This is a genomic window from Pseudolactococcus piscium, assembly GCF_002441695.1.
Classification (GTDB): Bacteria; Bacillota; Bacilli; order Lactobacillales; family Streptococcaceae; genus Pseudolactococcus; species Pseudolactococcus piscium.
Map to the genome: position 1 here is coordinate 115,344 of NZ_JXJW01000001.1, position 57,671 is coordinate 173,014.

Sequence of the window (57,671 nt, forward strand, 5' to 3'; positions counted from 1 at the left end):
CTATGATTCTAAAAAATCTGGCGGGCTGACAGTGAGTCATCTGCGGTTTGGCGATACACCAATCAAATCAACCTATATGATTCAACATGCTGACTTTGTTAGTCTTTCTACCGCAAGTTATGTCCACCAGTATGATGTGCTTAAAGGCTTGAAAAAAGGTGGCACTTTCTTATTAAATACAGTCTGGACTGATGAGCAACTCGGTCATCATCTACCAAGTCGGGTGAAACGCTATATTGCGGAAAATGACATTCAGTTTTACACGATGAATGCTGTAGAAATAGCAGGTAAAGCAGGGCTTGGTCGTAGGATCAACACAGCCATGCAAGTAGGCTTCTTTAAGTTATCAGAAATTATGCCATTTGACGATGTATTTAGTATTCTGAAAAAGGATGCGCATGATAGTTATGCCAGAAAATCGATGAAAATCGTTGAGCAAAACTGGCAGGCCATGGACTTGGCAGTTGATGGCTTGCATCAAGTGCTTGTGCCAGAGGATTGGGCGACGGCCAAGGATCCAGAAGCTGTAAAAGTGGACGGGAAACCGACGACTAAATATGTGTTTGAGATCGTTAACAATGTCAATGCCCAGGAAGGCGATAGTCTATCAGTTGGTGATTTGATGGCAAATGAGATGACAGATGGTCGGATGCCTCTGGGAACAACAGCCTATGAAAAACGCGGGGTTGCCCTAGAAGTCCCTATTTGGGATGTGGACAAATGTACCATGTGTAATGAGTGTAGTTTTGTCTGCCCACATGCAGCCATTCGCCCCTTCCTTTTAGACGAAGACGAAATGAATGAAGCACCAGAAGGTTACCTTGTTAAAGATTACAGGGGTGCTGATGGGCTTATGTACCGGATTCAGGTCTCTGTTGAGGACTGTACAGGATGTGGTCTTTGTGTAGAAGCGTGTCCAGCAAAAGGTAAGGCGCTAGAGATGAAACCCTACGAAGAAGTCAGGGCTGAGGCAGCAAACTGGGCCTTCTCTATGACCTTGAAGACCAAGGCCAATCCTGCCAAAGCGAATTCGGTCATCGGTTCACAGTTTAATACCCCATTACTTGAGTTTTCAGGTGCTTGTGCTGGCTGTGGTGAAACACCTTATGTCAAGCTATTAACACAGATGTTTGGTGATCGGATGATGATTGCAAATGCGACAGGCTGTTCGTCTATCTGGGGAGGCGCTGCACCAGTTAGCCCTTATACGACAAATGATGCAGGACAAGGTCCAGCCTGGTCAAACTCACTACTAGAAGATAATGCAGAGTTTGGCTATGGTATGTGGCTAGCGTCTCAAGCACGCCGTAATAAGTTAGCCAAAGAGTTGACGTCCTTGTTGTCTGAAACATTAGTGCCTGCAGAAATAGCAGCCTTGATCCAAGACTGGATCGACCATAAAGATTTGTCTGATGGCACACGTCAACGTGCTGAAAAGCTCAAGCATGTGCTATCAGAACTTGGTCCTGAGTTCGATAGCATTCGCGCACGACAAGACCAATTTGTTAAACCGACACAGTGGATGATTGGTGGCGATGGTTGGGCCTATGATATTGGATTTGGTGGGATCGACCATGTCATCGCAAGTGGCGCAGATGTTAATATGCTTGTCATGGATAATGAAGTCTATGCTAACACTGGTGGACAAGTCTCTAAAGGGACACCCCGATCAGCGATTGAAAAATTCTCAGCTGCAGGTAAAACAGCTGCTAAGAAAGACCTAGGCTTCATGGCCATGACCTATGGTAATGTTTATGTCGCACAAATCGCATCTGGTGCCAATAAGATGCAAACAATCAAAGCATTTGAAGAAGCAGAACGTCATAATGGCCCCTCTATTATCATCGCCTATACACCCTGTATTTCACATGGATTGCGTGGCGGTATGTCTGAGACCTTACGCGAGGCTAAGGAAGCAGTCGAGTCAGGTTATTGGCAACTCTATCGTTATAACCCTAACTTGGAAGAGTTGGGTAAAAATCCATTAACACTTGACTATAAAAAACCAGATTTTGATAAGATGACTGACTTTATGACCCAACAGGTCCGATTTGCTAGTCTAAAACGGATTAAACCTGATGCTGCACAAGCCTTGTTTGATAAGACAACAGCTGATGCACGTCGGAAATTTGTCCGCTATGCCAGAATTTCTGGAGATTTAGACAAATTTTTAGCCAAAGAAGCCAAGGCTAAAGGTGAGCAGGTCGTTGAGGTTGGGGCTATCACGGCAGAACGACCTAAACGAGAAAAAGATCCTCAGGCAGAGGCACGTCGTGCTGCCAGACGTGCAGAACGTGCCGCAAAACGTGAGGTGAAATAAATAAGCTATAAAAAACATTGGTAACAGTGATGATGTACACCAATGTTTTTTTGATTTGCTAAGGATGTTTACCCGCTTGTAAGCATCTGATTTTAGGCTAAACAGATAGGTCTAGATAGGTATCCTTAGAAAATTATCAGTATTCTCTCCTGATAAAAAATGGTAAAAATGGTAGAATAAAAATATGAATGATTTCAATCAGATTTTTAATTTACAGTATTGGCAGGAAATAATTCAATTAAATTTAACCCCTTGGCGACTATTTATCGCTGTTGCGGATATTTCCTTGATTACTTTCTTAATTTATAAGGCCTTAAGGAGTGTCCAAGGCACTAAAATGATGACATTAGTGCGTGGTGTCCTCTTATTTATCATGCTTAAAGTTGTCAGCGGTTGGCTAGGGTTAGGGACTTTCGAGTGGCTACTCAATCAAGTTGTTACCTATGGGGTGATTGCTGCAGTCATCATCTTTCAACCTGAGATTCGTCGTGGTCTTGAGAGTCTTGGCCGGACGACTAATTTACTTAATTTAGGGTCGTCAGAGCGTAATGTAAAGCGGACTAGCTATATTAAGGCTTATGAAAAAGCATTTTATTATATGAGCGAGCGCAAAATTGGTGCTTTGATTGTAATTGAACAATCACAAACATTAGAAGAATTTGTATCGACAGGTATTAAACTGGATGCAGATATCTCAGCGGAGCTCTTGATTAATATTTTTATTCCGAATACACCGCTCCATGATGGGGCAGTGATTGTTCAAGGCGATAAAATTGCTGTGACATCAGCCTATCTTCCCTTAACAGAAGATGGCAAAATTTCTAAAGAATTTGGGACGCGACATCGTGCTGCTATCGGTATATCAGAGGTTTCTGATGCCATCACCTTGATCGTTTCCGAAGAGACAGGTGGTATGTCAATTACAGAAAATGGTGAGTTCTATTCAGACTTATCAAAAAGTGAGTTTCATGATTTTCTGATTAAGCATCTAGAGGATACGGCCACATCTAAAAAAACAACGAGCCTTCTGACTAAATTACTTGCAAAGAGAGGTAAGGTAAATGAAAAATAAAGATTTTTTGTCCTCTAAAGTCATTTATATTTTAATCAGTATATTCTTTGCGATTATTTTATTTTTTAATGCGAATACCGTCTTATTAAAAAATTCAAGTGATCGTAACAATACATCAGAAACACATTCTACAACAATTTATGATATGCCGATTGACTTGAAATATGACAATGATCGCTACTTTGTCTCAGGTTACGACGGCACTGCAAATGTTTATCTAACGTCCTATAATCAGGTTCGGTTGACAGCTGAAAAAACGCCAGATACAAGAAGTTTTCACCTGGTAGCGGACTTGACTAAAGCCAAAGAAGGGACAGCTGAGGTACCGATTCGAGTTGTTGAGTTGGCAACAGGCGTTAATGCGCAGGTTGACCCAGGTAATATCTCAGTTACCATAGAGAAAAAAGCAAGTAAAACATTCGATGTTACACCGGTTGTTTCGGAGAAACAATTACCAGAAGGCTATAAATTAACAGGAATCAGTACGGATAAGAAAACGGTTAAAGTCACTTCTGGTGCCTCTATTATCACACAAATTGCTAGAGTCGAAGCCGTATTGCCTAGTGATGTCATGCTGAATAATGATTTTTCGGGGAAAGTCTATTTAAGAGCAGTAGATAGTTCAGGTAAGGTTTTACCAACTAAGTTATCGCCAACTTTTGTGAAGATGCAAGTTGATGTTGGGTTACCAAATAAGACGGTACCTGTTGTTGGTCAAATTACAGGTAAAAAAGATAGTTCAATAAAAGACTACGCCTTCAAACTAGCAAAAGATACTGTAACCATTTCAGGTGAGCAAAAATATATTGATAATATTTCAAGTATCACTGCTAACATCGATGTGACTGATATTACGAAAGAAACCGTGATTAAGGTACCACTTTCTGCAGACAATATAACGACCTCACCAAATCAAATTGAGGTAACAGTGACACCAACTAAAAAATAAGTTATAATAGATTAAATGAAGAAAAAATTAGATAACTGATTTTATGGCTGGTAAGGGAGTAAAACCAGTACTTGAAATTTAGGGCTATAGAGAAACTAGTGCAGCTCATTTGCACTAATTTTCTTGTGTCATGCTAATTAACAAACAATTGAAAAGAGATAATAATGGGTAAGTATTTTGGAACTGATGGTGTTCGTGGAGAAGCAAATGTTGACTTAACACCAGAAATGGCTTTTAAACTTGGTCGCTTTGGTGGGTATGTGCTGTCTCAGCATGAGATTGAGACACCAAAAGTATATGTCGCAAGAGATACAAGGATTTCTGGACAGATGTTGGGCACTTCTTTGATTTCAGGGCTTTTAAGTGTTGGTATAGAAGTATTTGACTTAGGCGTTATTGCGACACCTGGTGTTGCTTATCTCGTGAAAAAAGATTCAGTTTCTGCTGGTGTTATGATTTCTGCCAGCCACAATCCTGCTTTAGATAATGGCATTAAATTTTTTGGGGGAGACGGCTTTAAATTGGCAGATAGCCAAGAGCTTGAAATTGAAGCCTTGCTTGATGCTGAAATAGATACACTACCTCGACCTTCTGCTCAAGGCTTAGGTGTCTTGCATGATTATGCTGAGGCTGTTCGAAAGTATGATGAGTTTCTAAAAAATACTGCCGACGGTAGTTTTGAGGGCTTTAAAATTACCTTAGACACGGCTAATGGGGCAACTTATACGAGTGCAAGAACTGTTTTTAGTGATTTATCCGCAGACATCCATGTGATTGGGGAAACACCTGATGGCTTAAATATTAATTTAGGTGTTGGCTCAACTCACCCAGAAAACCTTGCTAAAGAAGTACTTGCAACGCATTCAGATTTAGGCTTAGCTTTTGATGGCGATGGCGATCGCTTAATCGCGGTAGATGAAACGGGTGCCATTGTTGATGGTGATAAAATCATGTTTATCATCGGTAAATATTTACAAGATAAGGGATTGTTGACAAAAGACACTGTCGTTACAACCGTCATGTCTAATTTAGGCTTCCACAAGGCATTAGAAACAGCTAACATCAATACGGTGATTACTGGCGTTGGTGATCGTTATGTTGTTGAAGAAATGAAGCAAAATGGCTATAATTTTGGTGGCGAACAATCAGGCCATATTATCTATCTGGATAATAATACAACTGGAGATGGTCAAGCATCAGCGATTTTATTGGTTAAAGTGATGCGTGAAACGGGTAAAAAATTATCTGAATTAGCCAGTGAAGTTAAGATTTACCCACAAAAATTAGTCAATGTTCGTGTCGAAAATAGCATGAAAGCTAAGGCCATGGAAGTACCAGCTATCGCTGCTGTCATTGGGGAAATGGAAGAGAAGATGGCCGGAAATGGCCGGATTCTCGTTCGCCCAAGCGGTACAGAACCACTCTTACGTGTGATGGCTGAAGCACCGACTGACGATGAAGTGAATCACTATGTTGACACTATCGTAGCCGTCGTGACTGACGAAATCGGTATAGATTAACTCGCAAGCAACCGATGCTTTGCGCAATATATAAAACCGCACGATATAGGTCTCTTAGAGGCCTATATCGTGCGGTTTTATGCTATCAAATTTTTTAAGGTTGTAGCGGTTCAGTTTGACGTTTTGTTAATTGGATTTCAGGATCCTTACCAATCATTAAGGGGACGACTTCGTAAGTTGTATCGCTAAATTCAAGTCCAAACCATTTATCAGGTGTCGTGGTAAAGCGTTTGATAAAGAGTTTAGCTTGCATGATTTGTCTATCAAATTTAGACATGTCTAGGTGATTTGACAGCCTTTCTTGAATGAGCACATACTGGAAGTCACCGATGTTACGACCTGGTTTGATCGAATATTTTTGATACTGGGCTTGTAAATCACCATCAGCAATGAGTGATTTTACGATATGATTGATATAAATATTAATATCTTGTTTCACTCGGAAGCCTAAATAGAGTTTTATGATGACAATAAAATCAGTATCCATCATGTCAACCGTATATTCTTTGGTGTAGGGTTCATCTGTCACTTCAATATTAACAAACCAATAGACGGAAGCTTTTTTAGGGTGTTTATCTAAAATAGAATAGATGATGCCTTCTTCAATCCGATCTCCCTTCATATGGGTTGTCAGATAGACCAAGTTTGTTTGATATAAGTCATAGTTGCGATCATATTTTAATTGTCTAATTTGCTCGACATAATCAGTCAAATCTAAGGTTTTCAACATATTTTCTTGAATGATATTGCCTTTTTCCCAGATATACATGACACTCAATATGGCGATGGCAATTAAAATGGCAATATAACCACCATTGAAAAATTTAGCTAGACTTGACATGAAAAAGATCGTTTCAATCGTTAAGAATAAGAGAATGGTGATGTTGGAAACGATTCTGTTCCAACGATTTATCTTTAAGAAATAATGCAATAAAATGGTGGTCATCAGCATAGTAACCGTGATGGCTAGACCGTAAGCTGATTCCATTTTGTGACTGGTTTTAAAAATGAGCACGACTAAACTGGTTAGTATCCACAATAAGGCATTCACTAAGGGAAGATACATCTGCCCACGTGTATTACCAGGGTAGAGAATTTTTAATTTAGGGAGTAGACGGAGTTTCATCGCTTCTGAAACGAGCGTGAATGCGCCAGTAATCAGCGCTTGTGAGGCGATGATTGCAGCAACACTGGCAAAAATAACGCCAACTAGCATTAAGCTATCTGGAATCATATTGAAAAAGGGATTGAAATCATCCATTAAGTGATAGTTTGGTAATTCCTTGGCTCTTAATAGGAAGGCTGCTTGTCCAAAGTAGCTGAGTAATAAGCTGATTTTGATATAAGGCCAGCTGGCATAGATATTATACTTGCCAACATGTCCTAAATCGGAATATAAGGCTTCTGCCCCTGTTGTAGCCAAAAATACACTACCTAAGATTAATAAGCCAGCCTTATTGTCAGCGCTAAATAGGACATGAAAGGCGTAATAAGGATTAATGGCACGAAGCACGTTCAAATTAGACATCATATTGGCAAGGCCGATAAGGCCGATAAACGTAAACCATAGGAACATGATTGGGCCAAATACTTTACCGATTTTATCTGTGCCAAAACGCTGTATGAAAAATAGTAGGGTAATGATTGCTAAAGTGATGACCACGATGACAGTTTGACTGTTACCGAATACCGATGTAAAGGCGGGGATTTCTTTTAGACCTTCTATAGCGGTCGTCACGGTCATGGCTGGCGTTAGGACCCCATCAGCAAGTAATGCTGCACCCCCAATCATCGCCACGATCGTCAGAAACTTAGCTTGCTTACGGACTAGGGTAAAGAGCGAAAAAATACCACCTTCACCATGATTATCTGCTTGCAAGGCGATAAGGACATACTTAAAAGTTGTTAATAGAGTGAGGGTCCAAAGAATGAGTGAAACCGATCCGATTAAGAAAGACTCTGAAATATTATGTAGCCCACCCTGCCCACTGACGATTGATTTCATAACGTATAGTGGACTCGTACCAATATCGCCATAAACAATTCCTGTCGCAACTAGCACACCGCCGAGTGTTGCTTTTGATTTGAGATTTCCTTTAGACATGTTTTCCTCCAAATTTTTTGCTAGTAAAAAACCAAGAAAATCAAGCCTGAAATAGACCTATCCTCTTGGTCTGGCAAATTAAGAATGAACCAGTATGCTGTGAGGCATACGGGTAAATGTTGATTCATTCCAGTCAAAAAAAGACTGCTGCTACTCCCCATAAACTAACAAAGTATGCTAATTCTAGCATATGTTAGCGAATTTAGCAATATAGAATGTTAAGTTTAAGAAAGTCTGTCAATGTATCAATAAATATGAGACAATCGTCACACCTATCACATTCAGTAGTAGAAAAACTATCGTCATCTCTTGCTGATTTTTTAAAACAATCAAAAAAAGTAATGCCTATCAGAATAAAACGTGATAGACATTACTTTTTTGATATTGCTAGGTAAAGCTTAAGTTACAGTTAAAGCCTGATTAGTGATAGAAGAATCGGATGAGAATACCACCCATGATGAGGACGATTGCGCCACATAGCCGGTTGGCCATCTGTGCAAAAGCAATCATTTCCATACGATCAGATGCAGATAAAACTGCGATATTACCTGTACCACCCATGGAGTTGTTGATCATACCAGCGCCGATTGCAGTCTCGACGGGATACATACCGAGGGCTAGACCTAGGAACCAGCTGGTAAGCCCCATTGCGATGACACTTGTCAAACAAAGGACGACAAATTGCCAAGTAAAAGCAGAAGCAAGTGTTTTTAAGTCAATCAAAGCCAACCCGATACCAGCTAATACAGCATGGGTCAGATTTGTCATGATGACTTGATTGAACATGACCACAGCATCTTCTAATTTTTTAGGTACGGTATCAGTTGCTTTGATGATGAAGACGATAATAATCATGAAAGCATATTCATGTACTTTTGGAAAAAAGTTATTGAGGATATTACCAACCATGAGAAGAGAGAAGGAGAACAAGAGTCCGACACCAATTTGTTGGGCATCTAAAATGATTTTTGGTTTAGCTAATTCTTCCTTAGTTGCTGTAATCAATGTACCATGGCCATTGTATTTCGTTTTGGCAAACACTTTTGAGATAGATAATGCGCCGATGATGGCGATAATATTCCCAAAAGTAACTGCTGGTGCTAATTGAGAAAAAATAGCAGTTTGATTGCCATGAAATAGACCAGATGCGTAGATTTGAGAGAGCGGGGTAATACCTGCGCCCATACCACCAGCCATCATCGGCATTGATACATACATAACAGAGTGTGCAAAGCCTTTGCCAAGTAACATACCCATGAAACCTACTGCGAAGAAGCCAACGACCATCGTGACCAAAGCAACGGGGATAAATTTAGTTGATGCTTTGATCAAAAGTTTGCGATTCATCCCTAAAATAGACCCACAGATAAGCGCTGCGATATAGAAGTCCAGAAAGCCGAATTGGCCGCCCATGAATTTACCAACAGCACCAATAACATGTGTCGGAATCAAGTGGAAAGTAGACAGAAGTGTTGCCCCTATCAGGGTAAATACAGAACCTCCACCAAGGTAGGCATTCATAATAGGTAGCTTCTCACCAATATAGTAGAGGAGATGCCCTAGGGCAACTAAAAGTAAAGTGATCCCAACCATGTTGAGTGGGAGTTTGCCTAGTGCGATGACGACTGCAAGGACAATCATAACGAAGGCATAGAGTGGGAGGCTAATCCCAGAAATCTTGATTGATTTTAACTTTTTCATTTTTGTTTAAGTCCTCTTAGTATTCTGGATACCATTTGAGGTTTTTCACTGCTTTTGACATATCTGTTTCTTTAGCTTGTGCTAGACCTTGTGATTTGGCCATGTTGGCAACTGCTTCGGCAACTTTGATAGAGACATCAGCAACATATTGGAATGGTGGCAGAACGGGTGCACCAGCTTGTGTTAAGTCAACAAGACCGCTTAGAGAATGTGCTGCAGCACCGATCATTTCATCAGTTAAAAGTGAGGCTTCTGATGCAAGCATACCAAGTCCCAATCCTGGATAGATTAGGGCGTTATTAGCTTGTCCGATTTGGTAGTCAACCCCTTTGTAAGTGATGGTGTCTGAAGGGACACCAGTTGCGACAAAGGCTTTACCGTCAGACCATTCGATCACTTGTTGCGCTGTTGCTTCTAGTTTTTTGGTTGGATTTGAAATTGGGAAGATAATAGGACGTGCTGTATTCGCGCACATAGCTTCAACGACTTCTTTAGTGAAGGCACCTGGATCAGTAGAGGTCCCAACTAGGATGGTTGGTTTGACAGTTTTGATAATTGTCAGTAAATCTGTCATCTCAGCAGCATTCGCAAAGTCACTTCGTTTTTTAGCAAATGGTTTTTGAGCTGGTGTTAAGTCAGTCATATCATCAAATAATAGCCCTTGTTTATCGACCATAAAGAAGCGTTTGTAGGCTTCTTCCTCAGAAAGCCCTTCGCTGACCATTTCTGCATGAACACGATTTGAAATCCCTGCTCCAGCAGACCCACCACCATAGCAAAGGTAGACTTGATCAGTTAACTTTTCACCTGTGATATCAAGTGAACCGAAGATACCACCTAGGACAACAATTCCTGTTCCTTGGATATCATCGTTGAAAGTTGGGATGACATTTTTATATTTGTTCAAAATAGTCGCAGCGTTTGAACGACCGAAGTCTTCCCAGTGTAAATATAATTTAGGGAACATATCCTCAGCTGTGTTAACGAATTGATCAATGAAGGCATAGTAGTCATCACCATATTGACGTTCTTGATGATTACCTAAGTACAAGGGATCATTCAAGAGTTCTTGTCTCGTTGTTCCAGCATCAATAACAATCGGTAAAACACATTCAGGATCAATCCCAGCGGCAGCAGTATAAATCATCAGTTTACCGACAGAAATATCAACACCTTGTGTTCCCCAGTCGCCAATACCCAGAATCCCTTCAGCATCAGTGACAACGATTAGGCGAATTTTTCTATCTCCAGCAGCATTTTCAAGTGTTTCTTTAATATTTTCTGGATGGTTGATATCAAGGTAGGCAGCATATTGTGTATCCACAAATAGATGGCTGTAGTTTTCAATCGTATCAGCAATCGTTGGATCATATACGATTGGATTAAATTCAACGATATGTTGATTAAATAAATAATAGAATAAAGTCCGGTTTGTGTTAAAAATTTCCATTAAGAAATGACGTTTTTCTAGATCATTAGGTTTCGTCAAATACTGTTGGTAAGTTTGTTCAGCTTGTTGGTCAATTGTTTGAACATAAGGGGGTAAAATACCAACTAAACCAAGTGATTTTCTTTCGGTCTCTGTAAAGGCTGTCCCTTTATTTAAGAAAGGGTTGTTTAAAATTTCATGTGCACGCATTTGTACATCCTCCAATTAATATAATGTTGTAAAACTCATTTACAAGATTCATTCTATAACTTATAAGTTATTATAGTCAACTCAACTAGATATGATAAGATTTAAGAATAACAAAATGTGCAAAGTATGATAGAATAATGAAAAGGAGTGATGGAAGATGAATTTACGAGATTTTGACTTTTTTAATGCTTTAGCTGAGTTACTGTCATTTACGCAGGTTGCCAAGCAGTTTAATGTGAGTCAGCCGACAGTTAGTCATGCCATGAAACGCTTAGAATGTCATTATAACTGTGATTTAATACAAAAAGATCCCTCACATCGTTTTGTTGTATTGACGCAAGAAGGGGAGATTTTAAAATCACATATTAGTCATATACTAGATGAATTTACGGTAGTAGAAAGTGCCATAGAGCATGCTAAGCAACATAAAATCTATGTCGGTTTTCCGCCTATTATTCGGGCTAGATTACTGTCAAGCTTACTGGAAGTGCCAGGGACTGTTGACTTAATCTCAAAATTTGACTTGGTTTCAGGTGGCTCGAAGTCACTACTTACAAAACTATTATCAGGCCAACTAGACTTTAGTCTAATAGGCAGTATTATCCCCTTGACGCATCCTAATCTAACGGTCAACCTCTTATATCAGCGTGAGTTTTATATTTTTGTCGCTAAGGATAATCCATTAGCCCAAAAGACAGAGGTGACATTTGAAGAGACACTGGACTATCCATACATTTTACTTGAGGATGGCTTTGTCCATACCAAGGCGTTTCAAAATCTGAGTGATAAATATAGAAAAAAAGCGCAAGTCTTATTCCGATTTTCAGATGTGCACACGATTGGGCAGATGGTGACGGCCAATGCTGGTATTACCTTAATGACCGATTTTTTGCCCTTCCAAGATATGGCAGGAGTCGTTAAACTCCCACTCGTGGTAGATGATAAAGTGCTATTCTACGTTCAATATGCCTATTTAAGACATGCGGTACTAGCTGATGAGTTAGTAGCATTTGTCGATATGCTAGATAAACTGTCTAAAGCAGATGGTTTGAAGTGATGGTTTATATGGCATAATTGCGTCATCTCGTTTTATGGTGTTAATCTTTTCGTATTGCTATCATGTAAGATATTTAAAAATCCCGTCTAACCTTTAAAGGTAGATGGGATTTTCGTCAGTGAAAATAGCTTCTCAATCGGTTAATGCTACTTATTTAAGCGAACATCGGGTGGTTGACAAGCTAAGGCACAGCCTAAGATTAACCCGACTAAGATACCTAAGCTAATATCAATTTTCTGTGGGAATAAATCTGGCTGTTGCTTGATCAAACAAACATAGATACTAATCAACAGATAAAGGGACATTAGACTGAACCAGATGAGGTGTAACAGGTGTTTACCTCTTACTTTGCAGTTAAGCGATATAAATAGGGGCACTAAATAAGCAACTAGAAAAAAGTAAACTGAAGGGAAAAGTAGATTAAAGAATAAATAGGTTCGAATGACCTGTGGATTACGATCAGCATAATTAAGCTCGATGAACCTGATTAAGATTAAACTGACGATTGCACAGATAGGAAAAAAATGATAGCAAGAGACACGTCTTATCTGCATGTTAGAACACCTCCTTTTATCATAAGTTTATCATGAATAGCAAGTGTTGTAAACGCTTACTCACTAAGTGATGTGTGACTAAGAAATCATAAAAGAAAGACGCCTAGGTTATCCAAACCTAGGCGTCTTAAGGAGTTGTTATGAAAAATTTTAGGGATACGTTTATTATAATGAATAAAGCTTAAAATAATATTAAACGAGCATAGTATTGAGAAAAGAAACTACCTTGACTATCAGTCATTTTCTGATAATCAAAGTAGTAGATGGACTAATCATATAAAATAGCGGGCTTGTGCTTGACAAATATCCTGTAAGGGTTTACAATAACAATGTAAGTTTGTTCGATATACGAACTTTCTTGATTGACATAATTTAGATAAGTACTTTGTAGTAAGAAAGGGAAAAAGATGGCGTATGTACTGGGAATTGATTTGGGGACAAGCTCTCTAAAAGGCATATTAATTAATGAACAGGGTGAAGTTGTTGCAGAATCTAGCTATGACTACCCCATTTCCACACCAAAAATTGGCTATAGTGAACAAGATCCGAATCTTTGGATTGGTGCGGTAAAAAAAGTAATTGTCGATCTGGTTGGTCTCCAACCCGCTATGAAAACGGACCTAAAAGGGATTAGTTTTTCAGGTCAAATGCATAGTTTAGTCGTTTTAGATGAACAGAAGCAAGTCATTAGGCCAGCCATACTTTGGAATGATGTCAGAACAAGTAAACAGTGTCAAACGATCACTGAAAAAGCTGGAGATTTACTTCTTGACTTAACAAAAAATAGGGCGCTTGAGGGATTTACGCTACCGAAAATGCTCTGGATTCAAGAAAACGAACCCGAAAATTGGGATCGGGTACACTATATGATGTTGCCAAAAGACTACTTGAGCTTTTGTTTGACAGATATATTTGTAACGGATTTTTCAGATGCTGCTGGAACTTTGTTGCTTGATGTCTCTAAAAAAGAATGGGCGATTCCAATTTTAGACCTATTTGATATTCCAGTTGAAAGACTGCCGAAATTATTAGCATCACAAGATAAAGTAGGCAACTTAACAAAAGAAATGAAAGCATTTTTTGGCTTTGAAGTTGATGTACCAGTTTTCGCAGGTGGTGCTGATAATGCCTGTGCTGCTTTAGGTGCAGGCATTATCAAGGACGGTGCAGGTATGTGCTCAATCGGGACAAGTGGTGTATTTTTATCATTTGAAAAAGACGCTAGTGTAGATTATCAAGGCAAACTTCATCTGTTCAACCATGCATCAAAAAATGACTATTATTCAATGGGTGTCACTTTGGCTGCCGGTAACAGTTTAGATTGGTTTAAGAGAACATTTGCTAAAGATAAAACTTATTCAGAATTGCTACAAGGTATTTCTGAGATACATCCGGGTTCAGATGGTCTGCTTTTTACGCCTTACATTGTAGGTGAACGTACACCACATGTTGATAGCCAAATTCGTGGGTCATTTATTGGGATTGATACGCATCATACCTTAACACATTTTTCTAGAGCTGTACTTGAGGGGATTACATTTTCACTCAAAGATTCCCAAGTGATGATGGAAGAGATAGCAGGTCGAAAATTTGACCAAATCGTGTCTGTTGGTGGTGGTGCAAAGAATGCTGACTGGCTACAGATGCAAGCAGATATCTTTAATACAACAATCCTAAATTTGACAGTTGAACAAGGGCCAGGTCTAGGTGCTGCGATACTAGCTGCCATCGGTGCGGGTTGGTTTGAAAGTGCAGCAGAGGCTGCTGAAGTTTTTGTGCATTACAAAGATGAAGTGAAGCCAATTGCTGAAAATGTAGCAGCTTATACAGCAGTTTATAAAATATATAGACAAATCTATCAGGCAACACAAGCAATCAGTCATGATTTACTGGCCTTAAAATAAGCTAAAACATAGGATGGATAATAAACAAATGCTAGATTTCTCTTCAGAAGCGTACCTTTCAAAAGTTGATGCCTGGTGGCGTACAGCTAACTATATTGCAGTTGCACAGATGTATCTCAAGAATAATCCGTTGTTAAAACATGAGATTCAAAAAGAAGATTTAAAAAAACACCCCATAGGACATTGGGGAACAATTTCAGGGCAAAACTTTATTTATGCCCATCTTAACCGCGTCATTAACAAGTATGATCTGAACATGTTCTATATAGAAGGTCCAGGTCATGGTGGGCAAGTGATGGTAGCTAATGCTTATATTGATGGCACTTATACCGAATTATATCCTGAGATTACACAGGATGAGGCAGGGTTTAAACAACTCTGTAAAATATTTTCCTTTCCTGGAGGCATTGCATCACATGCAGCGCCAGAAACACCTGGCTCAATACATGAAGGTGGCGAATTAGGGTACGCTTTATCACATGCTACAGGTGCTATTTTAGATAATCCAGACGTGATTGCTGCGACAGTTATTGGTGATGGGGAAGCAGAAACCGGTCCGCTTGCCGCAGGATGGTTCTCAAATACATTTATTAACCCGGTAAATGATGGGGCTATTCTGCCTATTTTGTATCTAAATGGTGGTAAAATATCGAATCCAACGATCTTAGAACGAAAATCAGATTTTGAATTGACTCAGTATTTTGAAGGACTCGGTTGGGATCCTATATTTGTTGAGGGGACGGATGCAGCTGTACTTCATCCTTTAATGGCTAGTAAATTAGATCATGCAATTGACCGAATTAAGGAAATTCAAGCAGAAGCACGTCAAGGTAAAGCAGAAGATGCTGAGATGCCACACTGGCCAGTTTTAATTGTTCGGACACCAAAAGGGTGGACAGGCCCTAAATCTTGGGATAACGCCCCAATTGAAGGCGGTTTTCGTGCCCACCAAGTGCCGATTCCAGTCGATGCTGACCATATGGCAGAAGTTGATGCTTTGATAGATTGGTTAAAGTCATATCGTCCGGATGAGCTATTTGACGAAAATGGCACAATTAGAGACGAGATTCGTACCTTGTCGCCAAAAGGCAATCAACGCATGTCATCAAACCCGATTACTAATGGGGGAATTGATCCTAAACCATTGGTTATCCCTGATTGGCAATCTTATGCATTATCTATTAAACCTGGTCAAACTGTGGCACAGGACATGATTGAATTTGGTAGATTTGCTAAAGCATTAATTGTCGCTAACCCAGAAAACTTTCGTATTTTTGGACCTGACGAAACGAAATCAAATCGCTTGAACGCCATATTTGATGTGACAAATCGTCAGTGGCTGGGAACAAAGAGAGAAGACTACGACGAATGGATTTCACCAGTTGGTCGTGTGATTGATGGGCAATTATCAGAGCACCAATGCGAAGGCTTCTTAGAGGGCTATGTATTGACTGGGCGACATGGCTTTTTCGCAAGTTATGAAGCATTTTTACGAGTTGTTGATTCAATGATTACGCAACATTTTAAATGGTTACGTAAAGCTAAAGAGCAGCCTTGGCGTCATCATTACCCATCGCTTAACCTGCTTGCAACATCCACAGTTTTTCAACAAGATCACAACGGCTACACACATCAAGATCCAGGTCTCTTGACCCACTTATCAGAAAAAAAACCTGAGTTTATACGAGAATATTTACCAGCAGATACGAACACCGTATTAGCAGTAATGGCTGAAGCATTAGGGTCTGAAGAATTGATTAACTTGATTGTTTGTTCAAAACAGCCTAGACCTCAGTTTTACTCTGCAATTGAAGCTGAAATTTTAGTTAAAGAAGGCCTGAAAATTATTGACTGGGCATCCACTAATGCGGAAGATGAAGCACCAGATTTAGTGATTGCAGCTGCAGGTACGGAACCAAATTTAGAAGCATTAGCTGCCATTACTCTCCTTAAAGCAGAGAAACCAGAACTTAAAATTCGCTTTATTAATGTTGTAGACTTACTTAAACTACGTCATCCATCCGTTGATCCTAGAGGGTTAAGTGATGAACAGTTTGATGCATACTTTACAACTGATAAGCCTATTGTATTCGCCTTTCATGGGTATGAAGGACTAATTCGTGATATCTTCTTTGATCGACATAATCAGAATGTATTAATTCACGGGTATCGTGAAAATGGCGATATTACAACGCCATTTGACATGCGTGTCTTTAGTGAAATGGACCGTTTCCATTTGGCACAAGATGGTGCTAATGCTGTTTACGGTAAAGAAGCTGCGCCGTTTTCACAAAAAATGACTGACACGATCAATTTCCATCATAGCTATATCCGTGAACATGGTGAGGATATACCAGAAGTTGAAAATTGGATATGGTCATAAGAGACATGACCATATCGACATAAACTTAAAATGATTGTTTTAAAGTATGACAGGTGTAAACTGACAGTCAGCCAACTGCCAGTTATACGTCGATAATTGAGCCTCCTTAGCTAATTTAACCTGACATCTGTGATACTTTATTCAATATATTATGTTGTCTCGTTTTGAGATGACATGTAAATGATGCACGATCCCTGTTCGCCAGTGGGCGTGCATCTTTTTATAACATTGTGAGGAGAAGTATGAGTGTAATAATCAAAAAAGTCAGTCTAGGGAAAGACAAAACATCATCTTTAGTGATTTTAAAAAATGATGACTTGACTGTAGAGTTGCTATCTTATGGTGCCCATCTTTACCGAGTACTTGCTAAAGATAAAGTTGGTAAGAAAGAAAATATTGTACTAAATGTGACGCCGATGTCTGATATATCGCATGACTTGCAGTACTTTGGTGCGACAGTCGGTCCAGTTGCTGGACGTATTAAGCAGGCAAAAATTGGTCAATTGTCACTACAAGCAAATGAGAATGGTAATTCACTGCATAGTGGATCGCAAGGTTGGTCTTTTCAAGAATGGGAACTAGATTGGCAAGAAGACAAGAATAGCATCACGGTTAGCTTTAGCTATTTAGATGATAAATCTGGCTTTCCTGGTCCGATTAAAGCAGCCGTTATTTATAGATTAGCCGGTGATCAGTTGACCATCACATTTACTGGGGAGTCCTCTGTTGCCAGTTATTTCAATCCAACCAATCATAGCTATTTTAACCTTAGCGGGGACCTAAAAACCACTATAGAAGAGCAAAATCTTTATGTTTCAGCACCTCATATATTGGAGACGGATAACGCACTAATTCCTACAGGCGCCTTTATTGGCGTTTCGGATACACCTTATGATTTTACAAATCCCAAACGAGTGAATCAGGCTTTGCGTGATTTACCAAATGGTTTAGACACAGCTTACATTTTTGCAGAAGACTCAGATAGCAATACAGTTTTAGTATCCGATGATGTAAGTGGTAGAACGTTAACTGTAACGAGTAATGCACGAAGTGTTATTATATACACTGCGACTGGATGGCATCGGACAACTTACGTTAATCATCGTCCAATGGTGAAAAATTTAGGACTTGCAATAGAGTTTCAAGAAATCCCTGATACACCCAATCATCCAGAATGGGGAGATGTAGCACTTCTACCAGGAAAAAAAATAGTAAAAAGTATCAACTATAAATTTGGAGTGAAATAAGATGGTAAAAAAAGTCATAAGTATCACTGGTGATTTGTATCACCACAAATCAGATGGTAAAGATTATATTCAGCATGCCTTAGATTTATTGGATGAGTTAGTTAATTATGAAAATATACCAATTGAAAAATTGGCTGATGCAATTCTTGAGAATCCTGATTTGATTATTTTATCAATAGAAAATCAAGTCGTAGGACAAGAAGACAATGCTAGTGGATGGCTGACACCTGAAATTAGCAAACTGATTATCAAATATGTCGAGCATGGTGGTAGTTGGCTTTCCCTGCATTCAGGGTTATCAAATTATCCCCAAGATTCAGACTATGTCAAAATGATCAAAGGGTATTTTATCATGCATCCAGAGCAACTAGCGGTGACGTATCAATCATATATAGCAGAATGTCCAAGTGAGTTTACGATCATAGATGAGCATTATCAGATTGGCATGATTGATGCTTATACAACAATTTTTTTACGTAGTATTTCTAAGTATGGGGAGTCAGTTGCTGGATGGCGTCACTTTTATGGGAGTGGTAAAGTTGCAGGATATGCCCCAAGTCATAATTTAGAAGGGATGGAAAACGAGACAAATTTGGCTATTTTGAGCACGGTTATAGGCTGGCTACTTAAGCATCAGTCAAGTGTAAGGTGGAAACAATACTTGAAGTCTCAAGTCTAGCTAGGCTCTTTTAAGTGGCAAAAATAGGACGATTTAATAACGACAAAGTATCCCTCTTGTTAACTAGAGGGATGCTTTTTTTTATTTGTCTGTCTTATCTAGTACGTCTGTCATCATAAATCAATGATAGTTAAGGTAGTGAGAAATTGCTGATAATGCTAGTAAACAGATAAATATTGGTCTTGTTAGTCAGTTTCGAAAAATAATAAGTAAAAAATATAGGAAAAGTATTGACAAACTAGGTGGAAGCGGTTACAATGAGTTTATAAGTTAGTACGCCGAACAATCTAACTAGGTTTGGATATGAAAAGTACTTACAAAAAACATTTTAATTAACATCGTATGGTTAGGTTAGTTTATAATTTTTCCTAACTAATTGGCTCGTAAAAAACGAGTAGGAGGAAGCACAACATGACATATTTTCCAGAGATTGAAAAAATTCAATACGAAGGTGTAGATGCAAAGAATCCCTTCGCGTTCAGACACTACAACCCCGAGGAAGTAGTTGCAGGCAAGACGATGAGAGAACATCTCCGCTTTGCCATTGCCTACTGGCATACCATGACACAAGATGGCTCAGACCCCTTTGGTAGTGCAACTAATCAACGGCCATGGTTGGGTGAGACAGCCCTCGAAACAGCGAAAAATCGTGTTGAGGCTTTCTTTGAAATATTGGTCAAACTAGATGCCCCTTACTTTTGTTTCCATGATATCGACATTGCACCAGAAGGCGAATCACTAGCCGAATTCTTTGATAACTTAGATGTTATTACGGATCTGATCAAAGAAAAGATGGATGAAACAGGTATTAAATTACTTTGGAACACGGCTAATCTATTTTCAAATCCGCGTTTTGTCAATGGTGCTGGGTCATCAAATAACGCTGATGTCTTTGCTTACTCGGCAGCCCAAATCAAAAAAGGCTTGGATATCTCTAAAAAATTAGGCGGTGAAAACTATGTCTTCTGGGGTGGTCGTGAAGGTTATGAGTCCTTGTTAAATACGGATATGGCCCTTGAACAAGACAATATCGCCCGTCTCTTTAAAATGGCGATTGCCTATGGTGAGAAAATCGGTCACAAACCCCAATTCTTGATTGAGCCAAAACCAAAAGAACCAATGAAACACCAATATGATTTTGATGCCGCAACAGCGCTTGCCTTCATCTTGAAGTATAACTTGCAAGGGGACTTCAAACTTAACTTGGAAGGCAACCATGCGACATTAGCTGGTCATACATTTGAGCATGAGCTAACTGTCGCTCGGATCAATGATGCGCTTGGCTCTATTGATGCCAACCAAGGGGATGTCTTACTTGGCTGGGACACAGATGAGTTTCCAACAAACGTACTAGATACAACGCTTGTCATGGTTGAAATTTTAGAAAATGATGGTCTGGCACCTGGTGGCATTAACTTCGACTCAAAAGTGCGTCGCTCATCATTTGCGGCTGAAGATTTGTTCTTGGCACATATCGCAGGATTTGATACCTTTGCACGCGGCTTGAAAGGTGCAGCGGCGATTCTAGAGGATCGGTTCTTGTCAGATTTAAAAGCCAGTCGATATGCCAGCTATCAAACAGGCATTGGTGCAAACATTTTAGCTGACAAGGAAGACCTTGAGTCCTTGACTGCCTACTCGCTAGAGCATGGTGGGGAAATAAAAAATGAATCAAGTCATATTGAACTTGTCAAATCACACCTGAATGATTACTTGGTTTGATTGGTGTAAGTAACTAATTTGATACTAACTAGAAGCAATCCTCTAAAATAAAGGAAATAAGAAGGAGCATGAAATGAAAAAATGGCAAAAAGTGGCAGTGAGTGCTGTGACAATTCTGTCGATTGCAGCGTTAGCTACAGGGTGTTCGGCTGGCAAGAAAAAGGGCAATACGACTGAAAATAAAGGGGCTGTGCAAGTCAGCTTTAGTTGGTGGGGGAATGATGATCGGCATAAAGCCACACAAGATATGATCACGAATTTTGAAAAGGATCATAAAGATATCTCTGTTAAGGGAGAACCAAGTGGCTTTGGTGACTTGGACCAAGTCTTTACAACACGCTATGCAGGAAATACCCTGGCTGATGTGACGACTTTGCTATATAGTTGGGTACCTCAGTTTGGCCAAAATGGTGGCTTCTATGATTTAAACAAAATCAAGAGTCTAGATTTATCGACATATAACAAAGACTTTTTGAAGTTTGGTCAGGTTGACGGCAAGCAAGTTGCTGTGCCTTATGGCGAAAACACACTTGTCATGTATGTCAATAAGACTGCATATGAAAAAAATGGTATTGATGCTGCATCCCTTAAGACTTGGGATGATTATGCAACAGCAGCAAAAAAATTACCTGAAGGGTCCTTCATGATTGCCTCACCTACATGGCGCTTTCCAGTCACTGTCTGGTTGCAACAAAAAACTGGCAAAACTGAGTTTAATGCAAAAGGTGATTTGAACTGGTCAGAGCAAGACTATCTTGATGGCATGACTTGGTATAAAAAAATGGCCGATGCACGTGTCTTTGTTTCTCGTAAGGACTACTTAGAAAATGTTGGGACAGAACCGGTTTCATTAGCAACTAATAAAAAATGGTTGAACGGTGAATATGGTGGCGGTATTGGTTGGAATGCGGGTATTACATCAGATTATCAATCTTTAAAAGCAGTTGGTAGTGAGCTTGTCATTGTGGACTATCCGATTGCAGAGGGTGGTAAAAAGGTTAACCTCTTATCAAAACCATCTATGTTATTTGGTGTTAAAAAGAATGAAAAGAATCCTGAGCAAGTCGGGACATTCTTAAATGACTTTCTTAATGGTGAGAAAGCAAACGAGATACTAGGGCTATCTCGTGGTATTCCAGCGTCATCAGCAGCTGTCAAGTCCTTAACTAAATCAGGTAAGTTAACTGGTTTCATGAAGGATGGCTATGACTATGGACAAAAAGCAGTCAAGATGAACGAGACGCCTTTCTATGAAGATGGTAGTTTGACAACTATCTACACAACAGAGATTGAAGCTGTAGAACTTGGCAAAACTGATTTGAAAACAGCAGCGAAAAATGTGTTTACAAAGACAAAAGATCAAGCTGCTAAACTTGCAAAAGATTATAAACTAAAATAAGTCGTTCTAATCAAAGATATGGGAGCAAATATGTTAATGTTTGTTCCCATAATCATTTACTCGGCTATCCTATAGCGGTGTATTTCTAGCTGTTTTGATTGCTGTAAATGCTTATTCCAATTATTGAATTCCGAGGAGGGAAAAATGAGAAGTAAAAAAATTGGATTAATTTTTGTAACCCCATGGCTCATTGGGTTTATCGGTTTGACAATTTGGCCAATTCTATCATCATTTTATTACGCGTTGACGGACTACTCACTGGCACGTGTTGGACAAAAAGTTGCCTTTCTAGGGTTACAAAATTATATCAATTTATTCAAAGATCAGACCTTCATCGCCTCTTTAAAAGCGACGTTGATTTATACGGTGGCGACAGTACCACTTCAGTTAGGTTTTGCACTATTTGTTGCCTTCATTTTGAACTTTAAGTTGAAGGCGATTAATTTCTATCGAACAGCCTACTACATTCCCTCTATTTTAGGTGGGAATGTCGCTGTGGGTGTCCTATGGCGCTCTATGTTTCAACCTAAAGGGTTAGTGAATTCGTTTTTAGGGATATTTGGGGTACAGCCAATCAATTGGCTATCAACAGCAACTGGGGCAATGATCGTTCTTGTCATTTTAAAAGTTTGGCAGTTTGGATCAGCAATGCTCATATTTTTGGCGGCACTAAAAGATATTCCAGGTGAGCTATATGAGTCAGCTAGTCTTGAGGGGGCGTCTAAGTTGACCCAGTTTTTAAAAATCACAATCCCCCTAATAACGCCGACAATCTTCTTTAATCTTGTCATGCAGCTCAATAATGCCTTTCAAGAGTTCAATGGTCCCTATATTGTTACAGGTAAAGGCCCACTAAATTCGACGTATCTGGCATCTATGTATATTTATGATAAAGCCTTTAAAGAATTTGATATGGGCTATGCAAGTGCCGCAAGTTGGGTGTTATTTGCCTTGATTGTTGGGACAACGATTATCTTATTTTCTAGTCAAAGAAAATGGGTCTATTACTCTGATGGAGGTGGGAAATAATGGCTGTTACACCTAGTTTATCTGAAAATAGAAAACTGCAAAATCAAAAATTCTCTGCCGTAATGAGATATGTCGTCTTAACACTGGTTGCAGTGGTCATGCTTTATCCAATTATTTGGCTGGTAGGTGCGTCGTTTAAAGAGAATAATGAGATTTTCACATCCATTGGGTTTATTCCAAAGCGTTTAGATTTTCAAGCTTATATTGACGGTTGGAATACCAAAGGGGATTATACATTTACTTTATACTTCATTAATACCTTTAAATATGTCGTGCCAAAGATCGTTTTCACACTTTTGTCTGCGACGATCACAGCTTATGGTTTTGCTCGATTCGAGTTTCCTTTTAAGAAAATTATGTTTTCTTTATTGATGGCAACCATGTTCTTGCCTCAAGTTGTCACGCGTATTCCTTTATATTTATTCTGGAAAAATCTGGGTCTGTTGGATACCTACATCCCTTTGATTGCCAACTCAGTGTTTGCCCAAGAGCCCTTCTTTGTATTTATGATGATTCAGTTCTTGCGGTCGATTCCAAGAGATTTAGATGAAGCAGCAACGATAGATGGTTGTGGCGAATTTGGTATTTTATGGCGGATACTAGTGCCAGCCTTGAAACCAGCTTTGATCTCGTGTGTAATCTTCCAATTCGTCTGGAGTTTTAGTGATTTCCTTGGACCACTTATCTATATCACGTCTCAAGATAAATTCCCGGTATCCCTAGCCTTGAAGTTGAATATTGATCCATCGACGAATACACCATGGAATCAAGTGTTTGCCATGTCGCTTATCTCACTTTTACCTGCGATTATCTTGTTCTTTAGTGCCCAAAAATACTTTGTTGATGGGGTAACGTCTTCAGGTATTAAAGGATAATACGACGTATGATAAGGAGGAATCATGAAATTTAATTTTGATTTTTTGACAGATTGGACAGTTGATATTGTTAACGCTGTCTATCGCTTAACGATTCAGAGCCTGTATTTTATTTTATCGAATAGTCTGTTTCTGATGATGCTTTTGGTATTTAAAATGACGCTCAATAATTTTATCTTATTTCTAGTCCCTATTTTCCTAATGCTTATCAGCTTTTTAACACAATTTACCATAAATGAAGCGGGTAAAGGACCGCTAGCTTTTAAAGCATATTGTCGCCTGTATCAAAGGAATCTAAAGTCTCAGTGGCAAATGAGTGTCTTTTACACCCTACTAATCGCTTTTCTGGTTTTTGACTTTCGGATTTTAAGTGTGCTAAAAAATGGCTTGCTTTATGTGCCATTTTTGATAACAAGTGGTTTTCTCATCAGTAGTCTGTTTTTTATGATCTTGATAGCAACGGACGCAAGATCAAAGCAACTCAGCTTAGGTAGAAAATTTTTCTCAGCCTTGTTAATTGCTTATAGATTACCTTTAGTCACTTTGGTTAACATGATCTGTCTTGTTGGGATTGCCATTTCCTTAGTTTTATTTCCTATCGCTTATATCTGTATACTTGGTGGCTTGATCAATTATTTGATTTATCTAAATTGTCAGTGTCGGTTCTCAGTTAGCCTGTATTTTGGAGATGTGTCAGGTAAGATTGGCTTCTAGAACAGGGGTGTGAGTCTGATGTCAAAAAAGGTGGATTAGCTGTCTTTACTTTGTTAAGAAACGGGTGATAGCAGTATGATATCAATTAAAGAGGGAAAGAGGATAGCAAGATGAATTGGAAGCCGATTTTTGGCTACTTAAGTTCGGATTATCGATCGTGGCCAAGTTATTTACAAGCTGAGCAACAGGTCATTACATTAACGCTTGATGCCGGTGGGGCTAGTCTGCGTTTAGTGCTAGAAAATGAGTATGGCATTGAGTCTTTAATATTTAGCGAGGTAACCTTATCGCACCAGGGCGAGGTCTACCTAGTTCAGGTGCTAAGGCAAGATACGATTTGTGTTCGACCAGGTGAGCGGATTCAGACCGATCCAATCGCGGTAATGTTTGAGTCGGGGGATCAGATTGTTATCACGACACAGTTAGCTAAACCGACGATTATAACGAGTGGCATTGTCACTTATTCAGATCAAAATATAAGCGTTGAGAATAGGTACCAAAATCAAGTTGAGCCGCAAGAAAAAAGATTCAGAACAAGACAAGAAAACCCTGCCTTGCAGTTTGTCTATGGCTTTCAATACTTAGAAGCTGTGACGGATGCTAAAACGGTCCATTTCTTTGGAGATTCATTAACGCAGCAAGGTTGGCTAATGGATGGTTTAAAAAGTAGACTACGAGAGGAGCAGCTAGACGCGTTTGGTCTTGTTAATCTTGGTATTGGCGGCAATCAAATACTAGTTGGGACAGATCAACCTGCATCAGACGCTTATCTGCGTCATGGTGCTTCTGGTCTCTTAAGGTTTGAGAGGGATGTGTTTTCCTTAGCGGTACCAGACACAGTTTTACTATACCATGGGATTAATGACTGCCTGTTTGGGACTGCCAGTGCAGCAGTGATTATTTCAGGCTTGATGCACTACGCTGATATCGTCAAACGTTATGGTAGTCGATTAGTCGCCTGTACGTTGACACCTGCCGGAAAGTCTGATTTTTATCAGTCCTCATTTGAGGCTAAGCGACAGGCCGTCAATGCTTGGATTAGGGAGACGTCCTTATTTGACAGTGTATTAGATTTGGATTTTCTGGCACGAGATGCCGTATCACAGGTCAAGCTAGCGGATGAAATCGATCGAGGAGACGGCCTGCATTATAGTCGAGCTGGTGGTCATCTACTGGCGCAGCGCTTACCCAAAGTAACACTATTAAAGATATTAGGAGAATGAGACATGTCGAACAAAGACAGCTGTTGGTTAACTAAAAAAATCACAGATGACAGATACCAAGGCTATTATTTAAATGATACATCAAAGATAGCAACAACCATTGCTGATGAATTCTCGGACTTGTATACTAATATGCACAAGAAAAGCAATCAGGAAGATGCAGATATTGTGTTTGATCTTGTTACGGATGCACGTTTGGGACAAGAAGGGTTCAAAGTTGTCCTGGAAAATCATGTTATCACTATTTTAGCGAATCACTCAAAAGGCTTACTTTATGGGTTTTATCATATCTATACTGTTTTAGCACAGGGAGCAGATGTTGTCAGCCTCATGTCGATTCCTGATCAAAGTATTCGGATGATCAATCACTGGGATAATATGGATGGGTCGATCGAACGTGGGTATGCGGGAGATTCTATTTTCTACAAAGCTAACACCTTTAGGCGAGATTTTGAGTTAATTCGGCAATATGCACGCTTGCTTGCATCAGTAGGGATCAATGCCGTATCGATTAATAATGTCAATGTGCATCAAGTTGAAACCCGGTTAATTCTAGAAGAAAATTTACCAGATGTTAAAGAAATATCAGATATTTTTAGCCATTACGGCATTAAAACCTATCTGAGTGTGAATTTTGCATCTCCTAAACTCGTCGGTGGCTTGGCGACATCTGATCCATTAGCTGATGATGTCAATAGATTTTGGACGAAAATTGCCAAAACGATCTACCGTGCGATTCCTGATTTCGGAGGGTTTGTCGTTAAAGCTGATTCAGAAGGAGAACCTGGGCCCTTTACTTATGGTAGAGGACATGATGACGGTGCCAACATGTTCGCCCGTGCACTGTCACCTTATGGTGGTCATGTCATTTGGCGGTGTTTTGTCTATGATTGTAAACAGGATTGGCGAGATAGGTCGATAGATCGTGCGCGTGCCGCCTATGATCACTTTATTGGGTTAGATGGTAAATTTGATGATAATGTGACGCTACAAATCAAATTAGGACCGATAGATTTTCAAACGAGAGAACCTGTAACCCCTCTCTTTGGTGCCTTGAAAAAGACCAATCACATGATCGAATTTCAAATTACGCAGGAGTACACTGGCCATCAAAAGCATATTTACTATTTGGCCCCTGTTTGGAAGGAAGCGTTGGACTTTGATACGCAAATGACGGATGGCAAGAGTTTGGTGAAAACGACACTCAAAGAACATTCCGTTATACCCTCTCTTTCTGGGATTGCGGCTGTTGGTAGTGTCGGTATGGATAACAACTGGACGCATCATAAACTGATGCAGATCAACCTATTCGCTTATGGTAGGTTATGCTGGGATAACGGGTTGACCTCTCAGGAGATAGCCGATGAGTGGCTCAAGCTGACCTTCTACTTAAGTGCCCAAGCCAAGGCAAAACTATTAGACGTTTTATTAACATCTCGTGAAACCTATGAGTTTTATACGGCGCCGCTTGGGATTGGTTTTATGGTTAAACCGCAGTTGCATTACGGGCCTGATGTCGATGGCTACGAATATGATCGCTGGGGGACGTATCATTTTGCCGATCGTAATGGAATCGGTGTCAACCGGACGTCGATAGATGGTACAGGCTATACAGCTCAGTATGGTGCAGCGCTTGAAGCGCAGTACAATGATTCAGCGACATGTCCTGACAATCTAGTCCTATTTTTCCATCACCTTCCCTATACACACCGGCTTCAAGAAAGTGGCAAGACGTTGATTCAGCATATCTATGACACCCATTTTGAAGGTGTTGAACAGGTTGAACACTATATTGCTGTTTGGGAAGCACTGGAAGATGAACTAGATGTCGTCTCTTTTGAAAATGTCAAATTGCTTTTGGCCGAACAGTATCGTGTTGCCAAAGACTGGCGGGATCAGGTCAATACTTATTTTTGGCGTAAATCTGGTATTGCGGATGCGCACAGTAGACAAATTTATGATTGATATAATGATGCGCGTAAAGTAGGTGTCCTATTTGTCAATTTTTAGGCGCTAGCGATTAAATTAAGGAGTGTAGAAATGACAATCACCCATCAGGAAGCTCGAAAGCAAGCGATTGAAATCGTCTCACAGATGAGTCTAGCAGAGAAAATCAGTCAAATTGATTTCGATGCATCAGCTATTGAGCGCTTAGGCATTCCCCACTATAATTATTGGAATGAGGCGCTTCATGGTGTTGCTAGGGCGGGTGTTGCAACTGTTTTCCCCCAGGCTATTGGGCTTGCTGCGACTTTTGACAAGTCCTTGGTCCGAGTAGTAGCTGAGGCGATATCTGTTGAAGGACGAGCGAAATATAACACTTACTCAGAATATGGGGACCGAGATATTTATAAGGGCTTGACGTTCTGGTCGCCAAATATCAATCTCTTTCGAGATCCACGTTGGGGAAGAGGACAAGAAACTTATGGTGAAGATCCCTACTTAACTGCGCAGATAGGTGTCGCTTTCATCAAAGGCTTGCAAGGAGATGGTAAGTATTTGCGTCTGGCAGCCTGTGCCAAACATTTTGCTGTACATAGTGGACCAGAGGAAGAACGGCATTATTTTGATGCGGTCGTCAACCCAAAAGATTTAAGTGAATTCTACTTACCCCAGTTTGAAGCCGCCATTAAAGAAGCTGATGTAGAAGCTTTCATGGGGGCATATAATGCGGTCAATGGTCAGCCGGCTTGTGTTAATGAGCAGTTGATAAAAGAGATTTTGCTTGATAAATGGGGCTTTGAAGGCCATGTCGTTAGTGACTATATGGCACTAGAAGATGTCCACGAGAACCACCATTATACAAAAACTGCTGCCGAAACGATGGCGCTAGCCATGAAAGTTGGCACTAATCTTTGTGCGGGGAAAATTTCGGATGCCTTATTTGAAGCAGTTGGTAAGGGCTTAGTCACCGAGGACGAAATCGCGGCATCTGTCGTGAAACTCTACACAACACGTGTCAGGTTAGGTATGTTTGCGGCTGATAATGATGATGATCAGATTCCTTATGAAGCCAATGCGTCTAAGGCGCATGAAGCGCTGTCCTTAGAAGCTGCAGAAAAATCGATGGTATTGCTGAAAAATGACCACTTCTTACCATTAGAGAAAGCCAGGATTAGCTCAGTCGCTGTTATCGGACCGACCGTCAGAAATATCGGCGCTTTAGCAGGGAACTATGCAGGAACAGCGAATCAATACGTGACCTTTGATGCGGGGATTCGACAAGTCTTATCTGAAGATGTGCGTGTCACTTACGCCTTAGGTTGTCATCTTTATGCTGATCATGCCGAAAGTAGTTTGTCACGTGCTAATGAGCGCGAGAGTGAGGCAGTTATTGCGGCAGCCCATGCTGATATCGCCTTGCTTTGTCTTGGATTGGATCCAACGATTGAAGGGGAACAAGGTGATTCGGGCAATATCTATGGATCGGGTGATAAAGCAAGCCTGTCATTGCCAGGTCAACAAAAAAGATTGCTAGAAAAAGTTTTGGCAACTGGTAAGCCTGTCATCGTTGTATTGACCGCGGGTAGTGCTTTGAGTTTGGATGGCTTAGAGGGTCACCCAAATGTTAAGGCGATAATCCATGCTTGGTATCCAGGCAGTCATGGCGGTAGGGCGCTTGCTAATATTTTATTTGGCGACACCAGTCCAAGTGGCAAACTACCAGTTACATTTTATAGAGATACAGTCGGTTTACCCGATTTTTCTGACTATAGTATGAGCGAGCGGACCTATCAAAATACGCAGCTTGAGGTACTCTATCCATTTGGTTATGGCTTAACTTATGGTCAGTCAGTCGTTAAGTCAGTCATGCTTGAGGACTTGGCTTTGACGATAACGCTGTCAAATATGGGCGATTATGCGTGTGAAGAAGTGCTTCAAGTTTATGCTAAAATTGATTCCGAATTTGCACCGAAAAATCATAAATTAATTGCTTTTGAGCGAGTTTTTTTGCCGAAAGCTGAGGACGTGCAAGTAACGATTCAACTAAAAAGCGATAGTTTTAAAGTTGTTAACACACAAGGAGAGTGGGTTGTTGATGGATCAACAGCCATAGTGTCAATTGATTTTGGCCAACCTAATTTAGAAAGTTCAGTAGTAGAAGTTGCGTTAGCTGAAGTATTTGTTAAGGACTAGAGTTCTCTTACTATATGAAAAATAAGCCTATTCTTAAAGCTGTATTAAAAAAATGGAGATCGTTGTCTCCATTTTTTTAATAGGTATTTGATGCTTGTACTTCTTGTATATAGTCCCGATTGTATTTGAGATTTGGTATATCAAAGTAGTGTTGCACATTTAAAGCTAATGCGCCAAAGATTGCAGCACGATCATGAAGAAAAGAGTTACGAAGGATTAATTTCTTTGCAAAAGTACTTTTTAAATTTGTTTTGATCATCTCGCTAATTTCAGGCAGCTCCTTAAATAAGTCGCCATTTAGTGTGATGATTTCTGGATCAAACATCATGACAAGAGTATTAATAGAAATAGACAACATATCAACAATTTCTTTGATAAAGTCAAGTGTTTCAGGATCATCATTTCTAAAATATTCTCGAATAATAATCATATTTACAAAGTTCATATTTTTGATTTGACTAAATTGACGGTAAATTGCTGATAGGCTTGTATATTGTTCTAAACAGCCAGAATTTCCACAAATACAACGTAGACCATCTTTTTTGATTATCGTATGACCGACTTCACCAGCATTACCACTACGTCCTTTTTCAAGAACACCATTTTGAATAATACCTGCTCGAATCCCATTTCCTAAACTGAAGTTGATGAGATAATTGCTATGTGACGTAAAGGAATATTCGCCAAAAGTTGATAAGATAGCCTCATTTTCGATATGAATGTCAAAATCATACTTATCTTGAAGGATATGGAAAAGATCGATTTGGTCAATATTTGATCGAGGGGTAAATGTGATTTTCTTGTGATCAACTGAACCGTGAATAGCAATAGTTAAGCCGATGACACCAAGATCAGTCTCTGGTAGTTTATTTATGTTTTGATCAATCAGTTGCGTAATTGTTTCGATGACATTATCTTTTGTTGTGTTGACATCTGTTTGTTTGCTTTGGGAGATAATTTGTTGGTTGAGGTAACTAGCTGTGAATTTTAGATAACCGGCATCGATGTCTAAGAGAAGAGAAGTACCTGCTTTTTCATTAAAGTAAATCATGATTGGTTTTCTGCCGCCACTTATCCCCCCTTCTCCGGTTCCTTTCTCAAAAATTATCTTGCGATCAAGTAAATTAGCGGTAATTGCTGTAATTGATGTCTTATTTAAACCGGTAATTTTAGAAAGTTGGATACGTGAAATGCCATTTGACTTAATAATTTCTTGTAAGACAATAGATACATTTTGCTCCCGAACTTTAAATTGATCTGTTTTCATATGTTGCACGCTTTCTTTTGGATTTGACTGACTATATGACCCAGTTATTAATCCAGACTTTCCTTATATTATAGCAAAAACTAGCTTAAAGGGAAACTATTAGTTTCTATTGTGCGATTAATTGTTTTTTGATTTTATTTTTTGCCCTTTTAAATATTGAGTATAGAGAATTCCCTTAATATGAAAGAAATAGGCGTATTTAAATCTTACATAAAAAAAGATAAATAAAGCCTTGCAAAAAAAGTTGAAAACGATTACAATATAATTATCGTAAGTTAGTTAGTTTTAATTACTAACTATCGAAAAGTGATATTATATTATTATGAAATGTCAACTTGTATTAATGTTTATAAGGTGGAATGAGGCATGAGATGTTGTTTTTATTGATTGTTAGACTTTTATAGTTGGTAAGTATGATAATGATGTATTATAAAACTAACTAGATATGTATAAATGGAGGTAGTATGTTTATTGACAAAAATTTTTTACTAGAAAGTGCATTAGCAAAATCATTATTTCATAATTTTGCAGAAAATGCGCCAATTATTGATTACCACTGTCATTTAGATCCTAAGCAAATTTCTGAAAATGTTCGATTCACTTCTATTACGGAACTTTGGTTAGCTGGTGATCATTATAAATGGCGTGCAATGCGAGCTTGTGGGATACCTGAAACAAAGATTACAGGGGATGCGAGTGAGTGGGAAAAATTCTATGCTTGGGCACAGACCATTGAACGTTCTTTAGGCAACCCGCTTTATCATTGGACACACCTAGAATTGAAGCACTATTTTGGTATCACAGAGTTGCTTAGTACATCAAGTGCTGAGCGGATATTTAAGTCGTGTAATCATTATCTGAGTGAACATGAGGTCACAGCGCAGTCTTTGATTTTAGCTGCTAATGTCAAATATATTGGGACGACTGATGATATGTTAAGTGACTTAAGGTATCATCAACAGCTTGCGGCTTCAAATTTCCCTTGCAAAGTTGCACCAAGTTTTCGTCCTGATCCAGTGATTGGGATTGAGAAACCTGAGTTTAGTGATTATATACAAAAAATATCTGATTTTAGAGGCAGTAAAGTGACGGGATTTTTAGATCTGGTTAACTTTTTAGAAACTCGATTGCTATATTTTACAGAAAATGGTGGTAGTGTTAGTGATCATGGTTTTACAGCTGTGCGATATGAAGCTGCTACTCCTGATGAGCTAGATCTTATTTTTGAAAAAGCGATGAGAAAAGCACCACTTGATACGGTAGAGCTTGCTAAATGGCAAGGTCAGATTATGGTCGCTCTAGGTAGGCTTTATAAGCGATATGATTGGGTTATGCAACTTCATTTTGGTGCTGTTCGTGGTACCAATACACGATTATATACTGTAGCGGGTGCTGATAGTGGTGGTGACAGTATTTATGATCAAGCTGATCTCTCGCTACAATTAAACAAGTTACTAGATAAGCTTGATCAAACAAATGAGCTACCAAGAACGATTCTTTATAACACTGATCCAAGTCAAAACGATATGATTGTAACAACCTGTGGTAATTTTCAGCTGAATGATGATGGCATCAAGAGTCGCGTACAATTTGGTGCAGGTTGGTGGTTTAATGACACCTATAGAGGGATGATTGGTCAAATGGAAAGTCTAGCCGATAACGGCCTTCTGATGAACTTTGTCGGGATGCTAACAGATTCCAGAAGTTTTCTTAGCTATTCACGTCATGATTATTTCCGTCGTATTTTTGTCAATTATGTTGCAGATAAAGTGTCACATGGCTTTTATCCGGATGATATGGCATTACTAAGTCAAATGATAGTAGATATTTGTTACAACAATGCCAAGTCCTATTTTAAGTTCAACTCCCTAAGTGAATCAGACAAATAGAAGAGGAGCTACCTAATGAAACTGACAGATAACTATCTAACGCATAGCGAGCTGTTTGCACAACAAGCAATCACGATACCAAAATATGATACCTCCCTTGTACGACAAAATACGCTAGACAATCCGGAGTGGGTTCATTTTGGTGGTGGTAACTTATATCGCTGTTTTCACGCGCAAGTCGCACAAGAGTTGCTAAATAGTGGGGATATGACGGCAGGTATTGTGCTTGTGGAAACTTTTGGTAAGGATATGATTGACGACCTTTATCACAGATTTGATAATCGGTCCTTGACTGTGGTGATGAAAGCAGATGGGACATTTGATAGAGAGTTGGTTGCATCGACTGCTGAGAGCTTGTTTGCGCACGCCAGTCGGCCAGCTGATGTGGCGAGATTACGAACAGTCTTCCAAAATCCCAGTCTAAAGTTGGTCACGATAACCATTACCGAAAAAGGCTATATCATCAAGGACTCATCCGGTAAATTATTACCAAAAGTTGCTGCTGATACGCAAGCAGTCGTCAAGTTTGAAAATATGCAACATACTATGTCTCAGTTAGCTTGCCTTTTATATGAGCGATTTATAGGTGGCGCTGCCCCGCTGGCTGTCGTATCGACTGATAATTTTTCCCATAATGGGGATAGATTGAAGGCTGCGATCCTTGAAATTGCTGACAGCTGGCTGATAGCAGGTTATGTGACACAAGCCTTTATTGAGTATGTCAGTCTAGGAGATAAAGTTAGTTTCCCCTTATCGATGATTGATCGCATTACGCCACAGCCGAATCAGGAGATTGGGGAGGAGCTAGCTGACGCAGGGATTGACGACATGCTGCCATTTATCTCGACCACACAAGGCATGCGCTTATCAGCTTTTGTCAATACAGAAGCAGTCCACTATCTGGCAATAGAAGATGACTTTCCAAATGGTCGGCCAGCGCTTGACAAGGCTAGTGGGGTGTTACTAAGTAACCGTGATACGATCAATAAGGCAGACTTGATGAAAGTATGTACGTGCTTGAATCCCTTACACACAACGCTTGCTATTTTCGGGTGTTTACTTGGCTTTGATCGCATCTACAAGGAAGTCAATGACAAGGATTTATTAAGTTTGATTGAACAAATAGGGTTTGTTGAAGGCTTGCCTGTGGTAGAAAATCCAGGCATTATTGACCCGGTTACCTTTATGAATGAGGTCATTTATCAACGCTTTGCTAATCCAAATATTCCTGATACACCGCAAAGAATTGCTGCTGACACCTCTCAAAAGATTGGGATACGCTTTGGTGAAACGCTAAAAGCATATGTCTTAGCACCTGATAAAGAGGTGCAGGCATTAACCTTCATTCCCTTAACAATTGCTGCATGGTGTCGCTATTTACTAGCGGTTGATGATCAAGGTCGGCCATTTGTGGTCAGTTCTGATCCCTTGCTTGATGAACTCCAATCACAGCTATCAAGTGTGGCCTTGGGTGATCAAGTAGATATGTGGCCTGTGCTAGCACCGATTTTAAGTAACAAACGCATTTTTGGTGTTGATCTGGTCGAGATTGGCCTATCTGATAAAATATCAGGATTTTTTGCCCAACTGATAAAAGGTCCTGGTAGTGTAAGACGTGCGCTGAAAGAGACCTTAGCATCTCATGCTAAGGTGATTGAAAAATAATAAAGAAGAGAGAAATAAGATGAAAATGACGATGCGTTGGTATGGTAAACAAGATGATCCAGTTAAGATTGACTACATTCGACAAGTCCCTGGTATGACAGGGATCGTCGGTAGTTTGTTTGATGTCCCAGTAGGCGAGGTTTGGCCAGAAGATAAAATTTTAGCACTTAAAACAGATGTTGAACAAGCAGGGTTAACCTTAGAAGTAATCGAATCAGTAAATATTCATGAGGACATTAAGTTGGGCTTGCCTTCACGTGATAGATACATAGAGAATTATAAAGAGACGATTCGCCGTCTGGCAAAAATTGGCATTAAAGTGATCTGCTATAATTTTATGCCAGTCTTTGATTGGATGAAAACGGAAATGGCCTATCCACTAGCAGATGGGTCGACAACCATGGCATTCTTCCTAGAAGGTGTCCAAAAAACGCCGCAAGAAGTTGCTGATGATGTCATGTCACAAAACGAAGGGCTAGCCCTACCAGGATGGGAACCAGAACGTTTAGTAGATATCACAAAACTGATCGCCCAATATCAAGATGTAACAGAAGCAGACCTGAGAAACAATCTCACCTATTTTCTACAGCAAATTATCCCGGTTTGTGAGGCAGTTGATATTAAAATGGCTATCCACCCAGATGACCCACCCTATTCTATTTTTGGCTTGCCGCGCATCGTTAAGAACCGTGATGATCTAGCCTATATTTGTGAGGCAGTTGATTCACCCTATAATGGGATTACCATGTGTACAGGCTCTATCGGTGAAGATCCTGATAATGATCTTGTGGCGATCGTGGCAGAGTTTGCTAAACGAGATCGGATTCCTTTTGCCCACGTTAGAAATGTCAAATTTATAGAGGCTGGGGGGCGTGACTGCTATGAATCTGCCCACTATAGTCCCTATGGCTCACATGATTTATTTGAGGTCATGGCAGCCTTATACGATAATGGATTTGATGGGTATATTCGACCGGATCATGGGCGCATGATTTGGGGAGAAACAGGTCGTCCAGGATATGGGCTCTATGATAGAGCCCTTGGTGCTATGTACTTGACAGGCCTGTGGGAAGCATTAGAAAAGAGACATGTTTGATGAGGTGTATCATGAAAAAACAAGTTATTTTAAATCAGATTGCATCGGCTGGTGTGATTGCTGTTGTTCGGGGTGACTCAAAAGAGGCGGCAGTAAAGGCCGCAAATGCCCTTGTTTTAGGTGGGATTGTTGGTCTTGAGATAACCTATACAGTACCCGATGCTAGTCAAGCGATTTCAGAGTTGCGTGCAGCATATCAAGATCATGCCGGCATTGTGATTGGTGCTGGGACAGTCCTGGATGCCATAACTGCAAGGCTAGCAATCATGTCTGGTGCAACATTCATTGTCAGCCCAACATTTGACATAGAAACTGCTGAAATCTGTAATCTCTATCAAATTCCTTATCTACCGGGATGTATGACGATTACTGAAATGAAAACTGCACTTAAGGCAGGGGTAGACATCATCAAACTTTTCCCAGGTAATGTCTACGATCCTAGTATTATCTCAAGTTTTAAAGCCCCATTGCCACAACTTAACATCATGCCAACAGGTGGGGTGTCCGTAGCAAATATGGCAGACTGGTTTAAAGCGGGCGTGATCGCTGTCGGTGCGGGTGGTAATCTGCTAGCCCCAGCAGCTAGTGGCGATTATGCTGGTGTCACAGCGATGGCAAAACAATATGCTGAAAAATATGCTGAAATTTCTCAGAAATAAAAAGTGGGTAAGCGATGAAAATATTAACCTTAGGGGAAATCATGTTACGTTTGTCATCAGCAAGCGGGCAACGTCTATCAAATACGTCATCTTTGAGCTGCCATTATGGAGGTGGTGAAGCTAACGTCGCCATTTCTTTAGCAAATTTTGGTCATGACGCCTACTTTGCCAGTCTGGTGCCAGATAACCTATTAGGTCTAGGAGTCAAACAACACTTACAGTATTATGGGGTGCATACGGATTATTTGCTATTTGGTGGCGAACGTTTAGGGACTTATTATCTAGAGACAGGTGTCAGTCAGCGCGGGAGTCAGGTCATATATGACCGTGCATACTCAAGTTTTTCTCAAATCTCAAATGATATATGGCAAGATGCCACGCTGTTTACAGGGATTGACTTGTTTCATATCTCAGGGATTACCCCAGCCTTATCTGAGGACTGGCAAGTTTTGACCAAACAACTCATTCAAAAAGCCAGGCTAGCAGGGTGTAAAATCAGTTTGGATATCAACTATCGAGGCAAACTTTGGACACAAGCAGCTGCAGGTCTGGTTATTCGGGAGTTATTACCACTAGTTGACTATTGTTCGGCAGGTGAGCTGGATGCCAGATACATTCTAGCCTTATTTGATGACAAAGCGATATCAGTTGACTTGCTAACTTGCTATCAGAAAATGGTAGCGACCTATCCGAATCTTGCTGTCATTTATTCGACCAAGCGTCAAGTCAGATCGGCTTCAGAAAATGACTTACAAGGGTTTATTTATAGGGATGGACACTTGAGCATGTCTCAAGCATATCACATCAGCCCGATCATTGACCGTGTTGGTAGTGGGGATGCTTTTTCAGCTGGTATCTTACATGGTATTTTAAAGGGGTGGGATGCACAGGAAATCATCACATTTGGGACAGCGGCATGTGTCCTCAAGCACACAATCGAAGGGGACCGTAACCTGTTTACTGAAAGAGAAGTACTAAGGTTTCAAAAGCAAGGGTCTGGAGACATCAAGCGTTAAGCTAATCTTGCTTACAAAAGTTCGTTGACCCAACTAACATATATTGGTATAATAAAAAAAAGAGAGAACAGATGTTAAAGTTAAGTTAATCTAATGAATAGATGAAGCGCATGACATACTGAACTAGGGGTGAGTGAAATGGCAAAAAAAGCAAATCTTGATGTTGTTCGAGAAAATAATCGTAAGCTAGTCCTACAAACGCTATTTAATGCCGATAAAACATCTCGAAGCTCAATTTCTAAACTAGTTGGCCTACAAAAGTCAACAGTCTCTTCTATTTTTTTAGATTTGGAAGCTGAAGGGTTTGTTCAAGAACTGGGTATTGGCGAATCGTCAAACGTTGGTGGTAGAAAACCGAGTATGATCCGCTTTAATCGGCAATACGGCTATGTCTTAGCTTTTGATTTTGGGGTTAGACATTTGAGATATACCCTCAACCATTTGAGTGGCGAAACGATTCGTGATGGGGCAATCGCCATTAAGTCAAAGCAAGTTGGGCCAGTCTTTGAGGAGATGAAGAAAATCATCGATACGATAGCGATTCCTGATACAATCAATGGCTTGGTTGGTATCGCTATCGCTGTACATGCCCCTGTCTTTAATAATCAAATTATTTACAGTCCTTTCTTTGATTTTGATGCCTTCGACTTAGTTGGGGAATTAGAAAAATTGACAGATGTACCAGTTATCATGGAAAATGAAGCAAACCTTGCTGCTATTTTTTATCGAGATTACCATGTGTATGATGAGACGATTGAGTATCAAGACTTTATTTCACTCAATATCCATAATGGGATTGGCGTAGGTATTATCTGTAACGGGCAAATTTTTAGGGGTGTGAATGGTCTGGCAGGAGAAGTAGGGCGGACGATTATGTTTGATCCCAAGTCAAGTCTGACTGCGGGAGAACCATTACCGAGACTAGAAGATTTGTATTCAGAAAATGCGATTATTAGTCGCGTTGCAGCCAATAAACAGATTCCTCATCTATCACGTAAAGCATTTCTTGACCTACTAAGAGAAAAAGATAGTAGCGTCATGCCCTTGATGGCAGAGTGGCAGATTGCGATTGCAACGTTCATCTATAATCTCAATCAACTTTACGCACCACAAGCGATTTTTATCTCCTCAAGAATTTTTGATAATTTTCCAGAAATCACACAAGCTACCTTGACGATTGTTGACGAGCTTGACAGTGTCCATAAGCCTGACTTGATTATTTCAGATTCTTCTGTCCATGATGCGTCGATGCTAGGCGGTGTCGCCTTGATTTCACGTAAAATATTAGGCTTATCCGATTATGTGCTAACATTTTCTTTATAGAATTAGGTAGAAGTGAGTCCTTAACCTATTCAAGTGAAATAGAAAAAATACGACAATTTGATCTGTCGTATTTTTTTCGTATGATAAGTCTATCCGATACGGTTGCCTCTAATTCTCTATTTAGTCAACCTTATCTGCAATCGCAGTTTTGCCTGCGATACGACCAAATGTGAAGATGTCTGTTAGAGAGTTACCACCTAGGCGGTTACCGGCATGGATACCACCTGCTACCTCACCTGCAGCGTAAAGACCTGGAATGATTTGGCTAGATGCATCTAAGACATGCGTTTTTGTATCAATTTTCAAGCCACCCATTGTATGATGCACGGCTGGTTTTCTTGGTGTTGCGTAAAATGGTGCCCGCTCAACTTTCAAGTCAAACACATCCTTGCCAAATTCTGGATCTTCTCCCTTATCAACATAACTGTTATAGTTGTTGATTGTTGTGACGAATACAGTGGGATCAATTGCTAATTTTTCGGCTAGCGCTTCAAGAGAATCCGCTTTAAATAGTGTCCCGTTTGCAACTTGACGATCTATTTTTTCCTGACTGGTATTATAGGCTGTATTTTTGATGTTTTCATCAGCAATCAAGTAGAACAATGACCCATTATCAATCGCAGCTTGGGTTAACTGGTCACGACTGCCATATTCATTGACAAACCGTTTACCTGATTGGTTGACCATGACGAAGTTTTGTGGTGGGACTTGAAGACCACTAAATAAGGCACCAGTCTCAGGATCAGAGACGGGCATCATTTGAGAAAATCCCATGCCAGTTAAATCAGCTCCAGCACTTTGTCCGAGTACAATACCATCACCTGTAATTGCTGGAGAATTAGAGGTTTTGATGTCATCGGCAATTTCAGTCCAGTAGGTATTATAGGCTTTCAGCATCTTAGTATTGGCACCGAATCCGCCTGTTGTTAAGATGACAGCTTTGGCATGAACAGTGACTTTCCCACCAGCTAAACCAGTGCCTTCAATCCCGCTGACTTGCCCATCTTTGATGATGAGGCTTTCTACTGGGGTATCCGTAATGATTTCCCCCCCATTTGCTTCAACAAAGGTTTGTAGCGCTGAAACAAAAGCATAGCCTTCACTTTTAAGTGGTTTATGACCACGGCGCCAAAGGGCACCAACTGGCATTGACACTTCATCTGGATCAAATGCAACGCCAATCTCTTCTAGCCATTTAACAGATTCTAAAGCACGGTCTGTCAGGATTTTGACCAGATCATATTGACCATAAATCACATTGCCGAGTTGGTCAGTCCGTTTGCCTCCCAGATAGGTTTGTAATCTATGGAAAATAGCTGAATCAAACAAGTACCCCTGTGTCCCCTCGATATCATTCAGGTAGGCTGTGACTTGGGCCTTAAAAGATTTAAAATCTGCTAAATATTCAGGGTCTATTAGACTTTCATCGATAGCTGCCATTTCTTGTAGGGTATGGCTCTCTCCAAGATTAGCCGCAAATGTATTTTGCCAAGTAGGATCAGCCGCATTCATAGGGCCGCCAGTTCTGACCGTATTTCCACCTACGGCTGGGAATTTTTCAACGACGATGACTTTTTTACCTGACTGCAAAATAGTAGCAGCAGCAGCTAATCCAGCGCCACCCGCCCCAACAACGACAACATCAGTCTCATATGTTTCGTCGCCATGATATTGTGCGCTTGCCGCTTTTGCGCGTTTTCTAAGCGTATCAGGATTAGCACCAGCTAGTTTAACCGCTTTTGCGACACCATCAAGCACCCCATTACTTGTTACTGATGCACCAGAAATAATATCCACATTTAGGGTTTGTCCTTCAATGATTTGTGTTGGCATTCTAGTAAAGACAACGTCAGCTATCCCCTGTGATTCACCAGACGTATCGATGTCGATTGTTTTAATACTATCTTCAGTAAATGTGACAACCATCGGCAGGTCACCGTTATGACCGACAGTCGTTACCGCATAGTCACCGGGTTCAAAAACAAGATCCTCAGGCACATTTAACAGATTAGCGACTTTAGTGAACCTCATGAATCGTAAGAAGCAGCTTTCAAGGAAATTAATGGTCCCTTCAACTTTTAATTGACCAGCTGCATCAAAGGCAAGATTTGCCTGTCCAAGTAGAAATTCATAACCAGGCATGACTGCTGCATTAACGCCGGGCGCATCTAGAATTTGACGCAAATGTAATTGCGCGCGTGATGAGCCTTGGACATCTAGTGAAGCCCCGACGATCATCACTGGTTTCCCGTCAAGTGGATGTAAATTAAACGATAACCATTCAAGTAAACTCTTTAAACTAGAGGGGATGGAATGATTGTATTCTGGCGTTGCGATGATCACACCATCAGCATCCGTTATTTTTTGATTAAATGCTTGAATGAGAGGGGAATAAGAGGCATCTTTTGATTCGTTAAACATGGGCACATCTTTAATTTCGAGAATCTCTATTTCTGCTTGCTCACTAAAGTGATCTTTCATAAAAGTTAATAACAAGCGATTGTATGATGCTTTGGCATTTGTGCCTACAAGTCCGATAAATTTCATTTTGCCACACCTCCATTTACGTTTTCCCAAGCAAATTTTCGTTTACTTGCTGCCTGCTCAGGATTTTTTTTGCTAATCTCATTTGTCATGTCTGCAAATGATAAGAATTCAGCGAAATCTCCCTCTAGTTCAACTACCTTATCTTGATTAAGCAAGGTAGGCGTCTCATCAAAGGCTTCAAGAGATCTGCCTAAGAAAAATTCTGATCCTGGTAAAATTCGCGCTTTCAGCTCAGGTGCATCTAGAATCTGACGCAGATGAGTTTGTGCGCGAGAGGTGCCAAGTGAACCGTGTGAGGCACCAACAATCATGACTGGTTTTTCGATTAAAGGGCGTGTTGTATACGACAGCCACTCAAGCACGCTCTTCAAGGCAGCAGGGATGGAGTGATCGTATTCTGGCGTTGCGATGATAACACCGTCAGAAGCAGTGATTTTCTCAGATAACAATTTGACTTCAAGTGGCGCTGTTTTGTCATCTGGCTCATTAAAAGCAGGGATATCAGCAATTTCACAAATTGTAATTGTTGCTGATGGGGCAAAGTGTTGCTTCATAAATTGGAGCAGCTTGCGATTGGTTGAGCTGTCTGCATTGGTGCCGACGATTCCGATTAGGTTCATGAGTTTCCCTTTCTGAGTAACTTTGAATTCGCTTTCAAAGTTTGTGACTTAACTAACTTAAGTTTAATCCTATCCGTTGAAAATGTAAAATAGTTTTATGGTTATCGGGTTATAACAATTTTGTTATAATAAGTAAAAAGGAGCATAGCATGGCACAACTTTATTCTCAACAAACCTTACATTACTTGGATATCTTGTTAAAACATGGTAACTTTACCAAGGCGGCCAAGGATTTATATGTCTCACAGCCACATCTGACACAAACAATCAAACGGATTGAAATTGAACTGGGGGCAAAAATCATTAATCGAGATGTTACCCCATTGCAACTGACAGCAGCAGGAAAGGTCTATCATCAGTATTTAATGACTGCTGAAAATAGAAAGGAAAAGTTTCGGCAACAGCTGTTCCAATATACCAATCCGGATAAAAAAGTCATACATATCGGTATTTTATCCAGTCTAGGCTCATTTTTACTGCCCTTATTTTTACCAGAATTTATGCGGACCTTTCCAGATGTCAAAATAGAGTTGCATGAAGCATTGCCTGAAATAAATGAAGCAAAAATTCTAAATGGGCAGATTGATTTTTTCATCGGTCAAAATCCTGAAACCATTTCCCCGAATCTTAAAAAGATACATTTTGGCAACCATGGTTATTTTGCCTTGATTCCCAAATGTTCTACGCTTTATCAACCAGGTCACTATCGCATACCAGACCAGGCTATCCCGCTCAAAACGCTTTTAAAGGAACCCTTAATTTTGACTAAGAGAGGGTCAGCGATTCGCAGACAAGTGGATTATCTCCTGCAAAAATATAAGATACAGCCTAATATTGTCTTAGAGACCAATAACATTTATACGGCGATTAATCTCTCTAGAGAAAATGCAGGGGTAACCTTGTTTGCTGAAAGTATCAAAGTGGTTGATCAGCATCAGGCATTTAACATCTACAAACTGCCACTATCCTTGCTGTCCTTAGACTATTTTATTAGCTATGATACAAAAAAAATTCTCGATCCAATCGATCAAGAATTCCTTACTTATTTTGAAAAGGCCAGCGCTAAACTAGGGTAACTGATTTTTCATCGCGTTTTGACTAGCAGCCATCTGATTATCTTTTGTGATGACAATCGCTTCGATACCCTCAATCTGGTTGACTTGTTTGATGATAGTAGCGGCTGGTTTACCAAAAAGCTGAGTTGTCCATATTTCCCCATCTAATGATTGTTTTGAGATGATGGTTAAGCTTGCTAGGTCATTTACGACAGGATACCCTGTTTTACTATCAAATATATGATGGAAAATATGCCCATCACGTTTTAAGTTACGTTCATAGATGCCACTCGTCACGACGGATAGGTCGTTTATTTTTAAGACAAGGACATTGTTGCCTCTCGGGAGAGCAGGATTTTGAATGCCAATGTGCCATGCATCAGACGTTTCTCTAGGCGACTTACCAAAAGTCAGAACATTGCCACCTAAGTCGATAAAGCCAGCACTTGCCTGCTCACTTTTAAAATAGGCCATGATTTGATCAGCGAAATAACCTTTGGCTAGGGCGCCTAAATCAATCTCCATTCCCTTTTCCTTCAAAAAGATCGTCTGCTGTTCCTCATCTAAGATGATGTTGTTAGGATCTACAAAGGGTAAGGTGCGATTAATGCTATCCTGACTAGGCTGCTGCGCGTCTTTAAAGCCAACATGCCAGAGTTTGATTAAGGGACCAATCGCAATATTTAGCAAACCCTCTGCTTTGAGGCTTTCCCTCTTACCGATTTTGATGAGGTCGAACAAGTCTTGCGGCACCTTGACTGCTTGTCTACCTGCTTGTCGATTAATCTGCATTAAGTGTGAGCTAGGATCATTTGCACTAAATATATGTTCATACTCCCTTAATCTGTTAAATGCTTCATCTAACAATGCCTCGTGTTGTGGATGCGCAACACCACACCTGATGACAGTCCCCATCAGGTTGCTACTTTTTTCTGTGAACATTTTTGCTTCCTTATCATGTCTCCGATTTTGATAGTCTCATTTTAACACATTTTTTTCAGTAACAGATGCTAAACTTGTTGCATTAGGAAAAGAACTTAGTTTACCTATGTAAAATAGATTCGTATTTTTCTGATAGCCTTAAGCATCTCGTCCAAATAGCCCATAGTCACAGTAAACCGTGGACTTAGAGACCAGTTTTGAGCTATAATTTAGGTAATAGCGATTTCCTTACTGAGTTGAACTTTAACAAGCAAGCGTAAAATAATCGCCATGATATGGCTAAGTATAGAGCAGGAAGTAGATGAGTATGACAAATGTATGGATTTTCTTAGGTATTTTAGGCCTACTTTTTATCATCACAAGCTTGATAACTTGTGTTGAACGTTTAAAACTTAGACGGGAAGTCCGTCGAAACTGGGGAAGACCTGCCAGACGAACTAGAAAAGACAGCGAAGCAAGTTTAAAAGAGGCTTGGCAGATGGCACAGAAATATACAGCATTTGATGCCCAAGTCGATGAGTTAACCTGGTATGATTTAGATTTATTTAGTGTTTTCCAAAACCTGAATAGTACCCAGTCTAGTATTGGCTCTGAAGCACTTTATCAGAGACTACGACACTATAATCTCTCTTCAGAGGATAATGCGCGCCTAGAAAAACTCATTCTTTTTTTTGAGGCACATCCAGATAGACGTGATCAGGTGCGATATCACTTCGCCTGCTTAGGAAAGAGAGATCATAATTTTGTGGCCCAGTACCTATCTGAGACCAAGTCGCAAAAACTACCAAATTTAACCTTTTATCTGGCTTGTGCTTGCCTACCCATCGTGTCATTGATCTTGGCGATTTTCCAACCTGTTCTTGGGGTATTGCTGCTGATTGGGTCTCTGGTCTTTAATATTTGTTACTATCAGTTTAAGAAGGTTGCTTTAGAAACCGAGCTAAATAGTATGAGTTATTTAGTACAGACAATCGCAGTCGCCAAAAAAGTTGCTAAAATCCAGACGCCATTTCAAACTGCCTTAGTCGATAATCTTAGACCGATTCAAGCCATTTCAAGAGTTGGCTTATCTTTTCGGGTTAAAACTGGGTCAGAAGGAGAAGTGTTTTTTGACTATTTGAATGCGGTAGTGATGTTACCCTTTATCGCCTATAATTTGGTCATATCAAAAATTATGCACCATGATCAGGAAGCCAAAAAAGTCTGGGAATTGCTTGGCGAACTTGAAGTTGCACTGGCCATTTTAAATTTACAGGTAGCAACTGATACCCCCATCTGTCAGCCCGTTTTTACAAGCGATTTTAAGGTATCAGCTACTGACATGACCCATCCCCTTTTGGAAGATGCTGTCGCTAATCCTGTCAATTGGCAAAAGCATATGCTTGTCACGGGATCAAATGCCTCTGGTAAATCATCCTATGTGAAGGCACTGGCGATTAACTGTATCCTGGCGAATGCCATCAATCGGGTTTATGCGACAGCTTTTAGTCTGCCTAGAGCACATGTCGTGACATCAATGGCTATCGAAGACAACATTTTTGAAGGGGACAGTTATTTTATAGCTGAAATAAAATCTGTCAAACGGATTCTGGACTTAGTGTCAAACCAGATACCTTGCCTTTGTTTTGTTGATGAAATTTTAAAGGGAACGAATACGATCGAGCGGATTTCTGCGTCTAGTAGTTTGGTTCATTGGTTGGCTAACTATCAAGAAGTGTTAAGTATGGTGGCAACACATGATATCGAATTGACTGAAATTTTAGCGCATGATTGTGACAATATCCATTTTGAAGAAAAAATCACTGAATCAAATGGTGTCACCTTTGACTATCGGTGTCAAGTGGGACCAGCTAAAACAAGAAATGCCATCGCTTTATTAGAGGTCTTACATTATCCAGAGGCGGTAGTAGCAAACGCGAGTACCATGGCTGAAAACTTTGATAAGACTAGAAAATGGCAAGTATTAGAACAAGAGACAATAGTAGCAAGTAACTAAAAGTCACAAAATAGGCCCCATCAATTTGATGGAGGGCCTATTTTTTATTGCTAGATTTGAATCAGTTTAGCTTAATTTTGCGGGCTTTAAATCGATCAAATTAGGTGCCTTTATTTTTTCGATGACAGCGCCCGAAGGAACCATTAAAATATCACTAGCATAATCTTTAGCAGCAGATGAAGCCATTGCACCTGAACTTCTCATTTGTTAAAAGTCCAGTAGAATCGTTGAGATGACATGTAATACTTTTTCAATCCAAATAATGACATATAAATCATCACCTAGTTTTAAGAAGGTCGCATAGTCAGTATCTGCTAATCCTGCTTCGTTACCTGAGAAACAGGCCCAAGTAAATAAGTTGACTGATGGTAGTAGCTAGGAGTGAACACTATTACAAGATGATACTTACAGTCCATAAAATATCGATATTTGACAATAATAGTTAATCAGATTTATAAAGAAAAAAGTGTTGAGCCCTTTAAAATAGGCTCAACACTTATTGATACTCTGAATAAATCATGTGGACTATTCTAAAGAGGATATGCTAGTAACTATCCGAATTAATAGTCGTTAATTTACTTTGTTTTAAAACCAGATGTATCCAATTCTTTTCCATTGATTGATGTGATTAAAAAGGATAGACCATAACCAATTTCATCTCCATACGCTTTGACATTAACTAATTTTGCAGTGAAAGATGGTATAACAGTTCCAGAAGTAAGTGCATGTGATACATCTATTGATTCAGCGTAAACAGGTATAGTTGAAGAAATATTGTTAGGATCACACAATCGTACAAAATGATTATTTATTTTGTCGCTCCAGTGATCAGGGTAATTTTTTCCGGATTTTGCTATTACTCCTGCATTGAAAGTGTATATTTCTCCTTCTGCCAGTTGGTTACTATTAAATTTATCCATCAGCTCAGCAAATGTAATTTGTATGGCAGGGGGAGTAGGTTTTTTTTTTTCTTGTGTAGCAGATGTTGTGGTTGCAGCCTTACTTTCTTTTTCTTGACTAGCAGCACTAGCACCACTGGCTTCGTATGATTCAATAATTTTTTGATTTTGTTTTAAGGTGATTGTTTTGGTAACTTTTTTATCGCCTATTGATGCAGTTACTTTAATACTGTCTGTTTTTAGACTATTGAGCATGTCATATGAGAGTATGAAGTCACCTTTTGAATCCGAAGTTGTTGAATCTCCTATAATTCCCATTCCGATAGTTACTTGGGTATTTGGTAAAGATGTACTACCTTTAATTTTAACTTTTCCATCTTCATCTGCGACCTGGTCATCAGTGATATTTAATGCTAATTTTTTTTGATCCATTTTTTTATGCACTATACTTACATCGTCCATTTTTTTAATTTCACTTAAATCAGTATATGAAATGTTATATTTTCCTGATGTTCCCGAAGTACTTTTGACTTTAATTATCACGATATCATTTTTAGCAACTTTAGGATCTTTTTTAGATTTAAAAGCTAGATTATTATCATTACCTGCTAATAAACTATAGTTACCAGATAGGATATTATGACTCGTTTTTTCAACGTTGAAAACGACAGTCTTATCTGTTAAATCTTCACCATTGTCAAGTGCAGTTTCAAATGAGCTAATATTATAATCAGCACTTGTTTGAGTTGTTGCATTCTTGCCACAAGAAGCAAGTATTGCTAAGCATAATAAGCTAAAGCTTATGAAGATTAATTTTTTCATGGTAAAACTCCTTAGATTCTTGATATATAGGTATAAGAAATAGGTAATTACAGATAAGTATTCTTGCCCCCTGACTCACTCCTGAATCTGTGAGTAGGATACTATGAGAATAGTACAAAGATATAATTATTATATCACGCTGATGCACGATAATCAGTAAAATTATATAAAAATGGCAAAAAAATTACATTAATTGATGATATGTAGCTTAATACAAATATAGGTTATCAGCATAAAACCTGATAACCTATATTTGTATTAAGTAGTTTGTCTCACTAAAGGTGAGGGCATTATGCTAACAGCAGAGCATTACTGTAAGTCTCCTGTTAGAAAGTCATAGAGATACTGATCAACTAGTGGGTTGCGTTGATGTAATTTGCTGTGTTGTGCTTTATTGTTAGTGATTTTTTTCTCTGTGTAAGATTTAACCTTGTTCTCAACGAGGTAGCTTAAGGAGCGTGAGGAATTGATAGGCACGACCCCATCAGAGCCATCTCCTATATCACCAAATAGATTTAAGATACGTGTATTCTCGGGAAAATAGGCGCGATTATCGTACATGGCTTGATAGAAATCAACCATAAAACTTGGCTTGCCACCTTTGTCGAGCGTTAGGGGCTTACCATCATGTTGGCCACCCATTCCCCTAAACCCATTAAAAGGACCAGCGAGTGTTACCAGCCTTGCTAACTCAGGCGTTTTATCCTTGTCAGCAGTCACGGCCCAATTTACCCAAGCATTCGCACCAGCAGAATGGCCCACAGCATTAAAACTGCTTATCTTATAGTCTTTTTTTAAGTTGATGAGTACTTGATTTAACTGGGTATCGTCTGGTTTACCATCTTTAAATACAATGGCAATGATGGGATACTTGATGTCAGGATCCCAAGTACCACTAGTCGTCAGTTTCCCATCAGGCGCAATCGTATACTTTAGCACCTGCTTAAACTCCGAATGCTGACTAAGTGCTGCGATCATATTTTTTTCTGATCCATAGTTACCACCATAGCCATGTACAAATAAGGTTGGGGCATGGTAAGTTTGATTTGCTTTAAGTGGCACTATTTTCTGTCTTGTCTTTAATAAGAAAAAACCTAAAGTGACGAGTATAATAAGTGCCAAAACGGTGATTATTTTTTTCATTTATATGACATTCTAGTCTAGATGACGAGGTGCAGTAGAAGAAGAAAAATTTTTCTATGCAATTTTCATAGGCTATGCTAGTTTTATTATATCATGCACCAGGTTAGTTATCGGTAAAGGCATCTCGCTAATTTTTAGTTGCACATTTGTCAAATAGCATGTCATATCTGATTGTTTCAAGAGGTAAAGACAAAAGCTGTTAACACTCGCTTTTTATTGTTAACAGTTTTTGCTTAATTATCTTTTGGTAGGCTAATAGATTAGCAGGTTGACAGTCAAGTGCTTTACAGATGGTATCTAGCATAGAGAATCTAACCGCACTGACTCTTTCATTTTTCAACTTTGATAAATTAATCGTTGTTATCCCAACTTTTTTTGAAAGATGATTTAAAGATATTTTTCTATCTGCCATGACACGAGCCAATCTTATCACAATACTCATACTGTTCCATCAACCTCTTTTTGTAATAAAAGGCTATATGCAAAGATGAGAGAAATAGCATAAATAATAAGTGTAAGGACTATCCGACCTAAATCAAAGGTAAAAACTCCAAATTTTGTGAATAATATCAAAACGATACCTTTTAGAATTGGAAGCAATAAACTTGTCACGACTAGTAAAATACTTATTTTACTTATTTAAGTAGTAAGACTGAGTGTGAAAGGTGTCCGACCGATTGCGCATTTTTGAGATCTTTTTGATCAGTTTTTCTCTATTCATCATTAACGTCTCCTTTTCTTCCTAATTTCAGTATGGCACATAAAACAAAACAATAATTATGTATCGGTTATCGATAATATATCGTTTTTAAGGGGGCGTATGTTATTTTTTAAAAAAATGTTGACGCTTACATTTTTTTGTGATAGAATGAATTTAGTTAAATATCAGGTATGTAACTGTATTACAGGCATGGCCGAGTTAATGTAATCACGAACTTTTTTTGTGATTGTATTAATTCGGCTTTTTGTTTAGTCTTGATCACATTAAATAAATGCCCAACATCTGGAGGAATGAAAATGGAAGTACAAACTATTGCCCAAAAAATATTGGCGGCTGTCGGAGGATCAGAGAACATCTCTCATCTAGAGCACTGTTCTACAAGATTGAGATTTTCACTAATCAATAATCAAAAAGTTGATAAAGAAGCACTTAAAAAAATACCTGAAGTATTAGGTGTTAATCAAACAGTACAAACCCAAATTATTATTGGTAACGCTGTAATAGAAATTTATAATGAATTAGAAAAACTGTTATCAGGAAAAATGGCTGCTGCTTCCAAAAAAGAAAAGCAGCCACTAACAGCAACTATCTTAGATTTTGTGATTAGTATCTTCCAACCACTAATTCCAGCTATTGCTGGTGGTGGTATTCTAAAATCACTTTTAATGCTTTTAAACTTAGTTGGCATCTTAAGTAAAACAACTCAGACTTATCAAATATTAAATTTTGTTGGTGATGCACCGCTTCGCTTTTTACCTATTCTTGTCGCCGTCACAACTGCCAATAAATTGAAGGTTAATCCATTAGTCGCACTTTCTGCTGTTGCAGCTTTATTGACACCTGATCTAACTGCTATGATCGTATCAGGTGCAAAATTCTTTGGCATTGCTTTACAAAATATTAATTATGCTTACCAAGTATTTCCTGCTATTCTTTGTGTACTTTGTTATGCACAACTAGAAAAATTTTTTACTAAAGTATCACCGAAGGTCATCAGAAGTTTCTTTGTACCTATGATGTCCTTAATGATTGTTGTGCCGTTCACACTTATTGTTTTAGGCCCTATTGGCTATACATTTGGTGAAGGATTTGCTGCTGTCATCATGTTTATCTTCGGAAAGGTCGGATTTATTGCTGTTGGTATTTTGGCTGCGTTCTTACCTTTCATGGTCGTTACTGGGATGCACAAAGCGATGATTCCTTATGTAATTACAGCACTTGGTAAAACTGGAAAAGAAGTGATTTATTGTGCAGCTTCTCTAGCTCATAATATTTCTGAGGCAGGTGGTTGTTTTGCAGTTATGTTTAGAACGAAAGATAAAACATTACGGGCTACGGCTTTATCTGCTGGGATTTCAGCCTTATTTGGTATTACTGAGCCAGCCATCTATGGTGTAACAATTCTACATAAAAGAGTCTTATATGGTGTGATGATAGGTAGCTTGATAGGGGGGACATCTTTAGGATTAATGGCAGTTGAAGCCTACGTTGCAGTAGGCCCGGGATTAGCTAGTCTATCTATGTTTATTTCAGAAACGCTACCTAATAACTTGATGTACGCAGTAATTGGCCTGATTATTTCGTTTATTGCCTCATTTATCTCTGTATTTGTACTTTGGAAAGAACCATCATCAGAAACAACTACCGTTGAAAATACTGAAGAGACAGAAGAGACAGTGACTTTAGTAGCCCCTTTAGAAGGGAAAGTCATTCCCTTAAGTGCAGTTAAGGATGATGTTTTCTCTAATAAAATGTTAGGTGACGGAATTGCCATCAAGCCAAGCAAGGGAGAACTCTTTGCGCCCACTGATGGTGTAATTGAAATGGTCTATAACACCAAACATGCTTTGGGCATGAAATCAGTTGATGGTGTAGAAATCTTATTTCATATTGGGATTGATACAGTCAATCTAAAAGGTGACTACTTTGATGTGCTTGTTTCTGAGAAACAGAAGGTTGTACAAGGTCAGCTACTCGTTCGCTTTGATTTAGAAAAAATCAAAGCAGCAGGATTTGATACAACAACCATGATTGTGATAACTAATCCTAAACATGCTAAAATAGACTTAAATCCAAAAACTGAAGTGATCCAAAATGAGTTTCTAATGCATATAGAAGGAGTGGTATAATGAGTTTTAAACCTGATTTTTTATGGGGTGGTGCGATTGCAGCAAGCCAAGTAGAAGGTGCATGGGATGTAGATGGTAAGGGGCTCTCGGTTGCTGATGTGGCGATGTTTAAGCCTGATTTAGACGTGAGTGATTACTCTGGTCATAATAAAATGACGCTTGAGAGCCTTGAGACTGCCAAGAATGAAACAGATACCACGTTTTATCCAAAACGAAGAGGTATTGATTTTTATCATCACTATCAAGAAGATATTGCCCTTTTTTCAGAAATGGGATTTAAGACGCTCCGGCTTTCAATTGCTTGGACACGTCTTTTTCCGACAGGCGAAGAAAGTGAGCCTAATCCAGCAGGGATTGCCTACTACACCTCCGTTTTTGAGGCACTTAAAAAACATAATATAGTGCCAATCGTGACGTTATCTCATTATGAAATGCCATTGGCACTTGCCATAAAGTATAATGGCTGGACAAACCGAAAACTTGTAGACTTATTTGTCAATTTTGCGTCAGTTTGTTTCAAAGCATTTGGTAAATATGTAACTTATTGGTTGACCTTTAATGAAATTGATAGTGTTGGTAGACATCCGTTTATTACAGCAGGTATTGTTCCAGATGCGCCGCAAGAAGTTGACTTAGAAACAAGTATATACCAGGCCTTGCATCATCAATACGTTGCGGCAGCAAAAGCAACTAAATTATGCCATGAGTTAATACCCAATAGTCAAATGGGTTGTATGTTGACTAAGCTAACGACCTATCCAAATACCTGTAATCCTTCTGATGTTTTATTGTCCTTAGAAAGAAATTTGGACAATCATGCTCATGCTGATATCCAGATTTTTGGGGAATATCCATTATTGTACCAACAACATCTCAAGAACAAAGGCATCGTTATTGAGATGGCAGCAGATGACGCAGCTATTTTAAAATCGGGAACAGCTGATTACCTAGCCTTTAGTTATTATATGTCAAGAACTGAATCTGCTGATCCAAATAAAGAAAAAGCTGCTGGTAATACCATCATGAGTGTTAAAAATCCTTATTTGGCGTCTACTGAGTGGGGCTGGCAAATTGATCCGATTGGTCTAGAAATTTCACTCATTGAGTTATATGATCGTTACCACGTGCCACTCATTGTTGTTGAAAATGGGATGGGAGCAAAAGACATTGTTGCTTCAGATGGTAGTATTAATGATGATTACAGAATCGATTATTTTAGGTCTCATATGGCAGCAATGAAGCGCGCTGTTGAGCGAGGTGTTGATTTATTTGGCTATACAAGTTGGGCGCCGATTGATGCCATTAGTGTATCCACTTCGCAGATGAGTAAACGTTATGGCTTTATTTATGTCGATCAGGATGATTTTGGTAAAGGGACATTAAAACGGTTGAAAAAACAATCCTTTTATTGGTATCAAAAAGTCATTAAGACAAATGGCGAGGATTTAACATAGAAATGAATTAGGAGTAGTCTGATGTTGATTAAGAAATCCTTGAATGACAACGCGGTGATTGCCGTAGATAAAGATGATAGTGAGTTCATTTTATTTGGCAAGGGAATCGGTTACGGGAAAAAGGTAGGAGATGTCGTAGATGAGTCCGTTGTCAATCAAACATTTATTCCTTTAAATGACTCAGCGATTAAAGATTATATCAGCTTGTTGGCATCAATTCCGCCAGTGATTTTAGAAATTACGCGATCTACCGTTGAACAGGCAAAAAAAGTACTCAAGTGTTCATTAAATACGACTGTTTATTTTATGTTAAGTGATCACTTAAATTTTGCTATTGAGCGTCAAAAGAATGGGATCATTATTCAAAATCGTGTTTTTTGGGAGATTAAAACTTATTATCCAGATGAATTTGAGATTGGTCAGTATGCATTAGCATTGATAAAAAAAGAGCTAGGTATTACGCTAGCTGATGAGGAAGCAGCAAATATTGCCTTTCATATCATCAATGCACAATCTGAGGATGGTGTCAAAAAGGATAGTATGAACTATGCAAATCTGATCTCAAGTGTGATTAGTATTGTTCGCCATAGTATCGGTCGTCAGATTTATACAGAAAGTATACATTATCAACGCTTTATTACACATCTCAAATTTTTCTCAGAACGATTTTTTTCAGATAGCATGCTGACGGAAAAAGATGATTCACTATTTGAACAAATTGCGATAGCCTATCCTAAATCAACAGAAATTGCCTTCATGGTCAAAGACTATTTAACAACTGTTTACGACAAACAGATTCCTAAAGAAGAGATTACTTACTTGAGTGTTCACATCAATAGATTGATTAAAACCCAAGAAATCGATGCAGAAAAAAATACACCTCTTGCGTCTGGAGATGAGCCTGACGTTCTTGGTGCTAAGACATGACGACAATGATTAACTCAGTTTATTATGATGGCTTATGCTATTTAGCAATAGCATAAGCAGATGATAGTATAAATGACCATGAAATCTCTGTTTTTCATACAGATTTCATGGTCATTTTATTTTTCATTATTAGTAATGCGTCGTGTCGTTTAAACAGGCTATTTTAGACGCATCATTTGCTAAAGTTAAGATGCTTAATGATGTCGGATCCAGGTCAATATGATTAAATAACGCTTTATCTTGTTGCAGAATGCTAATCAGCATCTTTAGTGTGATTCTATGAGAAACAATGGCAATATGACCAGTCATGCTTTTAATTTGTTCGTGATCAATAAATTTTTTGAGTCTCTTTTCGAGGTCATCAAAACTTTCACCACCTTTTGAGGGAGTGTAACTAAAAGGATCTTTAAAAAAATTAAACCATTCCTTAGGAGATTCAGTTTTAATTTGGGTATAGGTTTTTCCTTCCCAATTCCCCATGGCAATTTCTTGTAGGTCATCTGAATGTATGATCGGTTGGTCATCAAAAATAAGGTTAGCAGTTTGGCTCGCCCTAGTGGCAGTACTTGAAAATATTTTATCCAAATTGAGTGATGCTAATTTGGTAGCTAGTTTTGTAGCTTGTGATTTTCCTAAACTTGTTAACTCAGAGTTGAGACTACCTTGCATTTTTTGCGATAAATTCCATTGCGTTTGTCCATGTCTGATTAAATATATATGTAACATCGTTCACCTCTATTTTCATTATATTGTATTTGCGAAATCCCCACAAATACAATATAATGAAGTCATATATAAATAAAAGTTATGAGTTGACCTATGAATATACATCATCTAGAGATTTTTTTCCATGTTGCTAAGTTTTCATCCATATCAAAAGCGTCAAAATATCTATTGATCAGCCAACCAGCAGTCAGTGCACAGTTAAAAAAACTAGAGCAGACCTACAATGTAAAGCTAATTGAAAAAGCGGGTCGGGGGATTAAATTAACCCAGATAGGGGAGCACCTATATGGCTTGATTTTTAGTTTTTTTGATACGGCCTTACCAGAAGTAGATGCTTTATTGACGCAATCAACGGCCATTAAAGTCTATGGCAATTATTTGATGACGCAGTATATCGTACCAGAAGTATTAGCCAACCACCAAGTGACCCAAAATCAAGATCGTATGTTAATCAAAAGTATGCCATCATCTAGCGCCTTGGCTAAACTTGAAAAAAATACCTGTGACCTCATCTTGATAAGTGCCATGAATGCTCCCTTACTGCCAGCAAACCTTGTCGTTACAAAATTATTTGATGATGAGCTTGTCTTGATCAGCAAGGCAAAATCCGTTGCTGACATCGCGTCAATCATTATTAGTGAGAGTAAAAAAACGAGTCTTGATAGCGTTTATGAGACCCATCATACTTTTGCTAATCTCCCTGTATTTACAGTTGAGTCAACGCAGGATGCAATTGCCAATATTCGCGTCAATCATAATAGTGCGACCTTAGTTTCTGCACGATTTTTAACCTATTTGTCTGATGAAATCATCTGTATTGCAACGGCTATAAAAAGTCATTTTTTTGCGGTACACAAACAAGAATCACCTCAAAAAAAGATGATCAATACTATCATCTCTGAACTTAAAGCTAATCAAGGGTGAAACTAGTAGGTTTAGTATGTGAAAATATTGTTCCCAAAAAAGTTAGACATTAAGACAAGATCATTTCTTGTCTTTTTTGTTACTTTGCATCAGTTAATTATCGTTTATCAGGCTTATCCAGATCGATAACTGCTTAATTCAGTTACTCAAAGTAAGGTGATAGGTGATTAAAATGAGATTAAGACCATTGACATTTCAATAGTCAATTGTTAATATACATATAGGGGGTATGGGTATATGAGTAAGAAGAAGGTAAAAAGAGATGCAGCACTTGTTAGCGATTTAACTAGACGGACTAATCGTATAGAAGGGCAAATTAGAGGCATTACTAGGATGGTCAATGAAGATGTTTATTGTGATGATATCTTGCATCAGATTATTGCTGCTAAAGCTGCCTTAAATGCTGTTAGTAAACTATTACTGAAAAATCACATGCAAACGTGCTTGGTTGATGGGATTAAGGATAATAATGAAGCCATTATTGATGAGGTGTTAGCTACAATTGGGAAAATGATTAAGTAAAGGAGATCAGTAGATGAATATTATTGAAGTGAATCAGTTAACAAAGACATACCATAAAAATAATGGGGAAGCTTTTGATGCAGTCAAAGCCATTAATTTTACAGTTAAATCTGGTGAGATTTTTAGTTTTCTTGGTCCAAATGGAGCTGGAAAATCCACAACCATTGGGATGCTGACAGCTCAAATACTGCCTACCTCAGGCAGTATTAAGATTTTTCAAAAAGCTTTAGATGCGAATGTTACTGAGTTAAAATCTAAAATTGGTGTGGTAACGCAACATAATAATCTTGATAGAGGGTTGACGGCTAGAGAAAATTTACTTTATCATGCCCATTATTTTGGGATGCATGGTGAAGCGGTAAAGCAACGTGTCGACTTTTTACTTGAAAAATTTGGGTTAAAAGCGTGGGAAAATGAATTTGTTAAGCATTTTTCAGGTGGTATGATTCAACGGCTGAAAATCGCAAGAGCGATTGTGCATAAGCCAGAACTATTATTCCTTGATGAACCAACAACAGGATTAGATCCCCAATATAGAGAAATTCTTTGGGAACAAGTGCTTGACTTAAAGCAAGAAGGCACAACTATTTTTCTAACAACGCACTATATGGAAGAACCTGAAAGGTTTTCAGATAGAATCGCCATTTATGCTAAGGGAGAAATTAAAGCGATTGGGACAGCGCAAGAACTTAGAAAGCTGATACCGGGACACCTGATTGCGAGGTTAACGGGAGCTAATATTGAGGCGAATCAAGTTAAGGTGTTACAGGACTTATCTTTCGTTGAAAAAGTTGACTTCACAGATCAAGCTATCGTTTTCTATTTAAAAGATGGAGATCAATCAAAAACTGATTTTGTAACCTGGTTAATAAACTCACAAATTAGGTATGATAATTTGACAATATCAAGTGCAACATTAGATGATATATTTATTCAATTGACATCTGAGCAAGAGGAGAATGGGGGGGATGTATGACTAGACAAGACTTTCGTGTTATGAAATTTATGATTAAACGAGATTTACTAATTCAACTTCGAGATAAATACGAGTTTATTTTCCGAGTGGCGATGCTGCCATTTATCCTGATCTTAGTATATGGC

At 39.1% G+C, this 57,671-nt stretch carries 45 protein-coding genes and 1 pseudogene (2 of these 46 cut by a window edge); 32 read left to right on the forward strand and 14 right to left on the reverse strand.

Features of this window, described 5'->3' with window-relative positions; all coding sequences use genetic code 11:
- The 4 genes from nifJ to glmM form a co-directional block, all read left to right on the forward strand.
- Positions 1-2,320, forward strand: the 3' portion of a protein-coding gene (gene nifJ / locus RU86_RS00515; protein WP_096813530.1) for a pyruvate:ferredoxin (flavodoxin) oxidoreductase. The gene continues 1,349 nt to the left of window position 1, outside the view; only the last 2,320 of its 3,669 coding nucleotides appear in the window; its start codon lies beyond the left edge, outside the window; its stop codon occupies positions 2,318-2,320.
- A gap of 184 nt (positions 2,321-2,504) precedes the next feature.
- A complete protein-coding gene (gene cdaA / locus RU86_RS00520) occupies positions 2,505-3,392 on the forward strand; it encodes a diadenylate cyclase CdaA (protein ID WP_079505368.1) in 888 nt (295 codons plus the stop codon).
- Positions 3,382-4,341, forward strand: a complete 960-nt coding sequence (locus tag RU86_RS00525; RefSeq protein WP_096813531.1) for a CdaR family protein — start codon at positions 3,382-3,384, stop codon at positions 4,339-4,341. The genes cdaA and RU86_RS00525 overlap by 11 nt, the downstream gene beginning before the upstream one ends.
- 164 nt (positions 4,342-4,505) lie before the next feature.
- On the forward strand, positions 4,506-5,861 hold the full coding sequence (gene glmM, locus RU86_RS00530) for a phosphoglucosamine mutase (RefSeq protein WP_096813532.1): 1,356 nt from the start codon (positions 4,506-4,508) through the stop codon (positions 5,859-5,861).
- Positions 5,862-5,955: 94 nt separating this feature from the next.
- Here the strand turns inward: glmM and RU86_RS00535 are convergent, their stop codons facing one another.
- The 3 genes from RU86_RS00535 to RU86_RS00545 form a co-directional block, all read right to left on the reverse strand.
- Entirely contained in the window at positions 5,956-7,965 is a 2,010-nt protein-coding gene (locus RU86_RS00535; protein WP_096813533.1) for a KUP/HAK/KT family potassium transporter, read from the reverse strand.
- Positions 7,966-8,385: 420 nt separating this feature from the next.
- A complete protein-coding gene (locus RU86_RS00540) occupies positions 8,386-9,666 on the reverse strand; it encodes a 2-hydroxycarboxylate transporter family protein (protein ID WP_096813534.1) in 1,281 nt (426 codons plus the stop codon).
- Between the two features lie 16 nt (positions 9,667-9,682).
- Positions 9,683-11,305: a malolactic enzyme gene (locus RU86_RS00545; protein ID WP_096813535.1), complete on the reverse strand. Its 1,623-nt coding sequence runs from the start codon at positions 11,303-11,305 to the stop codon at positions 9,683-9,685.
- A 157-nt stretch (positions 11,306-11,462) separates the two neighbouring features.
- Between RU86_RS00545 and RU86_RS00550 the strand changes: the two genes are divergently transcribed.
- On the forward strand, positions 11,463-12,362 hold the full coding sequence (locus RU86_RS00550) for a LysR family transcriptional regulator (protein ID WP_096813536.1): 900 nt from the start codon (positions 11,463-11,465) through the stop codon (positions 12,360-12,362).
- A gap of 146 nt (positions 12,363-12,508) precedes the next feature.
- Here RU86_RS00550 and RU86_RS00555 read toward each other — a convergent pair whose 3' ends face one another.
- Complete coding sequence (locus RU86_RS00555; RefSeq protein WP_096813537.1) at positions 12,509-12,916, reverse strand: hypothetical protein; 408 nt, start codon at positions 12,914-12,916, stop codon at positions 12,509-12,511.
- Between the two features lie 407 nt (positions 12,917-13,323).
- Here RU86_RS00555 and xylB point away from each other — a divergent pair, with 407 nt between their 5' ends.
- The 12 genes from xylB to RU86_RS00615 all read left to right on the forward strand — a co-directional run bounded on the left by xylB (position 13,324) and on the right by RU86_RS00615 (position 30,228).
- Positions 13,324-14,820 (forward strand): xylulokinase, encoded by a 1,497-nt coding sequence (gene xylB / locus RU86_RS00560; RefSeq protein ID WP_096813538.1) that lies wholly within the window; start codon positions 13,324-13,326, stop codon positions 14,818-14,820.
- A 13-nt stretch (positions 14,821-14,833) separates the two neighbouring features.
- Positions 14,834-17,203: a phosphoketolase family protein gene (locus RU86_RS00565; RefSeq protein ID WP_245810445.1), complete on the forward strand. Its 2,370-nt coding sequence runs from the start codon at positions 14,834-14,836 to the stop codon at positions 17,201-17,203.
- A 242-nt stretch (positions 17,204-17,445) separates the two neighbouring features.
- Positions 17,446-18,450, forward strand: a complete 1,005-nt coding sequence (locus RU86_RS00570; RefSeq protein ID WP_096813539.1) for an aldose epimerase family protein — start codon at positions 17,446-17,448, stop codon at positions 18,448-18,450.
- 1 nt (position 18,451) lies between these two features.
- Entirely contained in the window at positions 18,452-19,129 is a 678-nt protein-coding gene (locus RU86_RS00575) for a ThuA domain-containing protein (protein ID WP_096813540.1), read from the forward strand.
- A gap of 411 nt (positions 19,130-19,540) precedes the next feature.
- On the forward strand, positions 19,541-20,851 hold the full coding sequence (gene xylA, locus RU86_RS00580; RefSeq protein WP_096813541.1) for a xylose isomerase: 1,311 nt from the start codon (positions 19,541-19,543) through the stop codon (positions 20,849-20,851).
- A 73-nt stretch (positions 20,852-20,924) separates the two neighbouring features.
- Complete coding sequence (locus RU86_RS00585) at positions 20,925-22,250, forward strand: ABC transporter substrate-binding protein (RefSeq protein ID WP_096813542.1); 1,326 nt, start codon at positions 20,925-20,927, stop codon at positions 22,248-22,250.
- A gap of 144 nt (positions 22,251-22,394) precedes the next feature.
- Positions 22,395-23,279, forward strand: coding sequence for a carbohydrate ABC transporter permease (locus RU86_RS00590; protein ID WP_096813543.1), 885 nt, complete (start codon positions 22,395-22,397; stop codon positions 23,277-23,279).
- Positions 23,279-24,154, forward strand: coding sequence for a carbohydrate ABC transporter permease (locus tag RU86_RS00595; RefSeq protein ID WP_096813544.1), 876 nt, complete (start codon positions 23,279-23,281; stop codon positions 24,152-24,154). Before RU86_RS00590 ends, RU86_RS00595 begins: the two co-directional genes overlap by 1 nt.
- Before the next feature lie 24 nt (positions 24,155-24,178).
- Entirely contained in the window at positions 24,179-24,868 is a 690-nt protein-coding gene (locus RU86_RS00600; RefSeq protein WP_096813545.1) for a hypothetical protein, read from the forward strand.
- A 110-nt stretch (positions 24,869-24,978) separates the two neighbouring features.
- Entirely contained in the window at positions 24,979-26,091 is a 1,113-nt protein-coding gene (locus RU86_RS00605; RefSeq protein ID WP_096813546.1) for a GDSL-type esterase/lipase family protein, read from the forward strand.
- 3 nt (positions 26,092-26,094) lie between these two features.
- The gene (locus tag RU86_RS00610) at positions 26,095-28,056 is read left to right on the forward strand and encodes a glycoside hydrolase family 20 zincin-like fold domain-containing protein (RefSeq protein ID WP_096813547.1); all 1,962 of its coding nucleotides are present in this window, start codon (positions 26,095-26,097) and stop codon (positions 28,054-28,056) included.
- A gap of 75 nt (positions 28,057-28,131) precedes the next feature.
- A complete protein-coding gene (locus RU86_RS00615; protein ID WP_096813548.1) occupies positions 28,132-30,228 on the forward strand; it encodes a glycoside hydrolase family 3 C-terminal domain-containing protein in 2,097 nt (698 codons plus the stop codon).
- A 76-nt stretch (positions 30,229-30,304) separates the two neighbouring features.
- Here RU86_RS00615 and RU86_RS00620 read toward each other — a convergent pair whose 3' ends face one another.
- A complete protein-coding gene (locus tag RU86_RS00620) occupies positions 30,305-31,495 on the reverse strand; it encodes an ROK family protein (protein ID WP_096813549.1) in 1,191 nt (396 codons plus the stop codon).
- 464 nt (positions 31,496-31,959) lie between these two features.
- On the opposite strand from RU86_RS00620, the gene uxaC reads away from it, so the two are divergent.
- From uxaC to RU86_RS00650, 6 genes are all read left to right on the forward strand, one after another.
- A complete protein-coding gene (uxaC, locus tag RU86_RS00625; RefSeq protein WP_096813550.1) occupies positions 31,960-33,384 on the forward strand; it encodes a glucuronate isomerase in 1,425 nt (474 codons plus the stop codon).
- A 15-nt stretch (positions 33,385-33,399) separates the two neighbouring features.
- On the forward strand, positions 33,400-35,049 hold the full coding sequence (locus tag RU86_RS00630) for a mannitol dehydrogenase family protein (protein ID WP_096813551.1): 1,650 nt from the start codon (positions 33,400-33,402) through the stop codon (positions 35,047-35,049).
- A 19-nt stretch (positions 35,050-35,068) separates the two neighbouring features.
- Positions 35,069-36,145 carry a mannonate dehydratase gene (uxuA, locus tag RU86_RS00635; RefSeq protein ID WP_096813611.1) on the forward strand — a complete coding sequence of 359 codons (1,077 nt, stop codon included), beginning with the start codon at positions 35,069-35,071 and terminating at the stop codon, positions 36,143-36,145.
- 11 nt (positions 36,146-36,156) lie between these two features.
- A complete protein-coding gene (locus RU86_RS00640; RefSeq protein ID WP_096813612.1) occupies positions 36,157-36,804 on the forward strand; it encodes a bifunctional 4-hydroxy-2-oxoglutarate aldolase/2-dehydro-3-deoxy-phosphogluconate aldolase in 648 nt (215 codons plus the stop codon).
- A gap of 14 nt (positions 36,805-36,818) precedes the next feature.
- Positions 36,819-37,820 carry a sugar kinase gene (locus tag RU86_RS00645; protein ID WP_096813552.1) on the forward strand — a complete coding sequence of 334 codons (1,002 nt, stop codon included), beginning with the start codon at positions 36,819-36,821 and terminating at the stop codon, positions 37,818-37,820.
- A 138-nt stretch (positions 37,821-37,958) separates the two neighbouring features.
- Positions 37,959-39,143 (forward strand): ROK family protein, encoded by a 1,185-nt coding sequence (locus RU86_RS00650; protein ID WP_096813553.1) that lies wholly within the window; start codon positions 37,959-37,961, stop codon positions 39,141-39,143.
- A gap of 120 nt (positions 39,144-39,263) precedes the next feature.
- On the opposite strand, the gene RU86_RS00655 is transcribed toward RU86_RS00650, so the two are convergent.
- Positions 39,264-41,690, reverse strand: a complete 2,427-nt coding sequence (locus RU86_RS00655; protein WP_096813554.1) for a flavocytochrome c — start codon at positions 41,688-41,690, stop codon at positions 39,264-39,266.
- Positions 41,687-42,310: an NADPH-dependent FMN reductase gene (locus RU86_RS00660; protein ID WP_096813555.1), complete on the reverse strand. Its 624-nt coding sequence runs from the start codon at positions 42,308-42,310 to the stop codon at positions 41,687-41,689. The genes RU86_RS00655 and RU86_RS00660 overlap by 4 nt, the downstream gene beginning before the upstream one ends.
- Positions 42,311-42,459: 149 nt before the next feature.
- On the opposite strand from RU86_RS00660, the gene RU86_RS00665 reads away from it, so the two are divergent.
- A complete protein-coding gene (locus RU86_RS00665) occupies positions 42,460-43,386 on the forward strand; it encodes a LysR family transcriptional regulator (protein ID WP_096813556.1) in 927 nt (308 codons plus the stop codon).
- Here the strand turns inward: RU86_RS00665 and RU86_RS00670 are convergent.
- Complete coding sequence (locus RU86_RS00670) at positions 43,378-44,307, reverse strand: FAD:protein FMN transferase (RefSeq protein WP_096813557.1); 930 nt, start codon at positions 44,305-44,307, stop codon at positions 43,378-43,380. The two genes, RU86_RS00665 and RU86_RS00670, sit on opposite strands and share 9 nt — an antisense overlap.
- Before the next feature lie 307 nt (positions 44,308-44,614).
- Between RU86_RS00670 and RU86_RS00675 the strand changes: the two genes are divergently transcribed.
- Positions 44,615-46,303 (forward strand): MutS-related protein, encoded by a 1,689-nt coding sequence (locus tag RU86_RS00675; RefSeq protein WP_342743755.1) that lies wholly within the window; start codon positions 44,615-44,617, stop codon positions 46,301-46,303.
- Positions 46,304-46,369: 66 nt separating this feature from the next.
- On the opposite strand, the gene RU86_RS11970 is transcribed toward RU86_RS00675, so the two are convergent.
- The 5 genes and pseudogenes from RU86_RS11970 to RU86_RS00695 form a co-directional block, all read right to left on the reverse strand.
- The gene (locus RU86_RS11970) at positions 46,370-46,507 is read right to left on the reverse strand and encodes a hypothetical protein (protein WP_179296159.1); all 138 of its coding nucleotides are present in this window, start codon (positions 46,505-46,507) and stop codon (positions 46,370-46,372) included.
- Positions 46,508-46,510: 3 nt separating this feature from the next.
- A pseudogene (locus RU86_RS12445) lies at positions 46,511-46,651 on the reverse strand (MoaF C-terminal domain-containing protein); the annotation flags it as partial.
- Positions 46,652-46,878: 227 nt separating this feature from the next.
- Positions 46,879-48,024 carry a hypothetical protein gene (locus RU86_RS00685; protein ID WP_096813559.1) on the reverse strand — a complete coding sequence of 382 codons (1,146 nt, stop codon included), beginning with the start codon at positions 48,022-48,024 and terminating at the stop codon, positions 46,879-46,881.
- Between the two features lie 309 nt (positions 48,025-48,333).
- Positions 48,334-49,167 carry an alpha/beta hydrolase gene (locus RU86_RS00690; RefSeq protein WP_096813560.1) on the reverse strand — a complete coding sequence of 278 codons (834 nt, stop codon included), beginning with the start codon at positions 49,165-49,167 and terminating at the stop codon, positions 48,334-48,336.
- A 199-nt stretch (positions 49,168-49,366) separates the two neighbouring features.
- Positions 49,367-49,609: a helix-turn-helix domain-containing protein gene (locus RU86_RS00695; RefSeq protein ID WP_096813561.1), complete on the reverse strand. Its 243-nt coding sequence runs from the start codon at positions 49,607-49,609 to the stop codon at positions 49,367-49,369.
- Positions 49,610-50,184: 575 nt separating this feature from the next.
- Here RU86_RS00695 and RU86_RS00700 point away from each other — a divergent pair.
- Genes RU86_RS00700 through RU86_RS00710 form a run of 3 tightly spaced genes read left to right on the forward strand, consistent with a single transcriptional unit; the run spans position 50,185 to position 54,398 of the window.
- Positions 50,185-52,017: a beta-glucoside-specific PTS transporter subunit IIABC gene (locus RU86_RS00700; RefSeq protein ID WP_096813562.1), complete on the forward strand. Its 1,833-nt coding sequence runs from the start codon at positions 50,185-50,187 to the stop codon at positions 52,015-52,017.
- Entirely contained in the window at positions 52,017-53,471 is a 1,455-nt protein-coding gene (locus tag RU86_RS00705) for a glycoside hydrolase family 1 protein (RefSeq protein WP_096813563.1), read from the forward strand. Before RU86_RS00700 ends, RU86_RS00705 begins: the two co-directional genes overlap by 1 nt.
- Before the next feature lie 21 nt (positions 53,472-53,492).
- Positions 53,493-54,398 (forward strand): PRD domain-containing protein, encoded by a 906-nt coding sequence (locus RU86_RS00710; RefSeq protein ID WP_096813564.1) that lies wholly within the window; start codon positions 53,493-53,495, stop codon positions 54,396-54,398.
- Positions 54,399-54,527: 129 nt separating this feature from the next.
- Here RU86_RS00710 and RU86_RS00715 read toward each other — a convergent pair whose 3' ends face one another.
- The gene (locus RU86_RS00715; RefSeq protein WP_096813565.1) at positions 54,528-55,124 is read right to left on the reverse strand and encodes a histidine phosphatase family protein; all 597 of its coding nucleotides are present in this window, start codon (positions 55,122-55,124) and stop codon (positions 54,528-54,530) included.
- Between the two features lie 93 nt (positions 55,125-55,217).
- On the opposite strand from RU86_RS00715, the gene RU86_RS00720 reads away from it, so the two are divergent.
- From RU86_RS00720 to RU86_RS00735, 4 genes are all read left to right on the forward strand, one after another.
- The gene (locus RU86_RS00720) at positions 55,218-56,048 is read left to right on the forward strand and encodes a LysR family transcriptional regulator (protein WP_096813566.1); all 831 of its coding nucleotides are present in this window, start codon (positions 55,218-55,220) and stop codon (positions 56,046-56,048) included.
- A 237-nt stretch (positions 56,049-56,285) separates the two neighbouring features.
- Positions 56,286-56,570 carry a metal-sensing transcriptional repressor gene (locus RU86_RS00725; protein ID WP_096813567.1) on the forward strand — a complete coding sequence of 95 codons (285 nt, stop codon included), beginning with the start codon at positions 56,286-56,288 and terminating at the stop codon, positions 56,568-56,570.
- Between the two features lie 13 nt (positions 56,571-56,583).
- Positions 56,584-57,546 carry an ABC transporter ATP-binding protein gene (locus tag RU86_RS00730; protein ID WP_096813568.1) on the forward strand — a complete coding sequence of 321 codons (963 nt, stop codon included), beginning with the start codon at positions 56,584-56,586 and terminating at the stop codon, positions 57,544-57,546.
- On the forward strand, positions 57,543-57,671 hold the 5' end (the start) of the coding sequence (locus RU86_RS00735; protein ID WP_096813569.1) for an ABC transporter permease. Its footprint extends 657 nt past the window's final position; only the first 129 of its 786 coding nucleotides appear in the window; the start codon lies at positions 57,543-57,545; the stop codon falls past the right edge of the window. The genes RU86_RS00730 and RU86_RS00735 overlap by 4 nt, the downstream gene beginning before the upstream one ends.

What these genes read in the sequence shown, in the direction of transcription:
- RU86_RS00660 (WP_096813555.1), bottom strand. Translation starts at nt 42,310, where the DNA reads ATGAACCTAATCGGAATCGTCGGCACCAATGCAGACAGCTCAACCAAT.
- RU86_RS00650 (WP_096813553.1), top strand. Translation starts at nt 37,959, where the DNA reads ATGGCAAAAAAAGCAAATCTTGATGTTGTTCGAGAAAATAATCGTAAG.
- xylB (WP_096813538.1), top strand. Translation starts at nt 13,324, where the DNA reads ATGGCGTATGTACTGGGAATTGATTTGGGGACAAGCTCTCTAAAAGGC.
- RU86_RS00525 (WP_096813531.1), top strand. Translation starts at nt 3,382, where the DNA reads ATGAAAAATAAAGATTTTTTGTCCTCTAAAGTCATTTATATTTTAATC.
- RU86_RS00690 (WP_096813560.1), bottom strand. Translation starts at nt 49,167, where the DNA reads ATGAAAAAAATAATCACCGTTTTGGCACTTATTATACTCGTCACTTTA.
- RU86_RS00725 (WP_096813567.1), top strand. Translation starts at nt 56,286, where the DNA reads ATGAGTAAGAAGAAGGTAAAAAGAGATGCAGCACTTGTTAGCGATTTA.
- RU86_RS00685 (WP_096813559.1), bottom strand. Translation starts at nt 48,024, where the DNA reads ATGAAAAAATTAATCTTCATAAGCTTTAGCTTATTATGCTTAGCAATA.
- RU86_RS00600 (WP_096813545.1), top strand. Translation starts at nt 24,179, where the DNA reads ATGAAATTTAATTTTGATTTTTTGACAGATTGGACAGTTGATATTGTT.
- RU86_RS00720 (WP_096813566.1), top strand. Translation starts at nt 55,218, where the DNA reads ATGAATATACATCATCTAGAGATTTTTTTCCATGTTGCTAAGTTTTCA.
- RU86_RS00715 (WP_096813565.1), bottom strand. Translation starts at nt 55,124, where the DNA reads ATGTTACATATATATTTAATCAGACATGGACAAACGCAATGGAATTTA.
- RU86_RS00710 (WP_096813564.1), top strand. Translation starts at nt 53,493, where the DNA reads ATGTTGATTAAGAAATCCTTGAATGACAACGCGGTGATTGCCGTAGAT.
- xylA (WP_096813541.1), top strand. Translation starts at nt 19,541, where the DNA reads ATGACATATTTTCCAGAGATTGAAAAAATTCAATACGAAGGTGTAGAT.
- cdaA (WP_079505368.1), top strand. Translation starts at nt 2,505, where the DNA reads ATGAATGATTTCAATCAGATTTTTAATTTACAGTATTGGCAGGAAATA.
- RU86_RS00565 (WP_245810445.1), top strand. Translation starts at nt 14,834, where the DNA reads ATGGATAATAAACAAATGCTAGATTTCTCTTCAGAAGCGTACCTTTCA.
- uxaC (WP_096813550.1), top strand. Translation starts at nt 31,960, where the DNA reads ATGTTTATTGACAAAAATTTTTTACTAGAAAGTGCATTAGCAAAATCA.
- RU86_RS00570 (WP_096813539.1), top strand. Translation starts at nt 17,446, where the DNA reads ATGAGTGTAATAATCAAAAAAGTCAGTCTAGGGAAAGACAAAACATCA.
- RU86_RS00645 (WP_096813552.1), top strand. Translation starts at nt 36,819, where the DNA reads ATGAAAATATTAACCTTAGGGGAAATCATGTTACGTTTGTCATCAGCA.
- RU86_RS11970 (WP_179296159.1), bottom strand. Translation starts at nt 46,507, where the DNA reads ATGAGAAGTTCAGGTGCAATGGCTTCATCTGCTGCTAAAGATTATGCT.
- RU86_RS00555 (WP_096813537.1), bottom strand. Translation starts at nt 12,916, where the DNA reads ATGCAGATAAGACGTGTCTCTTGCTATCATTTTTTTCCTATCTGTGCA.
- RU86_RS00605 (WP_096813546.1), top strand. Translation starts at nt 24,979, where the DNA reads ATGAATTGGAAGCCGATTTTTGGCTACTTAAGTTCGGATTATCGATCG.
- RU86_RS00670 (WP_096813557.1), bottom strand. Translation starts at nt 44,307, where the DNA reads ATGTTCACAGAAAAAAGTAGCAACCTGATGGGGACTGTCATCAGGTGT.
- RU86_RS00640 (WP_096813612.1), top strand. Translation starts at nt 36,157, where the DNA reads ATGAAAAAACAAGTTATTTTAAATCAGATTGCATCGGCTGGTGTGATT.
- RU86_RS00595 (WP_096813544.1), top strand. Translation starts at nt 23,279, where the DNA reads ATGGCTGTTACACCTAGTTTATCTGAAAATAGAAAACTGCAAAATCAA.
- RU86_RS00705 (WP_096813563.1), top strand. Translation starts at nt 52,017, where the DNA reads ATGAGTTTTAAACCTGATTTTTTATGGGGTGGTGCGATTGCAGCAAGC.
- RU86_RS00615 (WP_096813548.1), top strand. Translation starts at nt 28,132, where the DNA reads ATGACAATCACCCATCAGGAAGCTCGAAAGCAAGCGATTGAAATCGTC.
- RU86_RS00665 (WP_096813556.1), top strand. Translation starts at nt 42,460, where the DNA reads ATGGCACAACTTTATTCTCAACAAACCTTACATTACTTGGATATCTTG.
- RU86_RS00545 (WP_096813535.1), bottom strand. Translation starts at nt 11,305, where the DNA reads ATGCGTGCACATGAAATTTTAAACAACCCTTTCTTAAATAAAGGGACA.
- RU86_RS00540 (WP_096813534.1), bottom strand. Translation starts at nt 9,666, where the DNA reads ATGAAAAAGTTAAAATCAATCAAGATTTCTGGGATTAGCCTCCCACTC.
- uxuA (WP_096813611.1), top strand. Translation starts at nt 35,069, where the DNA reads ATGAAAATGACGATGCGTTGGTATGGTAAACAAGATGATCCAGTTAAG.
- RU86_RS00535 (WP_096813533.1), bottom strand. Translation starts at nt 7,965, where the DNA reads ATGTCTAAAGGAAATCTCAAATCAAAAGCAACACTCGGCGGTGTGCTA.
- RU86_RS00730 (WP_096813568.1), top strand. Translation starts at nt 56,584, where the DNA reads ATGAATATTATTGAAGTGAATCAGTTAACAAAGACATACCATAAAAAT.
- RU86_RS00590 (WP_096813543.1), top strand. Translation starts at nt 22,395, where the DNA reads ATGAGAAGTAAAAAAATTGGATTAATTTTTGTAACCCCATGGCTCATT.
- RU86_RS00700 (WP_096813562.1), top strand. Translation starts at nt 50,185, where the DNA reads ATGGAAGTACAAACTATTGCCCAAAAAATATTGGCGGCTGTCGGAGGA.
- RU86_RS00585 (WP_096813542.1), top strand. Translation starts at nt 20,925, where the DNA reads ATGAAAAAATGGCAAAAAGTGGCAGTGAGTGCTGTGACAATTCTGTCG.
- RU86_RS00695 (WP_096813561.1), bottom strand. Translation starts at nt 49,609, where the DNA reads ATGAGTATTGTGATAAGATTGGCTCGTGTCATGGCAGATAGAAAAATA.
- RU86_RS00630 (WP_096813551.1), top strand. Translation starts at nt 33,400, where the DNA reads ATGAAACTGACAGATAACTATCTAACGCATAGCGAGCTGTTTGCACAA.
- RU86_RS00610 (WP_096813547.1), top strand. Translation starts at nt 26,095, where the DNA reads ATGTCGAACAAAGACAGCTGTTGGTTAACTAAAAAAATCACAGATGAC.
- RU86_RS00620 (WP_096813549.1), bottom strand. Translation starts at nt 31,495, where the DNA reads ATGAAAACAGATCAATTTAAAGTTCGGGAGCAAAATGTATCTATTGTC.
- glmM (WP_096813532.1), top strand. Translation starts at nt 4,506, where the DNA reads ATGGGTAAGTATTTTGGAACTGATGGTGTTCGTGGAGAAGCAAATGTT.
- RU86_RS00550 (WP_096813536.1), top strand. Translation starts at nt 11,463, where the DNA reads ATGAATTTACGAGATTTTGACTTTTTTAATGCTTTAGCTGAGTTACTG.
- RU86_RS00655 (WP_096813554.1), bottom strand. Translation starts at nt 41,690, where the DNA reads ATGAAATTTATCGGACTTGTAGGCACAAATGCCAAAGCATCATACAAT.
- RU86_RS00675 (WP_342743755.1), top strand. Translation starts at nt 44,615, where the DNA reads ATGACAAATGTATGGATTTTCTTAGGTATTTTAGGCCTACTTTTTATC.
- RU86_RS00575 (WP_096813540.1), top strand. Translation starts at nt 18,452, where the DNA reads ATGGTAAAAAAAGTCATAAGTATCACTGGTGATTTGTATCACCACAAA.